The organism is Variovorax sp. KK3 (genome assembly GCF_001984055.1).
In the GTDB taxonomy this organism is placed as follows: domain Bacteria; phylum Pseudomonadota; class Gammaproteobacteria; order Burkholderiales; family Burkholderiaceae_C; genus Variovorax.
In genome coordinates this window covers 1-54,414 of record NZ_LYVO01000037.1, presented here as the reverse complement: position 1 = coordinate 54,414, position 54,414 = coordinate 1, and the positions used below count along the sequence as shown (strand labels likewise).

Below are 54,414 nucleotides of genomic sequence, written 5' to 3'. Positions count from 1 at the left end.
TGACCGAGTGGAACGGCCTGCTGTTCGAGCAGAACCCGGACAGCCGCCGCAACGTCGCGGCAGACCTGGGCCGGCTCGGCCCGCGCGCCGACCTCGACTTCGAAGGCTACGCGCTCGACCGCGTCGAGCTGCACGAGTGCAACTACAACTGGAAGACCTTCATCGAGGTCTACCTCGAGGACTACCACGTCGGCCCCTTCCACCCCGGCCTGGGCAGCTTCGTCACCTGCGACGACCTGCGCTGGGAGTTCGGCCACCATCATTCGGTGCAGACGGTCGGCGTGGCCAACCGGCTGGGCCGTGCCGGCAGCCCGGTCTACCAGAAATGGCAGGAAGCGTTGCTGAAGTACCGCGAGGGCAAGCCGCCGAAGTACGGCGCGATCTGGCTCACCTACTACCCGCACGTGATGATCGAGTGGTATCCGCACGTGCTTACCGTGTCGACACTGCATCCGATGGGCCCGCAGAAGACGCTCAACATGGTGGAGTTCTTCTACCCCGAAGAGATCGTCGCCTTCGAGCGCGAGTTCATCGAAGCACAGCAGGCTGCCTACATGGAAACCTGCGTCGAAGACGACGAGATCGCCGAGCGCATGGACGCCGGCCGCCGCGCGCTGATGCTGCGCGGCGACGACGAGAGCGGCCCCTACCAGAGCCCGATGGAAGACGGCATGCAGCAGTTCCACGAGTGGTACCGCCGCGAGATGAGCTTCTAGGATCGACCCCGGAGGATGCAAGCTCTTTGGATGGTCCTGGCGGCGCTGATCTTCGCCACCATGGGTGTGTGCGTGAAGATCGCGTCGGACTGGTTCACGAGCGCCGAGCTGGTCTTCTACCGCGGCGTGATCGGCATGCTCTTCATGTGGGCGTTCGCGCGCCAGCGCGGCGTGTCGCTCGCCACTGCTTACCCCGGCATGCACGCGTGGCGCAGCCTGATCGGCGTGTTCTCGATGGGCGCCTGGTTCTATGCCATCGCCCACCTGCCACTCGCGACCGCGATGACGCTCAACTACATGAGCAGCGTGTGGATCGCCGCCTTCCTGGTCGGCGGCGCGTTGCTCGCCTGGGTGCCGGTGCCGGGCCGCGACGGCCGCGTGGACCGGCCGCCGCTGCAGGGCCCGCTGGTGCTCACCGTACTGGCCGGTTTCGGCGGCGTGGTGCTGATGCTCAGGCCCTCGGTCGACGGCAGCCAGGCCTTCGCCGGCCTGGTCGGGCTGCTCTCGGGCCTGACGGCCGCCTTCGCCTACATGCAGGTGGTCGCGCTCTCGCGCGTGGGCGAGCCCGAGGCGCGCACGGTGTTCTATTTCGCGGTGGGCTCGGCCGTGGCGGGCGGCGCGGTCATGCTCTTCGGCCAGGCCACGCCCTGGGCCGAATGGACCTGGCAACATGCCATGTGGCTGCTGCCGGTGGGCGTGCTGGCCGCGCTCGGACAGCTTTGCATGACACGCGCCTACGCCACCGCCAAGTCGCAGGCCGGCACGCTGGTGGTGGCCAACCTGCAGTACTCGGGCATCGTCTTCGCGGCGGTCTACAGTGTGGTGCTGTTCGGTGACCGCATCGACGCCGCCGGCTGGGGCGGCATGGTGCTGATCGTCGGCAGCGGCATCGCCGCCACGGTGCTGCGCCAGCGTTCGCTGCCCAAGGCACCCGCGGAAGAGCATTGAAGGAGAGCCTCGCCATGTACACGACCCTGATCACCGTCGAAGAACTGACCGCCTTGCAGGCGGGCGGTACGCCGCACATGGTCTTCGACTGCAGCTTCGAGTTGATGAAGCCCGAGGCGGGCGTGCAACACTACCGCACGGCCCACATCCCGGGCGCGCTCTACGTCAACCTCGACACCGACCTGAGCGCCAAGCACGGCGTGCCCAACGCGCGGGGCGAGGTGGTGGTGACGGAAGCGGACGAGGGCCCGCCGGCCTCGGGTGGCCGGCATCCCCTGCCGAGCCGCGAGCGCTTCGCCGCCTGGCTGTCGAGCGTGGGCTTCTCGAACGAGATGCAGGCCGTGGTCTACGACCGCAACGGCGCCAATTACTGCGGTCGCCTGTGGTGGATGCTCAAGTGGATGGGCCATGACGCCGTGGCCGTGCTCGACGGCGGCCTGCAGGCCTGGCAAGCGGCGGGCGGTGCCGTGACCGACCGCGAGGAACCCGCGCATTTTCAGTCGAACTTCGTCGCCGGCCGGCCGCTCGCGAAGCTGGCCGACACGCAGACCGTCGCCGCGCATCTGGAGCAAGCTGACCAGACGCTGATCGATGCGCGCGCCGCGGCCCGATATCGCGGCGAGGTGGAACCTCTGGACCCGATCGCCGGTCACATCCCCGGGGCCCTGAACCGGCCCTTCACCGAGAACCTCGGCCCCGACGGAAAGTTCAAGCCGGCCGCGCAGTTGCGCGCCGAATTCGAATCGCTGCTGGGCGGCCGAGACCCCGCCACGGTCGTGCACCACTGCGGCAGCGGCGTCAGTGCCGTGCCGAACGTGCTCGCGATGCAGATCGCCGGGCTCGGGCCGACCGCGCTCTATGCCGGCAGCTGGAGCGAATGGAGCAACACGCCGGGACTGCCGACCCGGCAAGGTGCTGACGCATGACATTTCTTTCGCACGCCCTGGGCGCGCTCGCATTCACGGGGCTGGCGGCGACGATGCCGCTCGCCGCCTCGGCACAGGCGCGTGCGCACGTGCACGGACAGATCAAACTGGACATCGCGATCGAAGGACCGACGGTCGTGATCGAGATGGAATCGCCGCTCGACAACTTCGTCGGCTTCGAGCACGCGCCGAAGACCGATGCCGAGAAGAAGGCCGCGGCCGATGCCGTCGCGCAACTGCGCGCGGCCGACCAGCTCTTCAAGATCGACCCGGCCGCCAACTGCAAGCTGGGCCCGGTCACCCTGCGCTCCGCGGCGCTGGGCCTGGGCAAGGCCGAAGCGGGGGCGGAAGGTCATGCCGACCTGGACGGCAGCTTCGCCTTCAACTGCACCAAGGCGACCGACGCCAAGTTCATCGAGCTGGGCCTGTTCAACGCCTTCAAGGGGCTGCGGCAGGTCGATGCGCAGATCGTCACGCCCGACGGCCAGTCCAAGCGCAGCCTCAAGCGGCCGAACGCGCGGCTGAGCTGGGGCGGCGGCAAGTGACGACATCGACGTGACAGCCGTCCTGCGCGCCGAAGGCCTGCGCTTCGCCTGGCCCGGCGCCACGGCGCCCTGCATCGACATCGAATCGCTCGAGGTCGAGGCCGGCGAAGCCGTGTTCCTGCACGGACCGAGCGGCTGCGGCAAGAGCACGCTGCTGTCCTTGCTGGCCGGCGTGCTGGTGGCCGATGCGGGCCGCGTCACGCTGCTGGGCGAGGACTGGTCCACGCTCTCGGGCGCGGCGCGCGACCGGCGGCGCGTGGCGCACGTCGGCTACATCTTCCAGCAGTTCAACCTGCTGCCGTACCTGAGCGTCATCGACAACGTGCTGCTGCCCTGCCGCTTTTCCGCACGGCGGCTCGCACAGGCGCAACGCGACGGCACGAGCGCGCGCGACCAAGCCCAGGCGCTGCTCGATCGCATGGGCCTGCCTGCTTCGCTGTGGAAGCGGCAGGCCCTGCAGCTGTCGGTGGGCCAGCAGCAGCGCGTGGCAGCGGCACGCGCGCTGATCAGGCATCCCGAGGTGGTGATCGCCGACGAGCCGACCTCGGCGCTCGACGAAGACCGGCGCGAGGCCTTCCTCGACGTGCTGGTCGAGGCCTGCGACACGAATCGCAGCGCCCTGGTGTTCGTGAGCCACGACCAGCGCATCGCCGCGCGCTTCGGGCGCCACGTGCTGCTGCCCGAGATCAACCGCGCCGCGGCGTCGGAGCCCGCATGAAGGCGCTGTTCGCCATCGCCTGGAAGAGCGCTTGGAACCGGCGCTTCACGCTCGCGCTCACGGTGCTGTCGATCGCGCTGTCGACCTTTCTGCTGCTCGGCGTGGAGCGCATCCGCACCGAGCTGCGCGACAACTTCTCGTCTTCGGTCTCGGGCACCGACCTGATCGTCGGTGCGCGCACCGGCTCGTCGCAGCTGCTGCTGTACTCGGTGTTCCGCATCGGCGCCGCCACCAACAACATGCAGTGGCAAAGCGTGCAGGCGCTGTCGCAGCATCCCGGCGTGGACTGGGTGGTGCCGTTGTCGCTGGGCGATTCGCACCGCGGCTTCTCGGTGCTCGCGACCACGCCGGAGTACTTTCAGCGCTTCCGCTACGGCAACAAGCAGCTTCTTCAACTGCGAGAAGGCAAGCCCTTCGCAGAACTCTTCGACGCAGTGGTAGGTGCCGAGGTCGCGGACCGCCTCGGCTACCGCGTCGGCCAGAAGATCACGCTGGCCCACGGCAGCGGCGAACTCAACGTGGCCGAGCATGCCGACAAGCCCTTCACCGTAGTGGGCGTCCTCGCACGCACCGGCACGCCGGTCGATCGCACGGTGCACATCGGCCTGCAGGCCATGGAGGCCATTCACCTCGAATGGCGCGGCGGTGCGCCGCTGCCGGGCGTGAAGATTCCGGCCGAGCAGGTGCGCAAGTTCGACCTGACGCCCAAGACCGTGACCGCGACGCTGGTGGGCCTGAAGAACCGGGCCGCGGTGTTCGCCGTGCAGCGCTGGGTGTCGACCTACCAGCCCGAGGCGCTGGTGGCCATCCTGCCCGGCGTGGCGCTGGACGAACTGTGGAGCGTCATCGGCGTCGGCGAAAGCGCGCTGCTGCTGATGTCGGCGCTGGTCGCACTGGTCAGCCTGGCCGGCCTGGTGTCGGTGGTGATGGCCGGCCTCAACGAACGCCGCCGCGAACTCGCCGTGCTGCGCGCGGTGGGCGCGAGCCTGCGCCACGTGCTCGCCCTGCTGGCGCTCGAAGGCGCCATGGTCACGCTGCTGGGCGTCGCGCTGGGCCTGGTGGCCGCGGCGCTCGGCATCGCCCTGCTCTCGCCATGGCTGCAGGCCCAGTTCGGGCTCGCCCTGGCGTTGACCGAACCTACACTCGCCGAATGGACTCTGCTGGCCGGCCTGCTGGTGGCCGGCTGGCTCGCGAGCCTGCTGCCGGGCGTGCGGGCCTACAGGCTCTCGCTCGCGGACGGCCTCTCACCAAGGATCTGAAGATGAAGAACATGTTGCGCCCCCTGGTCCTCGCGTTGTGCGCCGCGGCGTTGACGGCCCATGCCGCCGATCCCGCACCGCAGGACACCACGGCCACCAACCCGCTGGGCGGCAAGGCCCCGGCAGCCAAGCCTGCGCCCGGCCAGCCCCGCCTGATCTCGTGGGAAGAACTGGTGCCCAAGGACTGGGACCCGATGAAGGAATTCAAGGGCATGGACCTGAGCAAGCTCGAAGACGGCGACCCGCGCGCCAACGACCTGCTGCTGAAGATGCAGGAGGTCGCGAACAACGCGCCCACCAACACGGCCATGAACGGCGTCGACGTCAAGCTGCCCGGCTTCATCGTGCCGCTCGAAGAGAACAAGGGCGAGGTCACCGAATTCCTGCTGGTGCCCTACTTCGGCGCCTGCATCCACACGCCGCCGCCGCCGGCCAACCAGATCGTGCATGTGCGCCCCCGCCAGGGCGCGAAGTTCCGCGCCATGGACACGGTGTGGATCACCGGCAAGCTGCAGACGCTGCGCAACGATTCGATGATGGGCGTGAGCGGCTACCACATCACGGCCGACAGCGTCACCAAGTACAGCGGCGGCGCGAAGTAGCGTACTCGCCGCAGCGCGCGCCGCGCGCGGCGCATCCAGGCCTATGATGGCCGCCCCGGCTTTCGCCGCGGCAACGATCCTGTTTCCATCGCAAGGAGCGCCTCATGTCCAACCACGTCTACAAGCACATCGAACTCACCGGCTCGTCGCCCACGAGCAGCGACGACGCCGTGCAGCGCGCGATCGCCAAGGCCAGCGAGTCGGTGCGCAACATCCAGTGGTTCGAGGTCACCGAAACCCGCGGCCATGTGAAGGACGGCAAGATCGCGCACTGGCAGGTGACCTTGAAGGTAGGCTTCACGCTCGAAGGCTGAGCGCGTGTGAGCAGCGCCGCGCCTCGTCGCGCGGCATGGCGATTCAATCCGGCGCCTGCATCACGCGGTCGAACTCCTCGTCGGCCGGCACGTTGTCGGCATCGAGTTCGCTGGCATCCGTCAAGTCGACGCCGATGTCGGACAGTTCGTCGTCGGCCATGGCGGACTCTTCCTCGTCCACGGCTTCATCTTCCGTGAGCTCGTTGTCGAGTTCCTCGTCCGACGGGCCTTTGACCAGGTCGACGGAACGCAGCTGTGGATCGGGGCGGGTCATGATCGGCTCCTAGACTGTTGGCTCGCGTTGCGCGACCCCAAGTGTGAGCCCGCGCGCCCGACTTGGGTAGCCAAAGTTTGCAACTGTCCGCAGGGGCCGCTTGTCGGAGAGCGCCCCGTCCTGCCGCTTCAGTGCCTGTGGCCGTGTTCTTCGTGCGCCGCCCCGCCGTGCTCGTGGTCATGGCCGTGGTCGCCATGCGCGAGACGGCTCATGCCCATGACCAGCAGGATGCCCAGTGCCAGCCAACCGACCTGCCAGGCCGTCTGGCGCGCGCTCAGGCGCTTCTGCAACTGTGGAATCAGGTCGGCCAGCGCGACGTAGACGAAGCTGCTGGACGCAAGCACCAGGAAGTAAGGCAGCCAGCCGTGCAACTGGTCGACCAGCCACCAGCCTGCCACGCCGCCGAGTGCAGTCATGGTGCCGGCCAGCGAGACCTTGACCAGCGCCGCGCGCGCATCGGGTGAGCTCTGCCGCAGCACCACCAGGTCGCCGATATGGTGCGGCACTTCATGGGCCAGCACGGCGAGCGCGGCCACCAGGCCCAGGTGAAGGTCGGCGATGAAGGCGGAGGCGATCAGGATGCCGTCGCCGAAGCAATGCACGCTGTCGCCGGTGAGCACAGCCCAGCCACCGCCCTTGCGCGTGTGTGCATGCGCATGCGCATGCGAATGGCCATGGTCGTGGGCGTGGTCGTGCGCATGTCCATGCCCGTGCTCGTGCTCGTGGTCGGCGCCCGCCTCGGTCTTGACCCCGTGATGATGCTCGTGCCCGTGGTGCCACAGCTCCGCCTTGTCGAGCAGGAAGAAGACCACCAGCCCGAACAGCAGCACGCCGAACAGGAGCGCCGGTTCGATGCGGCTTTCGAAGGCCTCTGGCAGCAGGTGCATGAAGGCCGTGGCGAGCAGCGCACCGGCCGCGAGGCTCAGCAGATGCTGCGGGTTGATGCCGCCGCCGTTGCGCACGCCCACCTTCAGCAACAAGGCGGCGATCCACACACTTCCGATGCCGGCGACCAGGGTCGCGGCGACGATGACGAACAGGTTCATGGCAGCTTCATGACGAAAAAACAAAAGCCGCCCAACGGACGGCTTTCGCTGGAAAGCAGGCTCTGTGCAGGTTCGCTCGACCTGTGCAAAAGCGGCCTGCGATCTTATCGGATGCCGCCGGCCTCCGGCCTCGCATCGGGCCGCACGGGAAACAACGCGATGAGCGCGTCCAGGTCGACCGGCTTGACGAGGTGGTGATCGAAGCCGGCTTCGCTGGTGCGCGCACGGTCCTGCGCCTGGCCCCAGCCCGTCTGCGCAATGATGCGCACGCCGGCGCCCCAGTCGGTCTGTCGAATCTGCCGGCATACCTCGATGCCGCTGAGCTTCGGCATGCCAAGGTCCAGCACCGCGACCTCGGGCCGCATGGCGATCGCCATGGCCACGGCCTCGGCCCCGTCGTAGGCGACGTGAACGGTGTGGCCGCGCGCCTCCAGCGCCTGCGCCAGCGTGTCGGCGGAATCCCTGCGATCGTCGGCGACGAGGACGCGATAGCTGCGTGCAGCGAGTGCCCGCGCGGGCGGCGGATCGACCGCCACGCCGTCCTCCTCGGCCAGTGCAAGCGGCAGGCGCACCGTGAACCGGCTTCCCTTGCCCAGCCCCTCGCTGGCGGCGTCGATCGTGCCGCCGTGCAGTTCGACCAGGCCCTTGGCGAGCGCGAGGCCGATGCCCTGGCCACCTTGCGCGTGGCCGGCGGATGTCTCGACCTGGCCGAACATCTCGAAGATCTCTTCGACGTGCCGGGCTTCGATGCCGATCCCGGTGTCCGTCACGCTCACGAGCGCGTGATGGCCGTCGCGGACAGTGGCGAGCGTGATCGATCCGTTCGCGGGCGTGTATTTCGCGGCGTTGATGAGCAGGTTCGAAAACACCTGGGCCAGCCGCATCAGGTCGCCGGACAGCGGCAGCGCATGCTCCGTCGACACGACATCGAGTCGATGCCCTCCGGTCTCGATGAACGGGTGCGCGATTTCGAGTGCCTGCTCGATGGCCGCGCGCAGGTCCAGGCGCTGCAGTCGCAGCCGCAGCTGTCCGCGGCTGAGGCGCGATGCATCGAGCAGGTCGTCCAGCAACCGGCCCATCTGCGACACCTGCCGGTCGATGACGTCGTGGCACCAGGCGGCCTTCTCCGGGGTGGAGCGCGGATGGCGCAGCAGCGCGACGGCATTGCGGATCGGCGCCAGCGGATTGCGCAGTTCGTGCGCGAGCGTCGCGATGAAGCGGTCTTTCTTGCGATCGGCGTCCCAGAGCAGCTCGTCGGCGCGCTTGCGGTCGGTGATGTCCATGGTGATGCCGAAGCTGCGCACGGCCTTGCCCTGCATGTCGTGTTCGGCCTGGCCGCGATGGGCCAACCACGCTTGCTCTCCATCCGGGCGCACGATGCGGAACTCGTGGCGAAAGGGCTGGCGCAGCGCGATGGACTCGGCCCGCAGGCGCGCGAAGGCCTCGCGGTCGTCCGGATGGAACAACGCCAGGACGTTGTCGGGCGTCGGCACGAAGCTGTCCTGCTGCACGCCGAAGAGTTCGTAGGTCTGCGCGGACCACCACAGCCGGCCCGTCACGAGGTCCATGTCGTAGGCGCCCATGCGGCCCGCGCTGAGCGCAGCCTCGAGCCGCTCGTGCTCGAGCCGCAGGCGCTCCTCGGCCACCTTGCGCTCGGTCGCGTCGGCCATGATGCTGACCAGTCGCAGCGCACGCCCGTCGGCAGCCCGCTTCACGACGAGGCCGCGGCCCGACAGCCAGAGCAGCGTGCCGTCCGGCCGCACGATGCGGTAGTCGGCCGGAAACGAGTCCTGGGCATCGGCCAGCGCATGGAAGTGCCGCGCCAGGTGCCGATCGTCCGGATGCAGTGCGTTCGCGTACTCGTCGTCCGGGCCGCCCACCTGGCCTCGCCCTTGTGGCAGCTCGATCCCGAACAACGCCATGCCCTCGACGCTCCACTGACGTGTCATCGCCTGGTAGTCGGTCTCCCACGATCCCATGCGGCCCGCACGGAGGGCGGAGTGAAAGCGTGCGTCGCTCTCCCGCAGCGCCTGGATCGCCGCCGCGAGCGTCCATGCGTCGGTGCCCTGCCCGCCTGGGGACGGATCGGGTGCCTCTTCAGCGATCACGGTGGTCATGCGACAGGTGTTGCCTTCGGGCGACTGCGCCCCCGCGCGACTCTAGCAGCGCACGGCCCGCACCGGCCTGACGCGACCCCCGATGCCCGACCCGAAGCGACGGTCGAGGATTTCATGCAAATTCGTCACAGCATTACGCCATCTTCACATCGGGCAGGCACGATGGAGATTCTGAACACAACGCCTCGAAAGGGTCCCATGAAGAAGATGTTTGTCGGGTTCGGCGCCGCTGCCGCCGTTTGTCTGGCGGTCTTGAGCGCACCGGCGCAGGCGCAACCGCACCACGGTCACCCCGGCTACCGGCCGCATGTGGTCGTCGTTCCGCCGCCTCCGCCGCGCCATGCGGTACGACCCGGCTATCACCCCCGCCATGGGTATCACCCCCGTCACGGTTATCACCCGCCGCATCGCAGCGCACGCCGCGACAGCGACCGCGACGGCGTGCCCGATCGCTACGACCGCCGCCCCAACAACCCCTACCGGCGCTGAGCGGCAGCCGACGCGGCAGCTTCTCGAAAAGATCAGGTCGCCGGCTTGTCGCTGGGCGACTTGATGTTGTCGCGCAGCTGCTCGCTCATCGGCAGGTTCAGCGGCGCGTTCTTCGGCGGAATCGGCTGCATGAACCACTTGGTGTAGAGCTTCTCGAACTCGCCGCTCTTCATCAGCCCGATGAAGGTGTCGTCGACCAGCTTCTTGAAGTTCGCGTCGTCCTTGGGCAGCATGCAGGCGTAGGGCTCGACCTGCAGCGCATCGCCCACCACCTCGAACTCGGCCGGATTCTTGGCGTTCGCCATCAGGCCGAACAGCAGGATGTCGTCCATCGCGAAGGCCACGGCGCGGCCGCTGTCGACCAGCAGGAAGGCATCCGCATGGTCCTTGGCGAGCACGATGTCCATGTCGAGGTTCTTGTCGACGTTGTACTTGCGCATGACCAGCGCATTGGTGGTGCCGGTGGTGCTGGCGACGGTCTTCTTGGCGACGTCGGAATAGTTCTTGATGTTCGACGACTTCTTCGCGAGCAGGCGGGTGCCGGTGTAGAAGTGGTTGATCGCGAAGCTGACGTCCTTGCCGCGCGCCGTGTTGTTGGTCGTGGAGCCGCACTCCAGGTCGATGGTGCCGTTCTGCAGCAGCGGGATGCGGTTCTGCGACGTGACGGGCAGCCAGGCGACCTGCAGGTTGGGCTTGTTGAGCTTCTTCTTGACCGCCTCGGCCACCGCGTTCGACAGCTCGACCGAGAAGCCGATCGGCTTGCCGGGGCCTTCGAGGTAGCTGAAGGGCACCGAGGACTCGCGGTAGGCGAACGTGATCTTTCCGGAGTCGGCGACCTTGGCGAGGGTGTCGGCAGCCTGTGCACCGGTTACGGCGGCACACAGGCCCATGGCGGCGATCAATGCAGCAGTCTTCATGCGAGCTCTTTCGGTGGATGAAACAAGTTGTGCAGTGTAGGAACGAACAGGCTGGCAGTCACCATGCCGTTTGCACGCACAGCCATGATGGAAAGTTATGCACGCCCGGCGACCGCCTGGGCGCTCGCCGGGCGCCCCCTCGCGGCGCATGAGCTTTGGCTATGGCGCGTCCTCCTTTCGGCATGACACGGGCACGCCGTCCCCGACTAGAGTCGACGCTTCCATCGGACAAGCAAGGAAGCGAAACGTCATGCATGTGGCTGTGCTGGGTGCCGGCATCGTGGGCCTGGCCACGGCCTGGCAATTGCGTCGCCGGGGCTTCGACGTCACGGTGATCGATCGTGCCGCGCCCGGTGCCGGTGCCAGCGGCGGCAACGGGTCACAGCTGAGCTACTCGTACGTCCAGCCGCTCGCCGATCCATCGATCTGGAAGCAGTTGCCCAAGCTGTTGTTGTCGCCCTCCTCTCCCTTGAAGCTGCGCCCGCAGCTCGATCCGCTGCAGTGGCGATGGGGCCTCGCGTTTCTCGCGGCCTGCAATGCTCGAACCTCGCGCGAGACCACCGCCCGGCTGCTGGCGCTGGCGGCCGAGAGCCGCACTGCGTTCGACACGATGCGCGGCGAGCTCGAACCCGACTGCGACTTCAGCGCGACCGGCAAGCTGGTGCTTCACGCCAGCACCACGTCGCTGGACGGCGCCCGGCGCCAGCTCGAGCTGCAGCAGCAGATGGGCAGCGTGCAGCGCCTGGTCACGCCCGACGAGTGCATCGCGATCGAGCCCGCACTCGCCGGCTACCGATCGCAGATGGCGGGCGCGATCTACACCCCGAGCGAATGCGCGGCGGACTGCCTCAAGCTGTGCGTCGCGCTCGAAGCCGCGCTTCGCACGCGCGGCGTGCGCTTCGTGCTGGACTGCGAGGTGCACGGCTTCGAGCGGGCCGGCAACCGGGTCACCGCGGTGCGCACAGCCGACGGCGACCTGGAGGCCCACGCCTTCGTCATGGCGCTGGGCACGGCCTCGCATCGACTGGGCCGCGAGTTGGGTGCCTATCTGCCGGTCTATCCGCTCAAGGGCTACAGCATCACCGTCGACGTGGAACCGGACCCGGCGGCGGCGCCGCGCGTGAGCGTGACCGACAGCGCGCGCAAGGTGGTGTTCGCACGCATCGGCTCGCGACTTCGCGTCGCCGGCATGGCCGAACTCGTGGGCCACGACGCGTCCATCCCGGCGACCCGCATCCAGACACTGGCCGCGGCGACGCGCGCGGTCTTTCCGCAGACCGGGCCGGCCACGGACCTGCATGCCTGGACCGGCATGCGCCCGGCCACGCCGACGGGCGTGCCCATCGTCGGCAGGCTGAAGCAGGCGCCGGCGAACGTGCTCTTCAACACAGGGCATGGTGCGCTGGGATTCACGCTGGCATTCGGGTCGGCAGAGCGCCTGGCGCAGGCACTGGCAGAGACTGGCCAATGAAGGCGCCCGAATCCCGCGCGTTCGTGATCAGGGCTTCGTTCGACAACGGCGCCACCGCCATTGCGTTTCTCGAGCACGGCTACATTCCCGGCCTCGAAGCGCAGGCGGCGGCGTTCGTCGCGAAGCACGGCAAAGCGCCTCGTGACCAGGACTTCCCAGAAGAAGTGATCCGCCTGCGGCCGGCCCGCCCGACCCGGCCGCCTTTGCTGATCATCGGCGGCATGGGTCCCCTGGCCGGCGCACGGGCCATGATCGAAGCCATCGGCACATTCGACGACACGCGGGAGATCGTGCTCCTGCAGCTGTGCAAGACGCCGGATCGCAGCGAGGCGCTGGAGGCCGACGGGAAGAACGCGGCAAGGTCCGAACGGCACGAACGGATCGTGCAGCACATCGCCTCTGCGCTCGTGGAAGCGGAAGGTCTGCTCGAAACCACGCCACCTGGTCGCTTCGCGCATCTCGTGGTCGCTTGCAATACGGCGCACCACTTCGTGCCAGACGCATTCCAAAGGTACGCCGACCTGCGCGCCGACGGTGCGCTGCTGCAACTCGCTTCGTTGGTCGATTGCACCACCAGGGCGCTGAGCCGGCTTCGAAGCGCTTCACAGGTGGTCGTGCTGGGAACGACCGGTACGCTGAGCACGCGCTTGTACCTCGGGCCACTGGAGGCAGCGGGTGTCGGATGCGTCGTCCCCGGAACGCACGCGCATCCGTCATCCGAGGACAGCGACGAAGCGCCGAGCGCCCAGCAGGCGCTGACGAACGCGATCTACCGCGGCGTCAAGGCCTTCGACGACAAGGCCTCGGTGCGCCATGGCGAAGCCGTCTTCCGGAAGATGGTGGAAGCTGGACAGATCGAGTCAGGCGTTCCGTTCGTCGTGCTGGCCGCTTGCACCGAAGTGCGTGACATCATCGACAAGCTCCTGACACAGGGGTCGCCCGAGGTCCGGCTGCTGCTGGCCCATGCCCGCATCGTCGAGCCGATATCGGTCACCTTCGAGCATGTGAAGCGCGCCGACGCTGCCGACACCGTCGACACTGCGAAGCCTTCGAGCAAGACCGCTACAACGCCATCTCTTCGACCGCTTCACGCATGCAGCGCGTGATGGCGCGCACCGCCACCGAGTCGGGCCGATCGGCAAAACGAAGCGCGCGTATCGGCACGGGAATGCACGGCTCCAGCGCCAGCACGTCGACCTTGGCGCGATCGGCCGAACCTGCCGTGCAGGCGTCGACCAACGCGATGCCCAGTCCATGGTGCGCCATGGCCAAGGCCGCGTGGTAGGTCTGCACCGTGACCACCGCCTGCTGAAATCCAACGCCAGCCTGCCGGCAAGCCTGGCTCAGGCTGGTGCCCACCGGGTCGCGGCTGTCCAGCCCCACCACCGGCAGCTTCACCAGGTCGTGCAGCGCGGCCGAGCCGTTGCGCACCAGCGCGCGCGGCAGCATGCCCTTGGGAGCGATGCAGACCATGCGGCTGTCGGCCAGCGTCTCTTGCGTGAGCGACGGATGCACCGCCGGGCTGAAGGCGAAGCCGACGTCGGCCTCCTGCCGCAGCAGGGCCGACATGATCTGCGGCGAGTGCAGCGATTCGACCGTGACCGCGGTGCCCGGATGCTTCTGGCGAAAGGCCTTGAGCGCGCGCGGCAGCACCTCGTAGCTCAACGCGAGCACCGTCAGGATGCGCAACTCGCCCGCGTCGGCGCCGGTGCGCAGGTTGGCCGCGAGCCGCTGCACCTCGTCGAGCTGGGCGAACAGGCGCTCGATGTGCGGATAGAGCTGCTGCGCCTCGGTGGTGGGCGTGAGGCGGCCCTTGGCGCGCTGGAACAGCGGAAAGCCCAGCTGGATTTCCGCATGCTGCAGCGTGCGGCTGACCGCCGGCTGGGTGATGTTGATGAGCCGCGCCGCCGCGCTCACGCTGCCGGTGAGCATGATGGCGTTGAAGACCTCGATGTGCCGCAGCCGCATCGCGAAGCGCGGAGCCGGTGCGGGACTAGAAGCCGGCCTTGCCGCGCGAGATGTCCATCACCATGCGCGCGGCCAGGTAGAGCCGGGGCTCGATCGAGTCGACCAGCACGTATTCGGCGTCGGCCGAATGGGCGCCGAAGCCCTGCAAGCCGAAGCGCTCCACCACGGGCGCCTTGGTCTTGAGCCCCGCGAAGGCCGCATCGGTGCCGCCGCCGGCCACCTTGTCGTCGGCGCCCAACTCGCGCCCCAGTTCCTTGTACACGCCCTGCGCATGCGCGGCCATGGCCTTCGCCGCGTCGTTCGCTTCGAGCGGCGGACGGCGGCGCTCGAACGTCATCTCGACCTTGGCCTCGGGAATCAGCTGCTTCTTCACGCGCTCCTGCACCTGCTTCTCGATGCGGTCGTAGTCGGCGACCTTCAGCACGCGCACGTCGGCCTGCGCGCTCGCCTGCGCCGGGATCACGTTGCGGTTGCTGCCGGACTTGGACACGGTCCAGTTCATCTTGAGCCCGGTGGCCGGGTCGGACAGGTCGCGCATCTGCAGGATCTGGTGCGACAGCTCGTAGAGCGCATTGACGCCCAGCTCGGGCGCCGAGCCGGCATGCGAGGCCTTGCCGGTCACGTTGAGCGACACCGAGGCGATGCCGGCAGTGGCCAGCGAGAGCTTGTCTTCGCGGACCGATGCGCCCTCGAAGGACATCACCGCATCGTGCTCGCCGCCAAGGCGCGTGATGAGGTTGCGCGAGCCGGGCGAGCTGATTTCCTCGTCGCCGTTGATCAGCACCGTGAGCGTGCCGTAGTCCTTGAAATCGAGCGCCTTGAGCAGGGCCACGGCGTGCAGGATCACGGCCACGCCCTGCTTGTCGTCGGCGATGCCCAGGCCGTAGGCCTTGTCGCCGTCGATGCGGAACTGCTGCTTGTTGAGCATGCCGATCTGGTAGACCGTGTCCATGTGCGCGATCAGCATGATCTTCTTGGTGCCCGTGCCCTTGAAGGTGGCACGCACGGCCTTGCCGATCTTCTCGGGCGTGTCTTCCATCCGATAGGCGTCAGCATTGGTGTCGACCAGCTCGACCTGCCCGCCCATGGCCTTGAGCCGGTCGGCGATCAGGTTGGCGATCTTGTCCAGGCCTTCGAGGTCGCGGCTGCCCGATTCGATGGAGACGAGCTGCTTGAGCGTTTCGAGCAGCGCGGGCTTTTCCTTGGCGGCGAGCGAGGCGATTCGCTCGTCGGGCGCGGCGGCGGCCATGCCCAGCCATGCGGCGCAGACGGCGCCGAGTACGAAGGAGCGGAGGGGTCGGGAGAAATTCATTCCTGGGTTTCCTTGGGGTTCAACGTCGTCTCTGTCTTCTGTCTTCTGTCTCTTGTCTTCGGCTCAATGCGCCTTGTCCCAGTTGGGCCCGATGCCGATCTCGGCCAGCAGCGGCACCTTGAGGTCCGCCACGCCGGCCATCAGGCGCGGGATCTCGGCGCGCACCCACTCGACCTCGTCTTCGGGCACTTCGAACACCAGTTCGTCGTGCACCTGCATGATCATCTTCGTGCGTCGCTTCTCGGCGTCCAGCACGTCCTGCACCTTCACCATGCTGAGCTTGATCAGGTCGGCGGCCGTGCCCTGCATCGGCGCGTTGATCGCCGCCCGCTCCGCCGCGCCGCGCCGCGGTCCGTTGGGCGACCGGATTTCGGGCAGGTACAGGCGGCGGCCGAACACGGTTTCGACGTAGCCCGTTTCCTTGGCCGAGGCTCGGGTCTCGTCCATGTAGTGCTTCACGCCCGGATAACGGGCGAAGTAGCGGTCGATATAGGAAGCCGCGGCCTTGGTCTCGATGCCGAGGTTGCGCGCCAGGCCGAAGCTGCTCATGCCGTAGATCAGCCCGAAGTTGATGACCTTGGCATAGCGGCGCTGCTCGCTCGACACCTGGTCGACCGCCACGCCGAAGACCTCGGCCGCGGTCGCCCGGTGCACGTCGATGTTCTCGGTGAAGGCATGCAGCAGCGACGCGTCGCCGCTGATGTGGGCCATGATGCGCAGCTCGATCTGCGAGTAGTCGGAGCTGGCGATCACGCTGCCCGTCGGCGCCACGAAGGCCTCGCGCACGCGCCGGCCCTCAGGCGTGCGGATCGGGATGTTCTGCAGGTTGGGGTCGTTGCTCGACAGCCGCCCGGTGACGGCCACCGCCTGTGCGTAATGCGTGTGCACGCGGCCCGAGCGCGGGTTGACCTGCTGCCCCAGCTTGTCGGTGTAGGTGCCCTTGAGCTTGGACAGGCTGCGGTGCTCGAGGATCTTGGCCGGCAGCGGGAAGTCTTCGGCCAGCTTTTCGAGCACCTCTTCGTCGGTGCTGGGTGCACCGCTCGGTGTCTTCTTGACCACCGGCAGGCCCAGCTTGGTGAAGAAGACTTCGCCGATCTGCTTGGGCGAGCCCAGGTTGAAGGGCTGGCCGGCGAGTTCGTAGGCTTCCTGCTCCAGCGCGAGGATGCGCTTCCCCAGCTCGTTGCTCTGCGCAGCCAGCGTGGGCGCGTCGATCAGCACGCCGTTGCGCTCGATGCGGTAGAGCGTCTCGCTCGATGCCATCTCGAGTTCGTAGACGAAGCGCAGCCTGTCGTCGGCCTGCAGCTGCGGCCACAGCGCCAGGTGCACGTCGAGGGTCTGGTCGGAGTCTTCGCAGCTGTATTCGGCCGCCTTGTCGATCGCGACCTGGCTGAACGAGATCTGGTGCGCGCCCTTGCCGCACAGGTCTTCGTAGTCGATGCCGGTGCGGCCCAGGTGGCGCTCGGCCAGGCTGGCCAGGCCATGCGGCTTGTGGACCTCCAGCACGTAGCTTTCGAGCATCGTGTCGTGCGCATAGCCCTGCACCTCGATGCCGTGGTTGGCGAACACATGGCGGTCGTACTTGACGTGCTGGCCCAGCTTCTTCTTCGCACCGTTCTCCAGCCAGGGCTTGAGCTTCGCGAGCACCTCGTCGCGCGGCAGCTGTGCAGGCGCATCGGGGTAGTTGTGGGCCAGCGGGATGTAGGCCGCTTCACCCGGCTTCACGCTGAAGCTGATGCCGACGATCTCGGCCAGGATCTCGTCGAGCGAGGTGGTTTCCGTGTCGAGGGCGACCAGGTCGGCGGCCTCGACCTTGGCGAGCCAGGCGTCGAACATCTCCCAGCCCAGGATGGTGTCGTAGACCAGGTTGCTGGCCTTGGCGGCCTCGCCGGCGGCGGGCTCTTCGAGCAGGCCGGTGCCGCCCTCGGGGCCGTGCTTCTTCAGGTTTTCCTCGATCAGCTCCGGCTGCACTTCGTGCGCCTCCAGTGCCTTCGCCAGCGATTTGAAGCCGTAGCGCTCGTAGAAGACCTTCAAGGGCTCGACCTGCTGCGCGCCGATGGCGATGCCGTCCAGCGCGGGCAGGCCCGTGACGTGACCGTCGAGGTCGCAGTCGGTGCGGATGGTGACCAGGCGACGGCCCTGCGGCAGCCAGTCGAGCGCCTTGCGCAGGTTCTCGCCGGCCTGGCCCTTGACCTCGCCGGCGTGCGCGATCAAGCCGTCGAGCGAGCCGTATTGCAGCAGCCACTTGGCCGCCGTCTTGGGGCCGACCTTGTCGACGCCGGGCACGTTGTCGACGCTGTCGCCAACGAGGGTCTGGTAGTCGACCATGAGCCGCGGCGGCACGCCGAATTCGGCCTCGACGCCGGCGACGTCGCGCTTCTTGCCGTTCATGGTGTCGATGATGGTGATGTGCTCGTCGACCAGCTGGCTCAGATCCTTGTCGCCGCTGGAGACGATCACCTCGACGCCCTGGTTGCCCGCCGCGCGCGCCAGCGTGCCGATGACGTCGTCGGCTTCGATGTCGGGCACGCACAGCACGGGCCAGCCGAGCAGCTTCACCACTTCGTGGATCGGCGCGACCTGGGCGCGCAGGTCTTCGGGCATGGGCGAGCGATTGGCCTTGTACTCGGGATACCAGTCGTCGCGAAAGGTCTTTCCGGGCGCGTCGAAGATGCAGGCGGCGTAGTCGGCGCGGACCTCGCGGCGCAGCAGCTGAAGCATGTTGATCATGCCCCGGATGGCCCCGGTGGGCGGGCTGCTCGGGTCGCCCGGCACCGCGCGCAGGTCGGGCATGGCATGGAAGGCGCGGTACAGGTAGCTCGACCCGTCGACGAGCAGCAGCGTTTTCTTGTCGGTCATCCGGCGCATTTTGCCGTGCCGCGCTCGGGCGACTGGACGATGGCGCCCGTCGCTGCCCGCTGACAGCGGCGCGCGAGGCCGCCGCCTACAATCCCGACACTATGTCCACCCCCACCTCTTTGCTCGTTCGCGGCCTCCTCTGCGCCGCGCTGGTCGCACCGCTGGCTGCCGTCCACGCGCAGAGCGCGCCGCCCCCGGCCGATGCGGCCCAGGCCGCGCCCGAGTCGCCGACACGCAACCAGAAGATCGAGCACATCCGCGTGGAAGATGCCGGCGCCCGCGTCGACGAACTGCGCTACGGCGGGCAGACCCAGAGCATCACGGTGCAGCCCAAGGCCGGCGTGCCTTCGTACGAAGTGCTGCCCAACAACACCGGACGCGACCGTCAGGGCCAGACCGACGGCGGCGGCAACGGCAACGGCGCACGCGTCTGGAACGTGCTCAAGTTCTGATTCCTGCGACGTGGCGGTCTTTACCGAAGTCGGGTTCGACGAAGCCGATGCGCTGGTGCAGCGCCTCGGCCTCGGCCCGCTGAGTGCGCTTCGCGGCATCGAAGGCGGCATCGAAAACACCAACTACTTCGCCAGCACGGAATCGGGCGAGTTCGTGCTGACGCTGTTCGAGCGGCTCGGGCCCGAACAGCTGCCCTATTACCTGTGCCTGATGAAGCACCTCGCGGCCCGCGGGCTGCCGGTGCCAGAGCCGGTCGCCGACCCGGCCATCGAGCCACCGAGCGGCCACGCGCTGTCGATTCCGGCCGATGCGCCGTGCGAGCTTCTGCACCGCGTGGCGGGCAAGCCGGCCGCGGTGGTGCAGCGCCTGTCGGGCAAGAGCGCCCTGGCGCCCACCGACAGCCATTGCGCCGAGCTCGGCCGCCTGCTCGCACACATGCACCAAGAGGCACGCGACTTTCCCCGCCTGCAGCCCAACCTGCGCGGGCTGGCGTGGTGGAACGACACGGCGCCGGTGGTGCTTCCGCATCTCGACGCGCCGCAGGCCGCACTGCTGCGCAGCGAGCTGGCCTACCAGAACCACGTCGCCGCTTCGTCGGCCTATGCGGCGCTGCCGCGCGGCCCGGTGCACGCCGACCTGTTTCGCGACAACGCGATGTTCTCCACGGAAGGCGACGTGCCCCGGCTGACCGGCGTGTTCGACTTCTATTTCGCCGGCACGGACACCTGGTTGTTCGACCTGGCCGTCTGCCTCAACGACTGGGCGATCGACCTGCCCACCGGTCGGCACGACGGGCCGCGCGCCGATGCGCTGCTGGCGGCCTACGCCACCGTTCGGCCGCTGACTGCTGCCGAACGTGCCCTGCTTCCCGCCATGCTGCGTGCGGCCGCGCTGCGCTTCTGGATATCGCGGCTCTGGGACTTCCACCTGCCGCGCGAGGCCAGCATGCTCAAGGCGCACGACCCCACCCATTTCGAGCGCGTGCTCCGTGAGCGCGCGCACCCGTCCGCCCAGCCCTTTTCTTCGTCCGCCGCCTCCGGCCAATTGCAGGCCGCCTGAGCCGGGGCCTGTTCATCCATGAAACTCAACCTCGTGCCGGCACGCACCGGCGCCGAATGGGTCCGCACCGGGCTCAAGACCTTCTGGCGTCAGCCGCTGGCCTTCATCTCGCTGTTCTTCCTGTTCATGGCATCGATCTCGATCGCCTCGCAGCTTCCGCTGGTCGGCAGCGTGCTGGCGCCGATCCTGCTGCCCTTCATGACGCTGGGGCTGATGGTGGCGACCTCGGTCGCCTATGCCAACGACCAGCAGAAGCCGGCTGCGCCCGCGATGTTCATCGCCGCCGCGGAGGCGGTGAAGACCCGCTGGCGGCCGATGATCGTGCTTGGCCTGATCTCGGCCGCGTACTTCGTGATCGCGGTCGGCTTGTCGGCGCTGCTGGACGACGGCTACCTGGCCCGCGCGTACCTGCTCGACGCGACCCTGTCGGACGACGTGGTGAAGAGCAGCGACTTCCAAATGGCGCGCATCTTCGTCATGACGCTCAACCTGCCGCTGTCGCTGGCCATGTGGCACGCGCCGGCGCTGGTGCACTGGCACCAGGTCGATCCGGTCAAGGCCCTGTTCTTCAGCCTGGTGGCGCTGTTCCGCAACTTCGGCGCTTACGCCATGTTCTGCCTGTCCTGGTTCGGCGTGTTCCTCGCGGCCGGCATCGCCATCGGCCTGCTGGCCACCGTGCTGGTCGGGGTCGGCGCCATGGGGATGGGCGGCGGCGCTTCGGTCATCGGCGGCGCGCTCATGCTCGGCACCGCGCTCGTGCTGGCGGCGATGTCGCTGAGCTCGACCTGGTTCACCTTCAGGGACAGCTTTCGGGCGGACTGACCGAGTCAGGCCCGCGCGCCGTCAAGGCGTGGCTTGCTGTCGCGCCGAGAGCAGCAGGCCTACCGGCCTTTCAGCAGCCCCGGGGCCGCCCTGGGCGCTACACCGGCGTGAGCTTGGCCACCGACAGCGCCAGCCATTTGACGCCGTGCCGTGGAAAGTTGATCTGCGCGCGCGCATCGTCGCCGCTGCCTTCGAGCGCCAGCACCGTGCCTTCGCCGAACTTGTTGTGGAAGACCTGCATGCCCGAGCGCAGGCCATGCGAGGGCGCGGCCTTCTGCTGCGGCACCGGCGGGTTGGCGAAGACATCCTTGTTGCCATAAGCGCCGCGCGTGCTCGCATAGCCGCCGCCATAGCCGAAGGCCGAGGGCGTGAAACCCTGGTTCTTGGGGGTGAGCCACTTCAGGGCTCCTTCGGGCAACTCTTCGAAGAAGCGGCTCTTGACGTTGTAGCGAGTCTGCCCGTGCAGCATGCGAGTCTGCGAATGGCTCAGGTACAGCCGCTGCCGCGCGCGGGTGATCGCCACGTACATCAACCGACGTTCTTCTTCGAGGCTCTCGTAGTCCGACATGGAGTTCTCGTGAGGGAACAGCCCCTCCTCCATGCCGGTGATGAAGACGCAGTCGAACTCGAGGCCCTTGGCCGCATGCACGGTCATGAGCTGCACGGCATCCTGGCCGGCCTGCGCCTGGTTGTCGCCCGACTCCAGCGCGGCGTGGGTGAGGAAAGCGGCCAACGGGCTCATGGTCTCGCCGGTCTCGGCATCGGGCGCGAGCGGCTCGTCGACGAGCGGCAGGTTCGGATCGATGCCCTGGCTGGCGGGCGACTGCCGCAGCTCGTCGACCGGCATGGCCACCGCGTCGCGGCCGAAACCCTCTTGCGTGACGAAGCTTTCGGCGGCGTTGACCAGCTCTTCCAGGTTTTCGATGCGGTCGGCGCCCTCGCGCTCGCTGCGGTAATGCTCGATCAGGCCGCTGTGCTGAAGCACCAGCTCGATGATCTCCCGCAAGGACATGCCCTGCGTCTGCTCCCGCAGCACGTCGATCTTGGCGACGAAGGCCGACAGATTGGCGCCGGCCTTGCCACCGACGGCGTTGACTGCGTCATGCAGCGAACGGCCCGCCGCCCGGGCGGCATCCTGCAACTGCTCGATGCTGCGCGCGCCGATGCCGCGCGGCGGAAAGTTGACGACGCGCAGAAAGCTCGTGTCGTCGTCCTTGTTCTCCAGCAGGCGCAGGTAGGCCAGGGCGTGCTTGATTTCTGCGCGCTCGAAGAAGCGCAGGCCGCCATAGACACGGTAAGGCACGGAGGCGTTGAAAAGCGCCGTTTCGATGACCCGGCTCTGCGCGTTGCTGCGGTAGAGCACCGCCATTTCCTTGCGCTCGATGCCGTCGCGCGCAAGCTGGCGCATCTCCTCGACCATCCACTGCGCCTCGGCGAAGTCGCTGACCGACTCGTAGACCCTCACCGGCTCGCCGGGGCCCTGGTCGGTGCGCAGGTTCTTGCCCAGGCGCTTCTTGTTGTGGCTGATCAGCGTGTTGGCCGAGTCGAGGATGTTGCTGAAGCTGCGGTAGTTCTGCTCCAGCTTGATCTGGTGCGTGACATCGAATTCGCGCACGAAATCGGCCATGTTGCCCACCCGCGCGCCACGGAAGGCGTAGATGCTCTGGTCGTCGTCGCCCACGGCCAGCACGCTGTTGTCGCCGGGGACGAAGCGGCCGTCGACCGTTTCGCCGGACAGCATCTTGAGCCATGCGTACTGCAGCCGGTTGGTGTCCTGGAATTCGTCGATCAGGATGTGGCGGAAGCGGCGCTGATAGTGCTCGCGCACGGGGTCGTTGTCGCGGAGCAGCTCGTAGCTGCGCAGCATGAGTTCGCCGAAGTCGACCACGCCCTCGCGCTGGCACTGTTCTTCGTAGAGCTGGTAGAGCTCGACCTTCTTGCGGTCGTCCTCGCTGCGCACCTCGATGTCGCGCGGGCGCAGGCCGTCTTCCTTGGCGCCCGAAATGAACCATTGGGTCTGCTTGGCCGGAAAGCGCTCTTCGTCGACGTTGAACTGCTTCATCAGGCGCTTGATGGCCGAGAGCTGGTCTTGCGTGTCGAGGATCTGGAACGCGGACGGCAGCCCCGCCAGCTTCCAGTGCGCGCGCAGGAAGCGGTTGCAGAGCCCGTGGAAGGTGCCGATCCACATGCCGCGCACGTTGACGGGCAGCATCGCGCCCAGGCGCGCCATCATTTCCTTGGCCGCCTTGTTGGTGAAGGTCACGGCCAGCACGCCGCCCGGCGACATCTGGCCGGTCTGCAGCAGCCAGGCGATGCGTGTGGTCAGCACGCGCGTCTTGCCGGAACCGGCGCCGGCAAGGATGAGTGCGTTGCCCGCGGGAAGCGTGACGGCGGCGCGCTGCTCGGGGTTGAGGTTGTGGAGCAGCGGCGATTCGGCGGCGGCCGCGGGGGTGGTGAGCATCCGTCGATTGTAGAAAGCCCGGCGTATGCGGGTTATATGAATGGCCAACGTGGCGGGCGCGACTCGCACGCGTAAAATCAATCACCGGGCCCAAGATTCTTGTGCCCGGTTTTTTGTGCGCGCTTCTTTTGCGGAAGCGCTGCGAAAGCCGGCCAGACCAAGCGCTCATTCGTTTTTTCAACGATCTTTTCCGGAGCTTGGTTCATGCAGATATTCGACTACGACAACATCCTCCTGCTGCCGCGCAAATGCGTGGTGGAAAGCCGTTCCGAGTGCGACGCCAGCGTCACGCTCGGCGGCCGAAAATTCCGCATCCCGACGGTGCCGGCCAACATGAAGACGGTGGTCGACGAGACCATCTGCACCTGGCTGGCGAGAAACGGCTACTTCTACGTGATGCACCGCTTCGACCTGGACAACGTGAAACTCGTGCGGGACATGCACGCCCAGGGCGTGTTCGCCTCCATCTCGCTGGGCGTCAAGAAGGCCGATTACGACACGGTGGACCGACTGGTCGCCGAGGGCCTGTCGCCCGAGTACGTGACGATCGACATCGCGCACGGCCACGCCGACACGGTGAAGAACATGATCGCCTACCTCAAGAAGCACCTGCCCAAGGCCTTCGTGATCGCCGGCAACGTGGGCACGCCCGAGGCGGTGATCGACCTCGAGAACTGGGGCGCGGACGCGACCAAGGTCGGCATCGGCCCGGGCAAGGTCTGCATCACCAAGCTCAAGACCGGCTTCGGCACCGGCGGATGGCAGCTGTCGGCGCTCAAGTGGTGCGCGCGGGTGGCGACCAAGCCGATCATTGCCGACGGCGGCATCCGCGACCATGGCGACATCGCCAAGAGCATCCGATTCGGCGCGTCGATGGTGATGATCGGCTCGCTGTTCGCCGGCCACGAAGAGTCGCCGGGCAAGACGGTCGAGGTCGACGGCGCGCTCTTCAAGGAATACTACGGCTCGGCCAGCGACTTCAACAAGGGCGAATACAAGCACGTCGAAGGCAAGCGCATCCTCGAGCCGATCAAGGGCAAGCTGGCCGACACGCTGGTCGAAATGGAGCAGGACATCCAGAGCTCGATCAGCTACTCGGGCGGGCGCAAGCTGATGGACATCCGCAAGGTCAACTACGTGACCTTGGGCGGAGACAACGCCGGCGAGCACCTGCTGATGTAGCGTTTCGATCGTGCCGAACGCACTCCAAACTGGTTAGAATTCGCCTGCGTTGGGGGGGTAGCTCAGCTGGGAGAGCGCCGCGTTCGCAATGCGGAGGTCGTGAGTTCGATCCTCATCCTCTCCACCAACCTGTTCTCGAAGGCCTCGGCATCCGCCGGGGCCTTTTTGTTTTCAGGTGTCGAGCGTCAGGTGCTGCCCGTGCAGCGCCGCAGCGGCCGGCGAGGCCAGGAAGCCGATGGTCTGGGCGGCAACCGCGGTCGACACCCAGGTTTCCGGGTTCGCGTCGGGCATGGCCTGCCGATTGGCCGGTGTGTCCAGGATGCTGGGGGCGACGCTGTTGACGTTGATGCCGTGCGGCGCGAGTTCGGCTGCCGATGCCTCGACCAGCCTTTGCAGCGCGCTCTTGGAGGCAATGTAGGCCGCCATCTGGCCAGCCCCGCGCGCTGCGCTCTTGGCCGTGACCGCGATCACGCTCCCTGACTTGCGCTCAACCATCGATGGCACCAGCGCCTGCGACACGGCCACGAAGGACCAGGCATTCAGGTTCATCATGCGGTCCCACGCCTGACGGCTCAGTGCATGGACTTCCTCACCCATCTCGAAGCCGCCGGCGATGTGGACCACGGCGTCGACCTGTTTGAACGCCGCCAGGATGCGCCCGGCCGCGTCGTGCATCGCTTGCGTCGACGTCACGTCGACTTCGAGCAACAAGTGTTGCGAGTTGTCGAGGCCCGGAAAGCTGCCGACCAGATGCTCCATCCGGTGGTCGAGCAGCGCCACGCGGGCGCCTCCGTCCAGGAAATGCTGCACGACGGCGCGGCCCAGCGCGCCGGCGGCGCCGGTCACCACGACGTGGCGGGGGGTGGGGTTGTCCATCATTCGCAGCTCCTTGTTCGTGCGGGCATCCTAACGCCGGGGCCACGCAGGAAACGTGCATGATCGGCCTTCCCTTGCATCGGAGAAACGTCATGAAAGAAGTGGTTGTTGTCAGCGGCGTGCGCACCGCTATCGGTACCTTCGGCGGAGCCCTCAAGGACGTGCCGCCCACGCGGCTCGCGGCCTTGGTCACGCAAGAAGCCCTGGCCCGCGCCAAGGTCGACGGGAAGGATGTCGGTCACGTGGTCTTCGGCCACGTGGTCAACACCGAGCCGCGGGACATGTACATGGCCCGCGTGGCCGCCATCGAAGGCGGCTGCGCGCAGGAAACGCCTGCGCTCACCGTCAACCGCCTGTGCGGCTCGGGCCTGCAGGCCATCGTGAGCGCGGCGCAGAGCATCCAACTCGGCGACGCCAAGGTGGCGGTGGGCGGCGGCGCCGAGAACATGAGCCGCGCCCCGCTGTCGTCGCTCACCGCTCGCTGGGGTGTGCGCATGGGCGACACCAAGCTGGTGGACATGATGATCGGCGCGCTGCACGACCCGTTCGAGAACATTCACATGGGCGTTACCGCGGAGAACATCGCCAAGAAGTGGAACATCAGCCGCGAGACGCAGGACCAGACGGCGCTGACCAGCCACCAGCGGGCGCAGAAAGCGATCGAGGGCGGCCTGTTCAAGAGCCAGATCGTCCCGGTGCCGCTGCAGAGCCGCAAAGGGGCCACGCAGTTCGACACCGACGAGCACGTGCGCATCGACGCCAAGCTGGAGGACATGGCCAAGCTCAAGCCTGCCTTCCTGAAAGAGAACGGCACGGTGACGGCAGGCAACGCCTCCGGCATCAACGACGCAGCCGCAGCCGTGGTGCTGATGGAAAAAGAAGAGGCCGCACGCCGCGGTCTCAAGCCGATGGCGCGCATCGTCGCCTATGCCTTCGCCGGCGTCGACCCGAACTACATGGGCATCGGCCCGGTGCCGGCCTCGCGCAAGGCATTGGAAAAAGCGGGCCTCAAGGCGTCGGACATGGATGTGGTCGAGGCGAACGAAGCGTTCGCGGCCCAGGCATGCGCCGTGACGCAGGACCTCGGCCTCGACCCGGCCAAGGTCAACCCGAACGGCTCCGGCATCTCGCTCGGTCACCCGATCGGCGCCACCGGCGCGCTCATCACCGTGAAAGCGCTGTACGAACTCGAGCGCATCCAGGGGCGCTATGCCTTGGTGACGATGTGCATCGGTGGCGGCCAAGGTATCGCCTGCATCTTCGAGCGAAGCTGAGCAGATTGCGCAATCTTTAAGGCTATAATCTTTGGATTGCCTGAAGACAGCAATGTTGATCAGGGGCTCTTAGCTCAGTTGGTAGAGCAGCGGACTCTTAATCCGTAGGTCGAGTGTTCGAGTCACTCAGGGCCCACCAACACATCAAGGACCTGACGAGAAATCGTCGGGTCCTTTTTCTTTGGCGCTTCAAGTGCGGACACCGCAGTTGCGGAGCTCATTGCCAAAAAAAACGCGGGCATGTGCCCGCGTTTTGCTTGGGTGAAGCTGGCTCAAGCCGCCATGATCGACACCGCCTTGGTGTTGAGGTAGTTCTCCATCGCCTCCGGCCCGCCTTCGGAGCCGTAGCCCGAATCCTTGATGCCGCCGAAGGGCATTTCCGGCGAAGGCGCAGCCGGCTGGTTGATCCACAGCATGCCGACTTCGACAGACTGCGACAGCAGGTGGGCGTTCTTGATCGAACGGGTGAAGGCATAGCCAGCCAGCCCGAACGGCAGGCGGTTGGCTTCGGCGATGGCGTCTTCGAGCGAGTCGAAGCCACGGATCGCGGCGATGGGACCGAAGGGCTCGTTGTTGAACACGTCGGCTTCGAGCGGCACGTCGGTCAGCACGGTGGGCGCGAAGAAGTTGCCCGACGAACCCACGCGCTCACCGCCGGTGGCGATGGTCGCGCCCTTGGTGCGCGCGTCGTCCAGCACCTGCGCCATGGCCGTGAGCCGGCGCGCGTTGGCCAACGGGCCGAGCGTCGTTCCTTCGGCCAGGCCATCGCCGACCTTGAGGTTCTCGGCGTTCTTGACCAGCGCTTGCGCGAACTCGGCCTTGATGCTGTTGTGCACGAGGAAGCGGGTGGGCGAGATGCACACCTGCCCGGCATTGCGCCACTTGGCGCCGCCGGCGGCCTTGACCGCCAGCGCGACGTCGGCGTCTTCGGCCACGATCACCGGGGCGTGGCCGCCCAGCTCCATGGTGGCGCGCTTCATGTGCTGACCCGCCAGGGCCGCGAGCTGCTTGCCGACCGGCGTGGAGCCGGTGAAGGTCACCTTGCGGATGATCGGATGGGCGATCAGGTAGCTCGAAATCTCGGCCGGGTTGCCGAACACCAGGCCGACCGTGCCGGGGGGCACGCCCGCATCGACGAAGGTCTGCAGCAGCGCGGCGGGCGAAGCCGGGGTCTCTTCCGGTGCCTTGACCAGGAACGAGCAGCCCGCGGCCAGGGCAGCGCCCAGCTTGCGCACGATCTGGTTGATGGGGAAGTTCCAGGGCGTAAAGGCGGCGACGGGGCCGACCGGCTCCTTGATCACCAGCTGCTGGGCGGCCAGGTTGCGCGAAGGCACGATGCGGCCGTAGACGCGGCGGCCTTCGTCGGCGAACCATTCGATGATGTCGGCGCCGGCCAGCACTTCCACGCGTGCCTCCGCGAAGGGCTTGCCTTGCTCCAGGGTCAGCAGGCGGGCGATTTCGGGGGCGCGTTCGCGCAGCAGGGATGCGGCCTTGCGCATGGTCGCGGCACGCTCGTTGGCGGGCACCTTGCGCCAGGCTTGAAAGCCGCGCTGGGCGGCGTCCAGCGCGCGATCGAGGTCGGCGATGCCGGCGTGCGCGACCTTGCCGATCGGCTTGCCGGTGGCGGGGTTGATCACGTCCAGGGTCTTGCCGCTGGCCGCGTCGCTCCATTCGCCGTTGATCAGCAGGCGGGTGTCCACGTAGCTCGTCGGTGTGCTCATGTCGGTCCTTGGGATTTTTCAGGGGGATTGGTCGATGCCGGATTCGGCGGGGCGGGCGCGAAGCCCAGGCGTGATTGTCACCCGAGCCGGCGCCTCGATACGAGCGCCGATGCAAAGCCCTTGGCGTGGCAATCCACATCGTGGAAATGACGTGCGCCGGACATGAAAAAAAGCCCGCCTCGTGCGAGGCGGGCTTCGGGCTTGCCGGTTCGATGAACGATCAGCGGCTCGGCTTGAACGCGCGCGGGGGGCGTGCTTCGCGCGGAGCGAAGGACTTTCCGCCTGCGTGCGCGCCGCCGGCCCCGTGGCCGTGGCCGCGGGCAGCGCCGCCGCCGCGCGGTGCGTTGTCGCCCCAACCGGGCTTGCGGCCGTAGCCGGCCTCGTCGCGGCCGCCGCCGAAGCCGCCGCGGCCCTGGCCCTGGCCACGGTCCTGGAAGCCCTGCGAAGCGCCGGCGCCCTGGTTGCCGCGCGAAGGTCCACGGTCGTTGAAGCCGCTGGCGCCTGCGTAGCCGCCACGCGGGCCGCCGAACTTGCGGTCGCGCGAATGGTTGTCGCGGTTCTCGCGACCGCGGCCGCCGAAGTCGCCCTGCGGACGGCTCTGCGGGAAGCGCTGTTGCGGCTCCAGGCCAGTGACCACTTCGGCCTTGAACGGCTGGCGGCTGTAGGCCTCGATGTCGAAGATCTTGCGGCGGTCGCGGAACTCGGCGAAGGTCACGGCCAAGCCGTCGCGGCCGGCGCGGCCGGTGCGGCCGATGCGGTGCGTATAGTCCTCCGCCTTCATCGGCAGGCCGAAGTTGAAGACGTGGGTGATGGTCGGCACGTCGATGCCGCGCGCGGCGACGTCGGTGGCCACCAGGATCTGCACTTGGCCCTGGCGCAGCGCCATCAGCCGGCGGTTGCGCAGGCCCTGGCTCAGCGCCCCGTGCAGCGCGACGGCGCTGAAGCCGTCCTGCTGCAGGTCGGCTGCGAGGCCGTCGCATTCGATCTGCGTGCTGGCGAAGACGATCGCCTGGTTGATGCTGGTGTCGCGCAGCCAGTGGTCGAGCAGCTTGCGCTTGTGCTGGGCGTTGTCGGCCCAGAACAGCACCTGCTTGATGTTGGCGTGCTTTTCCTGCGGGTTGTCGATGGTCACGCGCTGCGGCTCGCGCATCACGCGTTGCGCCAGCTGCTGGATGCGCGGCGCGAAGGTGGCGCTGAACATCATGGTCTGCTGGCGCTCGATGGTGAGCTGGTTGAGCTCGGCCAGGTCGTCGGAGAAGCCGAGGTCGAGCATGCGGTCGGCCTCGTCGACCACCAGGAACTTGACCTGGTCGAGCTTGATCTGCATCGAGCGCTGCAGGTCCAGCAGGCGGCCCGGCGTGGCGACGACGAGGTCGGCATTCTGCAGACGGGCGAGCTGCAATTGGTAGGGCATGCCGCCGACCACGTTGGCGATGCGCAGGCCGCGGCAATGGCGGACCAGTTCGATCGCGTCGTGCGCCACCTGCTGGGCCAGTTCGCGCGTGGGGCACAGCACCAGCGCGCCGGGGGCGGCGGGCTTGAAGTGGCGGGGATTGGTCGGGTCCTTGCGCTTGGCCTTCTTGGGCAGCGTCTCGCCGCGCGCGGCGGCTTCGGCGACCAGGCGCTGATGCTCCGCCTTGGCGGCGGCTTCGGCTTCGGCCTGGCGTTGCAGCAGGGTGTGCAGCACGGGCAGCAGGAACGCCGCCGTCTTGCCGCTGCCGGTCTGGCTCGACACCATCAGGTCGACGAAGCGGGCGGCCCCGTCGGCACCACCGGCGGCGCCCATGGCGCGCGGGATGGCCTGTGCCTGCACGGCGGTGGGCTGGGTGAAGCCGAGGTCCTTGACGGCGGCGATCAGTTCGTTGGCCAGGCCCAGTTGAACGAAGCCGTTCGGCTGCTCGGGCTCGGCCACCTCGACGGCGTCGAGTGCCTGGAAGTTCTGGTTGTCCTCGGTGGAGGAAATCGGCTCGCTCGAGATCGAGGAGTCAATGGATTGCACAGGCGCGAACTCGCCCTGCGCTTCGAAAGCGTCGGTCATTCAGAAATCTCATGCGCGGGTGCCGCCGTTGGCGGACCCCGTCGGGTGGTGAAAAACATCAACCATCCAACGACGTTCAGCAAGCGGCTTTCACCGATGCTGCGGCCCATTCAATCGGGCGCGATGTGCAAGATAGGGAGATGCAAGAAACGCTGCTGTGGGCTGGGCCCCGCAGCGAAGCCCGCGATTATGGCACGGGCCCGGGTTTTTACCTAATCCTGCAATCGCAGAAAGGTATCGCGGTAATGTGCCAATTCTTCGATCGACTCGTGCACGTCGGCCAGTGCCGTATGGGCCTGCTGCTTCTTGAAGCCGTTGTACGCAGCGGGCTTCCAGCGCTTGGCAAGCTCCTTGAGCGTGCTGACGTCCAGGTTGCGGTAATGGAAAAAAGCCTCGAGCTTGGGCATGTACTTGACCAGGAAGCGCCGGTCCTGGCCGATGGTGTTGCCGCACATGGGCGAGCCGTTCTTGGGCACGTAGCGCGCGATGAACTCCAGCACTTGCTGTTCGGCGGCCGCTTCGTCCACGGTGGATGCGCGGACCTTGTCGATTAGCCCGCTGCGGCCGTGGGTGCCCTTGTTCCAGGAGTCCATGCCGTCGAGCACCTCGTCGCTTTGATGGATCACCAGCACCGGGCCCTCGATGCGCGGCGTGAGGTCGGGCCCGGTCACCACCACTGCGATCTCGAGCAGTCGCTCTTTCTCGGGGTCCAGCCCGCTCATCTCGCAATCCAGCCAGACGAGGTTCTGGTCGTTCTTCTTGAGGGTGGTGGCGGTCGAGGCCGCGCTCGTGGCGATGGGTTCGGGCATCGGGCGATTGTCGTCGATGACCCTGCGGCCGAGCGGGCCCGGGGGCGGGCTAAACTCGCTGCGCCATGGCCGTACCCCAATCTGCGTCGCTCGTGTTCACACTCGCCTTTGCGCTCGCGCTGGTCGCCGGGCTGCTCGTGAAATTCTGGCTGGCGACCCGCCAGGTGCGCCACGTGGCGAATCACCGCGGCGTGGTCCCGCAGGCTTTTGCCGGCGCCATCTCGCTGTCTGCGCACCAGAAGGCAGCCGACTACACGGTGGCCAAGACGCGCTTCGGCTTGGTGGAGATGGTCTGGGGCGCGATGGTGCTGATGGGATGGACCCTGCTGGGCGGGCTCGACCTGCTCAACAAGGTGCTGCTCGACGCGCTGGGCGGCGGGATGTGGCAGCAGCTGGCGCTCCTGGGCGCCTTCGCATTGATCGGCGGGCTGCTCGAATTGCCCTTCACGCTGTGGCAGACCTTTCGCCTCGAAGAACGCTTCGGCTTCAACAAGATGACCTGGCGACTCTGGCTCGCCGACAGCGTCAAGGCGCTGTTGCTGGGGGGCGCCATCGGCCTGCCCATCGCCGCGCTGATTCTCTGGCTGATGGGCGCGGCCGGCAGCCTGTGGTGGCTATGGGCCTGGGGTGCGTGGGTGGGCTTCAACCTGCTGCTGATGCTGGTCTATCCCACCTTCATCGCGCCGATCTTCAACAAGTTCAAGCCACTGGACGACGACACGTTGAAAGCGCGCGTGAGCGCCCTCATGCAGCGCTGCGGCTTCGCGGCCAAGGGCCTGTTCGTGATGGACGGCAGCACGCGCAGCGCGCATGCCAACGCCTACTTCACGGGCTTCGGCGCGAGCAAGCGGGTGGTCTTCTACGACACGCTGCTGCGCCAACTCGATGCCGGTGAAGTCGAGGCGGTGCTGGCGCACGAACTGGGCCACTTCAAGCACCGGCACGTGCTCAAGCGCATGGCCGCGATGTTCGCGCTGAGCCTGGCCGGCTTCGCGCTGCTGGGGTGGCTGTCGGGCGACGCCTGGTTCTATACCGGGCTGGGCGTGCAGCCCAGCATGTCGGCGCCCAACGACGCCGTCGCGATTCTTCTGTTCATGCTCGTGGTGCCGGTGTTCAGCTTCTTCATCGCGCCGCTGCCCGTGCTCGTCTCGCGGCGCCACGAGTTCGAGGCGGACGCCTACGCCATTGCGCAAACCAGCGGCGCCGACCTGTCGCGCGCGCTGCTCAAGCTCTACCAGGACAACGCGTCGACGCTCACGCCCGACCCGGTGTTCGTCAAGTTCTACTACTCGCACCCGCCGGCGTCCGAGCGCCTTGCACGCATGGCTGCGGCGGCCTGACTCCCCGGAGAACGATCATGAGCAGCATGCTGAAGCCCATCGACTGGAAAACCCAAACGCGCCGCGCCCAGAGCGCCACCGAGATCGTGTCGCAGCTGGCCCGCCTCGACGGCTGGAAGCTCACCGGCGACGGTACCGATGTCGCCATCGAGAAGACCTACACCTTCGCGAACTACTTCGAGACCATCGCCTTCGTGAACGCCCTGGCGCTGATCGCGCATCGGCAAGACCACCATCCCGACCTGTCGGTGCACTACAACCGCTGCGTGGTCCGCTTCAACACGCACGACGTGGGCGGCATCTCGGTCACCGATTTCGACTGCGCGGCGCAGGCGGATGCCCTGCTCGCCGGCTGACACCATGGAACGCGCCCTTGGCTAGGCCCCGGCCGCAAGGCGCCGCCGCCGGCAACCCCGCTTGGCGCGACGGACTGGTGGTCGCCAGCCATGGCCGCCATTGCGTGGTCGAGACGCCCGAGGCCGAGCGCGTCATCTGCCACCCGCGCGGCAAGAAAAGCCAGGCCGTGGTGGGCGACCGGGTGCGTTGGCAGGCCAGCGAGGACGAAGGCACCATCGAGCAGGTGCTGCCGCGCAAGAGCCTGCTCTACCGTCAGGACGAAATCCGCACCAAGTCCTTTGCCGCCAACCTCAACCAGGTGCTGATCCTGATCGCGGCGGAGCCCGAGTTTTCCGAGGCGCAGCTCGCACGTTCATTGATCGCCGCCAACGCTGCGCGGATCACGACGCTGATCGCGCTCAACAAGAGCGACGTGGTGGAGCCGTTCGAGCGCGCCTGGGAGCGCCTGGCGCCCTACCGGCGCATGCACCACGGCGTGCTGCCGCTGTCGCTGAAGGCTTCGCCGGAGGTCGATCGCGCCACGCTCATGAAGCTGCTGGCCGGCAAGACCACGCTGGTGCTCGGCCCCTCCGGCGCGGGCAAGAGCACGCTGACCAACCTGCTGGTGCCGCACGCGCGCGCCTCGACCGCCGAGATTTCGCAGGCGCTCAACTCGGGCAAGCACACCACGACCAGCACCACCTGGTACTGGGTCGACGACGAGCGCACCACGGCGCTGATCGACTCCCCGGGCTTCCAGGAGTTCGGGCTGCACCACATCGAGCCGATGCAGCTCGCGCAGCTGATGCCCGACATCGCCGAACACGCGGGCGATTGCAAGTTCTACAACTGCACGCACCTGCACGAGCCGGGCTGCGGCGTCATCGCGCAGGTCACCTCGCCGCATCACCCAGGCGACATCAGCCCGTCGCGCTACCGCATCTACGGCGAGCTGTTCGCCGAGCTGAGCCAGCCCCGCCACAAATGAAAGTCCTGCTCTACTCCCACGTGTTCCATCCCTCGGTGGGCGGCGTCGAGACGGTGTCGCGCGCCCTGGTCGAAGGCTTCGTGGCGCAGGGCGTCGACTGCACGGTGGTGACGCAGACACCGGCCAAGGGCGGCGAGGAAGCGTCCTTCCCTTTCGAGGTGGTGCGCCAGCCGTCGAGCGCGCGCGTGCGCGAGCTGCTGCGCTGGGCCGACGTGGTGCTGTTCAATGGCGCCAGCCTGGCGCTGCAACCCTGGGTGCTGCTCTACCGCAAGCCCTTCGCCTGGGTGCACGTGGGCTACCAGGCGAGCTGCATCGACGGCGCAGGCTGGGTGGACGGCAAAGCGGCACCGCTGACGCCTGTCGCCTCTTTCCTCTTCCATGCGCGTCGCGGAGGCTGGGTACGCGCGATGAAGGACGGGACGAAGCTGTTGCTGCGCCGGAGCATCGCGAAGTTCGGTGTCACCCGCAACGTCGCCATCACCGAGTGGATGAACCAGGCCCTGCCGTTGCCGCGCCAAGTGCAGATCTACAACCCCTTTCCGATCGAGCGCTTTCGTGCGGCCGACCGCGAAGGCGCCGAGTACGAGTTCTTCTACATGGGCCGGCTGGTGCAAGAGAAGGGCGTGGACACGCTGATCCGCGCCTTCGCCAAGGTGCTGGCGCGCCAAGGCGGTCGACCGCGCCTGCTGCTGATCGGCGACGGCAGCGCTCGGCCGGCGCTCGAGCAGCTGGTCGGCGAGCTGGGAATCGCCTCGTCGGTCCACTTCGCAGGCGCGCAATCGGGCGAAGGCTTGGTCGATTGGGTCGGCAAGGGCCTGATCGGCGTGCTGCCGTCGGTGTGGTACGAGCCCATGGGCGGCGTCGCCATCGAACTGCTGGCTGCCGGCAAGAGCCTCATCGTGTCGGCCAAGGGCGGCCTGGCCGAATGCGTGGGCGACGCCGGCCTCACCTTTCCGAACGGTGACGACGAAGCCCTGGCCGCACAGATGGAACGCGTGCTGGAAGACCCTGCACTGCGCGCCGCCCAGTCGGCGAAGGCGCGCGAGCGGGCCGCGGGCTTCATGCCGGCACGCTTCGTCACGCAGTACATCGACATGCTCGGCGGCATCGCGCGCAAGGCCTGATCGGTCTGATCAAGCGCGCGGGCTTTCGGCGGCGCTAGCGATTTTCCAGCCGGTTGTAGTCGAGGATGCCGGCTTGCAGCGGCTGGTCTCGCGTGTAGCGTTCGTGCACCGCATCGCTCACCGCCCAGAACGCCGGATCGGCGCGACGCACGCCCCATCGCTCGACGAGTCGCGTGTAGTCCGCCTCGGAACCCAGGCTGCCGATGGCGCGGGTCAGCTCGGGCAACTCCCGCGCCGGCACGCGGAAGAATGCATTGGGATAGCTCCCGATCAGCCCGGGCACCACGGTCAGCGTGTCTTCTTCGGGGCGAAGCTCACGGCGTTCACCGAGAAGGTGCGAGACGCTGCCATGCGCGGTGTTGCGCAACAGGTTGAACGTGGCCGGTCGTTGGTCGTCCGTGCCGACGACCAGCACCACCGATTCGGGCAGCCATTGCAGTGCCGTGCCGCGCAACGAGGCCAGTCGCTGCAGGTCCGAGGCCCACCGTGCATCGCTGCGGTCCAGGTCGAAGCGCCGGTCCAGCACGGGCGACATGCGCTGGCCGATCTGCGCCATCAGTTCGTGCCGGACATCGGCGGTCCGGAAGCCGACACCGCTCTCGACCTGCAGCGTGGTTGCCGAACCACCATACACCTGCTCGCGCGTGGCGAGGCTGTCGCCGCGATACCAACGGTCGCGCACCTCGTTCCTGCGGCTCTGCGGCAGCAAGGAGATGAAGTTGAACTCGCCTTCCATGCGCAGGAAGTCCATGTACAGGCGCGAGTTCAATTGATGGCCGATGTTGCCGTAGACATCGAAGTTGGCCACCAGCAGGTAGTGAAGCCGCTCGAGCAGCGGATACCCGATCACCCACGCGGTCTCGGGCGGTGGGCCGCCGACGAAGCCTTTGACGACGCTCGCGCTGTCGTAATGGCGGAACACGGTGAGCGCTGCATTCGTGTTCTGTCCATCGCCATCCCAGATCAGGCGCAGGTCGAGGTTCGTGCTGTTGCCGAGCGCCTTGGCATAGAACGCGGTGCGCGCCTGCAGGTAGTCGTTCTCGAGGCGGGCGTAGTGCAGCCAGGGAATCAGAACTCCGGTGTCGCTGCTGCCGGTGGGCAGGCGCAAGAAGTTGGCATCCCGGGCCAGCAGGTCGGACAACGCCGCGTCGTACTCGGCCGAGGGCGCCAGGAAGCTCACCCAGAACCGGTCGCGGATGACATCGAGCGCCATCTGGCCGCGGCACACCGGGCCTTTGATGAAGCCCATGATGGTGTATTCCGCCTCGTCGAGCATGAAGCGATAGCGCGCACCCACCGGGATCGCGGCAAAGGTCGCGAACGGGTTGGCTGCGGTCGATTCGTCGTAGCCGGGCAGCCTGTCGACAGCATAGGGCGCCTCGAGGAACAGGGATCGCCATCGCGCCATTCGACTGGCGCCGAGCTCGTAGGGCATGTGCGTCTTTGCGACCACGGTCTCCTGCTCGGGAACCAGGCGGTAGTACACACGGGCGACACCGGGATCGTCGACCGGCCGGCGGCTGCGGATCGGGACGACGGCCTTGCCGGGCGGTGTGGCGGAACGCACCAGCTTGAAATACCGGCGGCTCTGGTCGTCGTCGAAGTAGAGATGGGCGAGAAAGAGGTGCTCGTAGGCGTATCGGCTGAACAGGCGCTCCTTGGCCGAGTCGCCGTTGAGAAAGGCCTCCCACTGAAGCACCCGTTGCGCCGTCACGGGCGGCAGGGGCTGTGCACGGCTGCCCGGCGCACCCGCCCCGATCCAGCGCGTCAGGGCGCCGTGCTCGTCGGGGCTCAAGCCCGGCAAACCGAAGGGCATGCCTGCCAGGGGCATGTCGCGCTCGTAGCGCCCGATCTCGCCATCTGCGGGACACGTGGCGGGACGCGCGATCGAGAAGTCCAACCCACCACCGACCACCTCGCGTGCCGGCAGCGGATGTGCGCGCTTGAGCATGAGGAGGCGGTGCATCAGGCCGGCGTCCTGGTTGGCCTCCAAGGTGGGCGCGCGCTCGTTGAGCACCGAAAAGAAGCCGCGGCCCCGCCAATCGGACGCGCTGTCCGCATCCACGCCCAAGCGGCTCGGCGCAGCCGGAACGAGGCGCGTCGCATCGTAGACCGGCATCTTGCTGGCGCCACGCGCGATGCCTTCCCAGCTGGTGGTTTTCAACTGGCAAGGCGCGTCGTTGCACGCATGGCACACCACGCAGCGGCGATTCAGGATGGGTTGGATGACGGCGTCGTAGGACGGTGCAGCGGCATCGAGCATGGGCCGGTCGAAGCGTGTCGGGTCCGCTGGACCGAAGCGAGCCTCGAAGCCCGCCCCCCCGATGACAGCCGCACAGGCCGCCAACAATAGAACGATGAACAGTACCGCCACTGCGCGCATACAGGCCCTTCGAAATAGCCGCCTGCAGCCGATGAGGACAGGCTCGCAGCGGAACCGCGAGGCTAACAGCTGAGTTGAAGCGCGCGATGTGTTCGGTTGTGCGGACACATCCTATGGCCGCGGACTGAGGACTTCCACAGGCGCCTCGACACGATGACCAGAGGCTCAGGGACGTTCTTTCATGAAGTTTTCTTGGTTCTCTTTTGTGGCGTTGATCCAATGTCGCAGCAGGGCGCGATCCTAAATCTTACGCGCGCCGTCGCCCTCGATACCGGCAAGCAAGGCGTTCGGATCAACGCTGTATGCCCGAGCTTCACGCTGACGCCGATGACCGACGAGATGCAGCAGGACGAGGAATTGATGGCCAAGTTCCGCGAACGCATTCCGCTGCGCCGCGGTGCTGATCCTTCCGGGATTGCTGCAGTGATCGCATTCCTGGCGAGCGAGGACGCAAGCTTCGTGTCCGGTGTCGCGCTGCCGGTCGATGGGGGTCTGACGGCATCGAATGGACAGCCGCCGATGTGAGCGCGGCAAGCAGCGGGCCCGCGAACCGCGCCCGTGGATCAGCCCAGGATCTGTGCCAAGGCATCGATCAGCGCGCTGCACTGGGCACGCGTGCCGATGCTGATGCGCAGATGCTGGTCGATGCGCGGCTGCCTGAAATGGCGCACCAGCACCGCACGCTCGCGCAGGGCAGCCACCAACGTCGACGCGTCGTGCGAAGGGTGGCGCACGAACAGGAAGTTCGCCTGCGAGGGCAGCACCTCGAATCCCATGTCCTCGAGCTGCAGCGTGAGGCCTTCGCGGATGTCGACGACATCGCGGCGCGTCTTGTCGAACCATTCCTGGTCCTCGATGGCGGCGATGGCCCCTGCACTCGCCAAACGGTCGATCGGATACGAGTTGAAGCTGTTCTTGACGCGCTGCAGCGCATCGACAAGCGATGCCTGGCCGCAGGCGAAACCGACTCGCAGCCCGGCGAGCGAGCGCGACTTCGACAGCGTGTGGACGACCAGCAGGTTGGGATGCCGATCGATCAGCGGCATCGCGCTTTCGCCGCCGAAGTCGACATAGGCCTCGTCCACCAGCACCACGCGCTCAGGGCAGGCGGCCAGCAAACGCTCGATGTCGGCGAGCGGCAGGCCGATGCCGGTGGGCGCGTTCGGGTTCGCGATCACGATGCCGGCGCAACCGCGTCGGGCACGCTGCGACAGCGCTTCCGCGTCGATGCGCAGGCCGTCGTCCACCGGTTGCAACTCGCAGGCGATGCCATAGAGCTGCGCATAGACGCGGTAGAAGCTGTAGGTGGTGTCGGGAATCAGCAGCGGCTCGGCCTGCTGGAAGAAGGCGAAGAAGGCATGCGCCAGCACCTCGTCGGACCCATTGCCCGCGAACACCTGTTCGATGCGCAGCCCATGCCGGGCAGCGATCGCCGCGCGCAACGCGACCGACTCCGGGTCGGGGTAGCGCTCGAGCCCCTGCGATGCCGCGTGCGTGATGGCAGCGATGGCCTTCGGCGAAGGCGGAAACGGGTTCTCGTTGGTGTTCAGCTTGACCAGGTTCGCGATGCGCGGCTGTTCGCCCGGCACATACGGCTGCAGCCCCGCGATGCGAGGGCTCCAGAAGCTCGGTGTGGTGGCCAAGCGGCTAGCCCAGCAGGCGTGCCAGGGTCAGCAGCGCGAGCAGCACCATCCACATCACGACCGAACGCCACACGAGGCCCACCACGCTGCGCAGGTGCGCCGGTTCGGGTTCGCGCCCGGGCGTGCTGCCGCTGTCGGGCCCTCGCGCTGCGGTGAGCGGTTCGCCGGCCTGCGCGCGCGACAGCGGATCGGTCAGCGGCACCGGACTCAGCGTACCGCCACCCAGCCTCACGTTGACCGCTCCGGAGGTCGCGGCCAGGATCACGCCATCGTTCTCGTTCGGGAAGCGCCGGGCGTCGTTGCGCCAGCAATCGATCGCCTCTTCGAAGCTCCCGACCACCGCGAAGCCGATCGCCGTGATCCGGGCCGGCAGCCAGTCGATGAGCGCCCAGGCCTGGTCGGCCGCCTGCTGCACCCACACGCTGGAGGGCTGAACCGCGGCATTGTTCTTGTGCGCCCAGTAGCGCGAAACGAACTCGCTCATGCGATAGAACACCGCGCCGGCCGGCCCCAGTCCGAAGGCCGCGAGGACGGAGAACCAGGCCAGCACGCCGAATACGTGCCGGTGCGCGGCGATCACCGAGTGCTCGATGACATGGCGCACGATCTCGCTGCGAGGCAAGTCGGCCGCGTCCACGCGCTGCCAGTGAGCCAGCAGAGATCGCGCCAGTGCCTCGTCGCCGACGTCGAGGGCATCGCGGATGCCCGTGAAATGATGGCTGAACTGCCTGAATCCCAGCGTGACGTAGAGCACTGCCACGCTCCAGAGCACGGCGAAAGGCAGGCCGAGCGTGAGCACGAGCACCCAGTGCACGCCGAGCGCCAGCACGGTGGGCACCAGCACCGCCAGTGCCCATGCCACCCAGCCATGGTGCGGCTTGCCCGCGTCGAAGTTGCGGCTCGTCCAGCGCGTCCATGCCAGCACGCCGCCGTATACCGGGTTGTGATAAGCGAGCGGCCGCACCTGCTCGATCAGCAAGGCGCACAGGATCGCGAAAAAACTCATGCGTCGATGATAGCGAGTGGCATTTGCGTCGCTGCCACCTGCATCCTCCGCATCGCCAGCGCTGGGTTCAGGCCGCGAGAAAGCGGTACAGGTTGCGCAGCATTCCTGCCGTGGCACCCCACACAAAGCGTTCGTGCGGCCCGTCGTGGTACGGCATGGAGAACCACTCGCGCGACCCTCGCTGGTCGTCGAACATCGCATGCCGGCGGTGGTTGGCCGGGTCCATGAGAAAGGCAAGCGGCACTTCGAAGGCCTCGGCGACCTCGTACGGATTGATATTGAGCGCGAAGTCGGGATTCACGAGACCGACCACCGGCGTCACGATGAACGACGTGACGGTGGTGTAGGTCGGCAGGCTGCCGAGCACCTCGATGTATTCGGCCGACAGGCCAACCTCTTCCCAGGCCTCGCGCAGGGCAGCCGCTGAAATGTTCGCGTCTTCGGGGTCGACCCGACCGCCCGGAAAAGCCACCTGGCCCGAATGCGTCGACAGGTTGGCTGTGCGCTCGGTCAAGAGCACGGTCGGCACATCGCGCATCACGATCGGCACCAGCACCGCGGCCTGGGCCGGCGCCCGGTCGGTCAAACGCGGCTCGCGGCGCAGTTCGGGGGTCCACTCGGGCGGTTCGGCAAACCGCGCGCGGAGGGCCTGCGCGTCGAAATGGCCGACCGGAATCGCGGGCAATGCGCTGTCGACCCCGACCACCGGCACCTGGCGCGGGTCGAAGGACAACGGCACCGAGGGCATCACGGCGTTGACTGTCTCATCGACGGGGGCGGCGCTCATGGCAGTGGATGGAAGGGTCGTCAAAAAGGATCTACCGAGTAAAACGCAAAACGGCGTCGCGCAGGACAGGCAACGCCACAACAAAAATCACGGTCGCCCCAAGTTGCTGAAGGCATCAATGCAAAAAGCCGCCAGGAGTGGCGGCTTTTGCTTGCAAGGGCGGGAACGCGCTTACTTGGCGGCGGCTGCCGTCGGAGCCTTGCCGGGCAGCTTTTCCTTGATGCGTGCCGAACGGCCGCTGCGCTCGCGCAGGTAGTACAGCTTGGCACGGCGCACGTCGCCGCGGCGCTTGACCTCGATGCCGGCGATCAGCGGGCTGTAGGTCTGGAAGGTCCGTTCGACGCCTTCGCCGCTGGAGATCTTGCGCACCGTGAAGCCGCTGTTGAGGCCGCGGTTGCGCTTGGCGATCACCACGCCTTCGTAGGCTTGCACGCGCTTGCGGCTGCCTTCGACGACATTCACGCTGACGATGACCGTGTCACCGGGCATGAAATCGGGAATCTTCTTGCCGAGCCGGGCGATTTCTTCCTGCTCGAGGGTCTGGATGAGGTTCATGGCTTTCCTGGGTTCGATCGTGCACGCGCTACACAAGGGGCGTCTTGCAACCGTTGGTTGGCGCTGACGCGGCCGGCAGAGGATCGGGGAACCGCGGATTATAGCTTTTTCCGCAGCGCGTTCTCATCGGCCGGGGTGAGCCGACCCGATGCACGCGCTGCATCGACCAGTTCGGGCCGACTTTGCTGCGTGGCAAGAAGACGCTGCTCGCGGCGCCAGCGCTCGATCTGCGCATGGTGGCCCGACATCAGCACGTCCGGCACGCCCTGCCCACGCCACTGCTCGGGCCGGGTGTAGTGCGGGCAATCCAGCAGGCCGTCCAGCGCGGGGTTGAAACTGTCTTCGATGTGGCTGGCTTGGTCGCCGAGCACGCCAGGCTGCAGACGCGCCACGGCGTCGAGCAAAGCCATCGCGGGGATCTCGCCGCCCGAGAGCACGAAGTCGCCCAGGCTGATCTGATGCGTGACCCGCGTCTCGATGAAGCGCTGGTCGATGCCCTCGTAGCGGCCGCACACCAGCACCGCGCCCTCGCCTGCGGCCCAGCCTTCGACGGCCGCATGGCGCAAGGACTCGCCGGCCGGCGAGAACAGCACCACCGGCGCCGCGCCACCACGGGCGGCAAGCGCCGCATCCAGGCAGGCCGACAGCGGCTCGGCCATCATGACCATGCCGGGCCCGCCGCCGAAGGGCCGGTCATCCACGCGCCGGTAGTTGCCCTCGGCGAAGTCGCGTGGGTTCCACAGCACGACCTCGACCTGTCCCGTCTCGAATGCGCGGCGCGTCACGCCGCTTGCCAGAAACGGGGCGAAGAGTTCGGGGAACAGGGTAATGACGTCGAAGCGCATGGGCGCCGGGGCCGCAGCGGCTCAGTAGTCGGGCTGCCAGTCGACGGTGATCGCGCGGCCTGTCAGGTCCACGGCGTCGACGAAGGCCGAAACGAAAGGGATCATGCGCTCGACAGGCTTGCCGTTTTCCAGCGCATCCAGCACCAGCGTGGTCTGCGGACCGTTGGCCAGCAGTTCGCGCACCGTGCCGAGCACCACGCCCTCGCGGTTCGTCACCGCCAGGCCGATCAGGTCGACCCAGTAGTACTCGTCGTCGCCGGCCGTGGGAAAACTCGAGCGAGGCACGAACACGCGTGCGCCGCGAAGGGCTTCGGCCGCATTGCGGTCGGGCACATCTTCGGAAGACGCGACGATGCAGTCGGAATGTTCCTTGGCTTCGCGAATCGGAAGCCGGAACGCGCTTCGGGCCTGGGCGCCGGGCGCCTGCAGAAACCAGCGTTTGGAAGAAAAAAGCGCCTCGGGTTGGGCGCTATGGGGCAGGACCTTGAACCAGCCCTTGATGCCCCATGCATCGGCGATGCGCGCCACCTCGATGGCATCCGCCGGCAGTTCGGCGGCTTCGAGCGTGGGCAACATCGCCGGATGAAGGCGCAGACGGCAGCAGCTTAGGCGGCTGCCTTCGGTGCAGCGGCAGCGGCTTGCTTGATCAGGCGGGTCACCGTGGGAGAGGCCTGTGCGCCGACGCCCTTCCAGTAGGCCAGGCGATCCTGCGCGATGCGGATGCTTTCTTCGTTTTCTTTCGCGGTGGGGTTGTAGAAACCCAGGCGCTCGATGAAACGGCCATCGCGGCGAACGCGCTTGTCCGACACGACGATGTTGAAGAACGGACGACCTTTGGAGCCGCCGCGGGAGAGTCGAATGACGACCATGATTTATCCTTCGGGTGGTGACGAACGCATTGAAAAGTTCGCCCCGGAGTTTTTTCAGCGTCGAGACACGCGACATGGCCACCCGGCCAGCGCACGCTGAAAAGCCCGCGATTATAGCCCGAGCGACCTGCACCACACTCCCCGGCCTCTGCCGGGCCTTCCGATGACCGCCATCCGCCCCAGCCGCGACGAGGACGTCGCCGCCATCACGTCGATCTATGCGCACCACGTGCTGCACGGCACCGGCACCTTCGAAACCGAGCCTCCCACAGCATCAGACATGGCCGCGAGACGCGCGGACGTGCTTGCGAAGAAGCTGCCCTATCTCGTCGCCGAACGCGATGGCGAACTGCTCGGCTTCGCCTATTGCAACTGGTTCAAGCCACGCCCGGCCTACCGCTTCTCGGCCGAGGACTCGATCTACCTGGCCGAGGCCGCCCGAGGCCAAGGCGTCGGCGCCTTGCTGCTGGCGGCCTTGGCCGAAGCGGCCGAAGCCGCGGGCGTGCGCAAGCTGATCGCAGTGATCGGCGATTCGGCCAACGCAGGGTCGATCGGCGTGCACCGCGCCCAAGGCTTCGAGCACGTGGGCCTGCTCAAGAACTGCGGGTGGAAATTCGGGCAGTGGCGCGACGTGGTGCTGATGGACAAGGTGCTGGGCCCCGGCGGCACCACGAATCCCGAATGAAAAACAAGACCACCGCGGCTTGGCTCGCCTTTCTCGGCGGGCCGCTGGGCCTGCATTGCTTCTACTTGCGCGGCTTCGGCAGCATGCTGGGCTGGCTGCTTCCTATTCCGACGGCCCTGGGCCTCTACGGAATCGAGCGCGTGCGTGCCTACGGCGTGGACGATGCCTGGAGCTGGCTGCTTCTGCCGCTGCTCGGCTTCACCATCGCCGGCAGCGCCCTCACCGCGATCGTCTACGGCCTCATGACGCCGGAAAAATGGAACGCGCGCTACAACGCATCCGCCGCAGCCGACGCTCCTGCCGGGCGCAGCAACTGGCTCACCATCGGTGCGGTGGTGCTGTCCCTGTTCTTCGGCAGCACGATCCTGATGGCGAGCATCGCCTTCAGCTTCCAGCGCTTCTTCGAACATCAGATCGCCGAGGGCCGGAAGATCTCGCAGTAGGCGGGTCAGCGCGGGCCGGCCTCGCGACGATCAGACCGGCGCTATGGCCGGTGCCCATCGCCTTTCAACCCCAGCCGCCCGAGTTTCTTGATCAACCCGACGCGCGAAATGCCGAGTTGACGCGCGGCTTCGGACTGGTTGCCGCCGCTTGCCACGAGCGCTTCCGAGACCAGACGTATCTCCAGTTCGGCAATGGCCGCATCGAGAAAGCCCAGCCCTTCGATGCCGGCCACCGGCTTGCCCTCGGCCTCGGCGAAGCCTTGCGGGTCGCCGCTCGCAAGGCGCAGCAGGTCGGCGCCCACCTGCGTGCTGCCAGGCAAGATGAGCGCGCCAGCCGCCTCGACGACCGCGCGCAGTTGCCGAACGTTGCCGGGCCAGGCTTGCGTGCGCAGCCAGGCGAGCGCATCGGGGCCGAGCGCCGCCTTGGGCGCCACGCGCTGCAGGAAGCGGGTGGCGAGCAGCGGCACATCGCCGGGGCGCTCGCCGAGCGCAGGCGTGCGCAGCACCACGCCCTTGAGGCGGTAGTACAGGTCTTCGCGGAAGCTGCCCTCACGCACCATCTGCTCGAGGTCGCGGTGCGTGGCCGCCACCACGCGCACGTCTGCATGCTTCTGCGTGCGGCCACCCACCGGGATGAAGCTGCCCTCCTGCAGAAAGCGCAGCAGCTTCACCTGCATCGGCGCGGGCATCTCGCCCACTTCGTCGAGGAAGAGGGTGCCGCCGTGTGCCGTCTCGACCAAGCCGGGCTGGTCGCGGTACGCACCCGTGAAGCTGCCCTTCAGATGGCCGAAGAGTTCGCTCTCGAGTAGTTCGGTCGACAGGGCGCCGCAGTTGATGGTCGCAAAGGGGCCATCGGCACGCGTGCTGCACTGGTGGAGCGCGCGAGCGGCCAGCTCCTTGCCGGTGCCGGTCGGGCCCAGCACGATCACGCTCACGTGCGTGGGCCCCACGCGGCGGATCATGGCGCGCAGGTTCTGCATCGCCGGCGCCTGCCCGAACAGGCCCAGGTCCTGGTCGACATCGCGCGCACGCAGCGACTTGAGCTCGGCATCGAGTCGCGCCTTGTGCAACGCGCGCGCAACCACGAAGCCGAGCATGTCGGGGTCGATGGGTTTGGTGAGGAAATCCCAGGCACCGAGTTCGACCGCCTTGAGGTTGAGCTCGCGGTCGCCATGGCCGGACAGCACGACGACCACCGAAGGCGCGAGCCGGGGGATCAGCGCCAGGCCCGCCTGCGGGTCCATGCTGGGCGGCATCGCCAAATCGAGCAGCACGACGTGCGGGCGGTCGGCGTCGAAGGCGGCGAGCGCCTCGTCGGCGTCGCCGGCCACGCTGACGCGATGGCCGAGGTTCACCAGGAACGAACTGCCCAGCCGTTGATAGGCCGGTTCGTCGTCCACCAGGAGCACGTGTCCGCGGGCCGAAGAAAGTGTCATGGAGTCGCCGCCGGAAAGCTGAGGGTGAAGCATGTGTTCCACGGCGGCCTTTCGTTGAGCCGCACCGAGCCGCCATGCGCGGCCATGATGCGCGCCACGATGGCCAGGCCCAGGCCGGTGCCGGCCGGGCTGCGGGACGCGAAGGGTTCGAAGAGCCGCTCGCGCAGGTCGGCGGGCACGCCTGCGCCGTCGTCGCACACGTGCAGATGCACCTGCGCGCCGTCGCGCTCGGCGTCCACCAGCACGCGGCGCACGCCGGGCGCAGCACGCGCGTTGGAGAGCAGATTGCCGATGGCTTGGGCGAAACGCAGCGGGTCGGCCTGCAATGGCAACGCATGCGCGAGCCCGCTGCCGATCTCGACCTCGGGCGCGCGACGGGCCGCCTCGCGGACCTGCAGCGCTGCATCCACCGTCACCGGCCGCACTTGCCAGGGCTTGGCGTAGTCGAGCAGATCCTCGGCCAGGTGCGAGATGCGCCCGACCTGGTCGCCGACCTCGCGCCGCACGTCGGGCGGCGTGGTGGCCACGGCCATCGCGATGATGTTGAGCGGATTACGCAGATCGTGCGCCACGCTCGCGGCCAGCGCCCCGAGTTCGGCCAGCCGCGCCTGCAGTTGCCGCTCGCGCTCGCGCTGCTCGGCCAGCGCCGCCTGCTGAAGGCGCCCCGCGGTCTCGGTAAGCACCTCTGCAAAGAGTTCTGCGAGACGGCGCGATCCGGGCGGTGCCGAGTCCCAGCCGCGCAATTCGGTCGCCCATCCCGATGACGATTCGCGGCAGACCAGCATCGGCATGGCAGACACCGGATCGCCATCGGTAGCCACTCGCACGTCGATGCGCAGCCCGACGCGCTTCGACAGCAATTCGGCGGCTTCCGCCTCGAGCGCGCTCCACGTCACGGTCTTCGCCAGCGCGTCACGCCAGCCCTGAAGATCCGCCGCGCTCGCGGTGCCGCCCGGATAGACGATGCGCTCCGCGAAGCGCCGCACCGGCCCGTTGAGGGCCAGGCACACCACCGCCACGGCGGTGCCGCTCAACCAGCGCGAATCGAGCGGCAACAACAAGGTCAGCGGCACGCTCAACAGGCCCAGCCCGACGAGCAGCGTCCAGGCCAGCGCGCGCCGCGCCCAGGCATTGGCGACGAAGACCTGGTAGCGCAGGATGCCGTAGACCAGGATGACCGGGTAGGCCGGCATCGCCAGCACCTGCCACGGATACCAGGGAATGCCCAGCGCGGCGAAGCCGTAGCCGGAGGCGCAGACCAGGCCCCAGCCGCAGGACACCGCGACCGCGGCGAGCTGCCGGCGCTCTCGCGCGTCGTCGGTGCGCCAGAGGCGATGAAGCAGGATGGCCACGCCGGCCGCGGCCAGCAGCGCCCAGACCATCGATGCCGTCCAGCCGGCCCAGTTCGGCACCACCACCCATTCGACGCCGGTGAAGGGCGGGAAATGGATGAACTCGCCCGGCAGCACGATCCAGGTCAGCAGCATCACCGCGATCGCCGCGCCGTAGGCCAACTGCACCGCGCGCCCCACGCGTGGTTCGAGGCCGCAGAAGCGCACGCAGAAATGGAGGAAGGCCGCCGACGTCAGCGGAATGGTGGCACCCAGGCGCAGGGCGCAGGGAATGGCGGTCGGGCCCAGCCAGTTCGGCAACTCGTTGCTCACGATCCATGCGGCCACGCCGAGCAGGAACACGGTCAGCAGCCGTGCTCCCGGCACGGCCTTGGCCCAATGCAGCAGCACGCCGGCCAGGACCAGCGTCTCCACGAGTGACAGGGCGAGAACGATGTGCAGCGCCATTGCTGGGGACGGACTGTAAACGAGGTTGACAGAGCACCCTCGCGACCTGTCAACCGTGGCAACAAGCCCGAAGAAAAGTCGTTCTGAATCAAGCACTTGGCGCGTGGCACGCAGGCTGCGAAAGGATAGGCATGAAGCTCCTTTCCCACCCCCTCGTCTCCGACACCGCGCCCGACTCGCTGCCCGGCCTGGACCTGCCGGCGATGGTCGGCGCAGCAGGATGGCGCCGCCTGCCGGCCGCCGTGCAACGCCGCTTTTCGCATGCGCAGCACGATGCCGTTTACGCCGGTGACCTGACGTTGTACTGCTCGCCGATCGGCCGCGTCTTCGCGTGGGCCAGTGCGCTGCTCGGCGGCCCGCTCACCGCCGCGCGCGGGAACACGCCGGCACGGGTCCGCGTGCACGGCGACGGCCGCGGCGGCGTGGTCTGGGAGCGACATCTCGCGCTCGCCGGCCACGACAAGGTCGTGCGCTCGACCAAGCTGGCCGACGCGCGCGGCCGCCTGGTGGAGCGCACCGACGGCGGCCTCTCGATGGCACTCGATGTCTTCGAGCACGACGGCGCGCTGGTCTTCGAGAGCCGCAGCTACTTCCTCGCGCTGGCCGGTCGCCGCCTGCCGATCCCGCGTGTACTCACGCCCGGCACCTGCCGCGTCGAGCACCACGACCTGGGCGCCGGCCGCTTCCGCTTCGTCCTGTCCATGGTTCATCCGTGGTGGGGCACCACTTTCCGCCAATCCGGCGTGTTTCATGACCCCGAGGAGATCCGCTGATGAACACCGTCTTTTCCGTTCTGCTGGTGCAGGCGCTGCTGGGGGCCTTCGACAACCTCTGGCACCACGAAATGGGCGCGCGCCTGCCGCAGCGTGCGTCCGCACGCATCGAACTCGCGCTGCATGCGGCCCGGGAAGCGATCTACGGGCTGCTCTTCATCGGCCTGGCCTGGCTCGAATGGCGAGGGCTGTGGGTGCTGCTGCCCGTGGGGCTGCTCGTGACGGACGTGGTCATCACCTGCGCCGACTTCCTCGAGGAAGACCGCACGCGAACGTTGCCGCCCTTGGAGCGTGTGCTCCACACGGTGCTCGCCGTCGGCTTCGGCGCCCTGCTCGGACTGCTCGCGCCGGTGTTCCTGCAATGGCTGCGCAGCCCGAGTGCGCTGGTCGTCGTGTACCAGGGAGCGTGGAGCTGGTGCTTCAGCTTCGGCAGCGTGGTGCTGATGCTCTGGAGCCTGCGCAACCTGCGGGCCGCGATGCAATGGCGTGCGGCACCGACCGACGAAGGCGCGGCCTTGCGTGCTTCGCGCACACCGGCCGGCACCCGTGCGCCCACGGTGCTCGTCACCGGCGGCACGGGCTTTCTCGGTGCCGCACTCGTGCGAAACCTGCTCGGAGACGCCCAGCGCGTCATCGTGCTGACCCGTGACGTGCGCCAGGCACGCCGCCAGTTCGGCGACCGCGTGTGGGCCATCGACCGGCTCGACGACATCCCGCCCGAAACACGCATCCAATCGGTCGTTCACCTCGCGGGCGCGCCCGTTCTGGGCATGCCTTGGACGGCGGCGCGCCGTAGAGTGCTCATCGACAGCCGGACGCAGACCATGGAACAGCTGCTTCGGCTCATGCGCCGCCTCGACGAAGCGCCGCGCGTGCTGGTCAGCGCATCGGCGGTGGGCTACTACGGGCTGCCCGGTGCGCAGCTCCACCTGAACGAAGCGGCACCACCGCAGCCGGACCGCTTTCAGTCGGCGCTGTGCGTGGCTGCCGAGCACGAAGCCCAGCGCGCCGAAGCTCTTGGGGTGCGCGTGGTCCGCGTGCGCCTGGGCATCGTGCTGGGCCATGGCGGCGGCGCCTTTCCAGGGCTCGATCTGGCCGCGCGTCTGGGCCTGGGCGCGCGCATCGGCGACGGTCGACAGCCGGCGCCGTGGGTGCATGTGGACGATGCCATCGCGTTCATGCGCTTCGCAATGGCGCACGAAGGCCTGCATGGGCCGGTGAACTGCGTCGCACCCGAGGTCGTGGCACAGGCGAAGTTCGCGGGAGAAATGGCCGCGATTCATGGGCACGAAGCCAGACTGCGCATGCCTGCCTGGATCCTGGAGCGGCTGCTCGGCGAGATGGCGGAGCTGCTCACGCAAGGCCAGCGCGTGGCACCGATCATGGCGCTGCGAGCCGGCTTTCGATTTGCGCATCCTTCGCTCCAGGGCGCGCTGAAACAACTCGCGCGTGCTTCGCAGCCGAAGGCCGCGCAGCGCGCCGCGCATCAGAACACCTGAAGCCCGACCCAATACGCGATGGCCGCGACGAACGCCGATGCCGGGATGGTGAAGATCCAGGCCCACACGATATTGCCCGCGACGCCCCAGCGAACCGCGCTGGCGCGCTGTGCCGAGCCCACGCCGACGATCGCGCCGGTGATCGTATGCGTCGTCGACACCGGGATGCCCAGCGCCGTCGCGAGGAACAGCGTCAGCGCCCCACCCGTCTCGGCGCAGAAGCCGCCCACCGGCTTGAGCTTGGTGATCTTCTGGCCCATGGTCTTGACGATGCGCCAGCCGCCGAACATCGTGCCCAGCGCGATGGCCGCATAGCAGCTCACGATGGTCCACGTGGGCGGCGAGTCGGCGTTGGCGGCCCAATGGCCGGTGGCGATCAGCAGCATCCAGATGATGCCGATGGTCTTCTGCGCGTCGTTGCCGCCATGGCCCAGGCTATAGGCGCCGGCCGAAACGAGTTGCAACGACCGGAACCAGCGATCCACCCGCGACGGCGTCGAGCGCCGGAAGATCCAGGCCACCAGCACCATCATGGTCGAGCCGAGCAAAAAGCCCAGCAGCGGCGACACGAAGATGAAGGCCACCGTCTTCCAGATGCCGGCCGCGACCAGCGAGCTCACGCCGGCCTTGGCGATCACCGCGCCCACGATGCCGCCGATGAGTGCATGCGACGAGCTGCTGGGAATGCCGTAGTACCAGGTGACGAGGTTCCAGCTGATGGCCCCCACCAGCGCCCCGAAGACCACGTGCACGTCGACCACGCCGGGCTGCACGATGCCCTTGCCCACCGTCGTGGCCACGCTCAGGTGGAACACGAAGATCGCGATCAGGTTGAAGAAGGCAGCGAACACCACTGCCTGGCCCGGCCGCAGCACGCCGGTGGACACGACCGTGGCGATCGAGTTCGCCGCGTCGTGAAAGCCGTTCATGAAATCGAAGGCGATGGCCAGCGCGACCAGCAGCACCACCACCCACAGGGCGACCTGTACCGTTTCCATGCAAATCCAGGCTCAGGAATTCTCGAGGACGATGCCCTCGATCACGTTGGCCACGTCCTCGCACTTGTCGGTGATGGTCTCGAGCAGCTCGTAGATGGCCTTGAGCTTGATCACCTCGCGCACATCGGGCTCCTCGCGGAACAGCTTGCTCATGGCGCTGCGCATCACGCGGTCGGCATCGGATTCGATGCGGTCGATTTCCTCGCAGGTCTTGAGCGTGGCCTCTGCGACGGCGGGATCGGTGATCTTTCCGAGGAACTTCACCGCGTCCTTCACGCGTTCGCAGCACTTCACGCTCAAGGCGGTGAGGCGCGTGATCTCGTCCGTCATGTGGCGCACGTCGTAGAGCGCCATGGTTTCCGCCGAGTCCTGGATCAGGTCGGCCACGTCGTCCATCGTGTTGATGAGCTTGTGGATCTGCTCGCGGTCGATGGGCGTGATGAAGGTCTTGTGGATCAGGCGATTGACGTCGTGCGTCACGCGGTCGGCCGCACGCTCGGCGTTGTCGACGTCGCGGTTGTACTGCTCGCGCAGGTGCAGGTCGTTGTAGTTGGCCACCAGCTGTTCGAAAGCACGGGCGGCTTCGACGATGCGGTCGGCATGCTGATTGAACATCTCGAAAAAATTGCCCTCGCGGGGCAACAGCTTGCCGAACATGGCGCTCTCCTGGGGTCTGCGGCGATCTGCGGCTATCACCTTCTCGTGACGCCATCATGAAAAACCCGGCAAGTGTAATGGGCAAGGCCCGACCATCCCGCCGCGCCGCGATATCGCCGCGAGATCGCCCCGCCAACGCCGGCTCAGAGTCTTTCGATCGGCTGGCCGGCCACCTGCGCCAATTGCGCGGCCGTAACCCGCGCAGGCGCGATCTCGGCCAGCGGCAGCAGCACGAAGGCGCGCTCGTGCATGCGCGGGTGCGGCAGGGTCAGCGTGGGCCGTTGAAGGACGGCGTCGCCGTGCAGCAGCAGATCGAGGTCGAGGGTGCGCGGTGCGTTGCGGTAGGGCCTCTCGCGGCCCGCCGAGTTTTCGAGCCGCTGCAGCTCGGCCAGCAGTTGCAACGGATCGAGCGCCGTGTGCAGTTCGACCACCGCATTGATGAAGTCGGGGCCCTGGGCCTCCAAGGGCGCGCTGCGGTACAGCGAGGAGCGGCCCACGAGCCGGCTGTGCGGCAAGGCCGCCAGATCGTCGATCGCCCGCGTCACCGTCGCCTGCGCGTCGCCGAGGTTGGCGCCGATCGCGACGTAGGCCGGCGTCGCAGTCGTCATTCGGGGCTGATGCTGCTGCCGGCCTCGCCACCGCTGCGCGGCTTGCGTCGACGCCGCCGCTTGCGCGGTGCAGCGACGGCAAACTCGCCATCGGGCGGCAGCGCCTGTTCTTCGTCGCGCTCGGCCGGGACGGCCGCAGGTGCCGGCGCCTGCGCCCGCGCGGGGACACGCTGGCGCGTCTTCTTGTGCTGCTCGTCGCGCACCTGCTCCAGCAAGTCCTGCCGGCGCAGGTCGTCGGAGGTGCTGAACTCCTGCCACCATTCGGCAATGGCCTCGTTCACTTCGCCGATGTCGGCGCGCAGGCGCATGAAGTCGAAGCCGGCCCGGAAGCGTGCCTGTTCGACCAGGCTGTGAGGCGTGGCGCCGCTGCGCTTCTCGAAGCGCGGCTGCATCATCCAGATCTCGCGCATGTCGGCGGCCAGCTTGCCGCGGCCGGACACGTCGCCGATTCGCGCATTGAACACGTCGTCGATCGCGTCCTGCAGCGCCGGGAACGAAGCCTGCGGACGCTGGCCGTGGCGCCCCTCGATGCGCTGCGACCATCCATCGCGCACATCGGCCCACAGCACGCAAGCCAGCAGGAAGCTGGGCGCGACGGGCTTGCCTTCGCCGACGCGGCGGTCGGTGTCCTGAAGGGCCGCCGTCACGAAGGCCTGGTCGGCACGCTCGACCACCACGTCGAGCAGCGGATAGATGCCGGTGGCCAGGCCGAGCTTGCGCAGCTGCGCCACGGTGGCCAGCGAATGGCCGGTCTGCAGCAGCTTGAGCATTTCGTCGAACAACCGGCTCTGCGGCACGTCGGCCAGCAGCTTGCTGCATTCGATCAGCGGCGCCGCCGTCTTCGACTCGAGCGAGAAGCCCAGCGCCGCCAGCTTGGCCGAGAAGCGGATGGCGCGGATGATGCGCACCGGATCTTCGCGGTAGCGCGTGACCGGGTCGCCGATCATGCGAAGCGTGAGCTTCTTCGCGTCCTTGATGCCGTTGTGGTAGTCGACCACCGTCTGGCTCGCCGGGTCGTAGTACATGGCGTTGACGGTGAAGTCGCGCCGCGCCGCGTCTTCTTCCTGCGGCCCCCAGACGTTGTCGCGCAGTACGCGGCCGCTGGCATCTACCGCGTGCTTCATGCCGGCCAGCTCGCCCTTGCTCGTGCGCTCGTTGCCGGCCACCTGCTCGGCGCCGGTGCTTTCCATGTAGGCGCGGAAGGTCGAGACCTCGATCACCTCGTGCTCGCGTCCGCGCCCGTACACCACATGCACGATGCGAAAGCGCCTGCCGATGATGAACGCGCGCCGGAACAAGCTCTTGACCTGCTCGGGCGTGGCGTTGGTGGCGACGTCGAAGTCCTTGGGCCGCAGCCCCAGCAGCAGGTCGCGTACCGCGCCGCCGACCACGTAGGCCTCGTAGCCGGCCTGCTGGAGGGTGGTGACCACGTTCCTGGCACGTTCGTCCACCAGGGCCGGGTCGATGCCGTGCACCGAGGCCGGCACCTCCTGACGCTTGCCGAAGCGGGACTTGCCGCCAGCGCCGCCGCCGGATATGCCCAGGAGTTTGTCGATGAATTTCTTGATCATTGGAAAGGCTTCGGCGCTCGGGGCGCCCTCATTCATTTTCGAGCATCGACCGGATCAGCGGGATCGTGATCGCGCGCTGGGTCTGCAAGGCATAGCCGTCGAGCTGGACCAGCAGCTCCATGAGGCTGCCCAGGTCGCGGCTGAAGCGATGCAGCACGTAGTCGAGCACATCGTCCGTCAGCATGACGCCGCGGCCGTCGGCGGCCTGCCGCAGCACCGCCCGCCGCTCCGACTCGCCCAGCAGCTGCAAGTGGAACACATGGCCCCAGCCGAGCCGGGTGCGCAGGTCCTCGCGCAGCGGCAAGTCGGCCGGCGGCAGCGCACCGGCGGCTACCACGCCGCGCTGCAGGCTCTGCGCGTTGACGAACCAGTTGAAGGCGGCATGCTGCTGGACCGCCGTGTACTGGTCCACATCGTCGAGCAGCACCGCGCCCCAACGCTCGTCGAAATCGGGCGGGTCGGCCAGGCCCGGATGCAGCCAGCCCACGCTCGCCCCTTGGTCGCGCAGGGCCGAGCGCACCGCTTCGAGCAGGTGCGTCTTGCCGCTGCCGCTTTCGCCCCACAGGTAGGTCGGCACCGGCGAATGCACCGTGTTGCTTCCGCGCCCCTCGCCCACCCACAGCCGCAGGTGCCGCAGCGCCGGCTCGTTGGGCCCGGCGAAGAAGCCGGCGAGCGTCGGCCCGGAGGCCAGGCCGATGTCGAGCGCGAGTTGCTTCATGCCAGTGCCGCGGCGAGCGGCCGGGGCGGCGCGAATGACGCGGAAGAAGGATTCATGGAATGGATGGAAGGGCCGCATGGCGAACCGGCGGCAGGGGAACTGTGGCCCTTAAAATCGTGAGGAATTCTATCGGCCTGCCCGCTTCGGTTGCCGGCGTCATTGTCCTCCTCCCTTCGAC

52 protein-coding genes, 2 tRNA genes and 1 pseudogene (1 of these 55 only partly in view) are annotated in these 54,414 nt (G+C 67.6%); 27 read left to right on the top strand and 28 right to left on the bottom strand.

Going from position 1 to position 54,414, the window contains the following annotated elements:
• From B0W80_RS18590 to B0W80_RS18555, 8 genes are all read left to right on the top strand, one after another.
• Nucleotides 1-716, top strand: the 3' portion of a protein-coding gene (locus B0W80_RS18590; RefSeq protein WP_077000639.1) for an aromatic ring-hydroxylating dioxygenase subunit alpha. It extends 418 nt beyond the left edge of the window; only the last 716 of its 1,134 coding nucleotides appear in the window; the start codon falls outside the window, past its left edge; it ends in the stop codon at nt 714-716.
• A 15-nt stretch (nt 717-731) separates the two neighbouring features.
• A complete protein-coding gene (locus tag B0W80_RS18585) occupies nt 732-1,664 on the top strand; it encodes a DMT family transporter (RefSeq protein WP_077000638.1) in 933 nt (310 codons plus the stop codon).
• Nucleotides 1,665-1,678: 14 nt separating this feature from the next.
• Nucleotides 1,679-2,590, top strand: a complete 912-nt coding sequence (locus B0W80_RS18580; protein ID WP_077000637.1) for a sulfurtransferase — start codon at nt 1,679-1,681, stop codon at nt 2,588-2,590.
• Entirely contained in the window at nt 2,587-3,135 is a 549-nt protein-coding gene (locus B0W80_RS18575; RefSeq protein WP_083745482.1) for a DUF2796 domain-containing protein, read from the top strand. Before B0W80_RS18580 ends, B0W80_RS18575 begins: the two co-directional genes overlap by 4 nt.
• 10 nt (nt 3,136-3,145) lie before the next feature.
• Nucleotides 3,146-3,853: an ABC transporter ATP-binding protein gene (locus tag B0W80_RS18570; protein WP_143684687.1), complete on the top strand. Its 708-nt coding sequence runs from the start codon at nt 3,146-3,148 to the stop codon at nt 3,851-3,853.
• Entirely contained in the window at nt 3,850-5,112 is a 1,263-nt protein-coding gene (locus tag B0W80_RS18565) for an FtsX-like permease family protein (RefSeq protein ID WP_077000635.1), read from the top strand. The genes B0W80_RS18570 and B0W80_RS18565 overlap by 4 nt, the downstream gene beginning before the upstream one ends.
• 11 nt (nt 5,113-5,123) lie before the next feature.
• Nucleotides 5,124-5,714: a DUF3299 domain-containing protein gene (locus B0W80_RS18560; protein WP_077000647.1), complete on the top strand. Its 591-nt coding sequence runs from the start codon at nt 5,124-5,126 to the stop codon at nt 5,712-5,714.
• 104 nt (nt 5,715-5,818) lie between these two features.
• A complete protein-coding gene (locus B0W80_RS18555) occupies nt 5,819-6,028 on the top strand; it encodes a dodecin (RefSeq protein WP_077000634.1) in 210 nt (69 codons plus the stop codon).
• A gap of 43 nt (nt 6,029-6,071) precedes the next feature.
• Here B0W80_RS18555 and B0W80_RS18550 read toward each other — a convergent pair whose 3' ends face one another.
• The 3 genes from B0W80_RS18550 to B0W80_RS18540 form a co-directional block, all read right to left on the bottom strand.
• Nucleotides 6,072-6,302, bottom strand: coding sequence for a hypothetical protein (locus B0W80_RS18550; RefSeq protein WP_077000633.1), 231 nt, complete (start codon nt 6,300-6,302; stop codon nt 6,072-6,074).
• A gap of 128 nt (nt 6,303-6,430) precedes the next feature.
• A complete protein-coding gene (locus B0W80_RS18545; RefSeq protein ID WP_077000632.1) occupies nt 6,431-7,348 on the bottom strand; it encodes a ZIP family metal transporter in 918 nt (305 codons plus the stop codon).
• Nucleotides 7,349-7,452: 104 nt separating this feature from the next.
• Nucleotides 7,453-9,465, bottom strand: a complete 2,013-nt coding sequence (locus B0W80_RS18540) for a PAS domain-containing protein (RefSeq protein WP_077000631.1) — start codon at nt 9,463-9,465, stop codon at nt 7,453-7,455.
• Nucleotides 9,466-9,663: 198 nt separating this feature from the next.
• Between B0W80_RS18540 and B0W80_RS18535 the strand changes: the two genes are divergently transcribed.
• Nucleotides 9,664-9,954: a hypothetical protein gene (locus tag B0W80_RS18535; protein WP_077000630.1), complete on the top strand. Its 291-nt coding sequence runs from the start codon at nt 9,664-9,666 to the stop codon at nt 9,952-9,954.
• 32 nt (nt 9,955-9,986) lie between these two features.
• Here B0W80_RS18535 and B0W80_RS18530 read toward each other — a convergent pair whose 3' ends face one another.
• On the bottom strand, nt 9,987-10,871 hold the full coding sequence (locus B0W80_RS18530; RefSeq protein WP_077000629.1) for a transporter substrate-binding domain-containing protein: 885 nt from the start codon (nt 10,869-10,871) through the stop codon (nt 9,987-9,989).
• Between the two features lie 250 nt (nt 10,872-11,121).
• Here B0W80_RS18530 and B0W80_RS18525 point away from each other — a divergent pair, with 250 nt between their 5' ends.
• Nucleotides 11,122-12,342, top strand: coding sequence for a D-amino acid dehydrogenase (locus B0W80_RS18525; protein ID WP_077000628.1), 1,221 nt, complete (start codon nt 11,122-11,124; stop codon nt 12,340-12,342).
• Nucleotides 12,339-13,448: an aspartate/glutamate racemase family protein gene (locus B0W80_RS18520; protein WP_077000627.1), complete on the top strand. Its 1,110-nt coding sequence runs from the start codon at nt 12,339-12,341 to the stop codon at nt 13,446-13,448. The genes B0W80_RS18525 and B0W80_RS18520 overlap by 4 nt, the downstream gene beginning before the upstream one ends.
• Here B0W80_RS18520 and B0W80_RS18515 read toward each other — a convergent pair.
• The 3 genes from B0W80_RS18515 to polA all read right to left on the bottom strand — a co-directional run bounded on the left by B0W80_RS18515 (nt 13,405) and on the right by polA (nt 18,478).
• The gene (locus tag B0W80_RS18515) at nt 13,405-14,310 is read right to left on the bottom strand and encodes a LysR family transcriptional regulator (protein WP_077000626.1); all 906 of its coding nucleotides are present in this window, start codon (nt 14,308-14,310) and stop codon (nt 13,405-13,407) included. The two genes, B0W80_RS18520 and B0W80_RS18515, sit on opposite strands and share 44 nt — an antisense overlap.
• A 25-nt stretch (nt 14,311-14,335) precedes the next feature.
• Nucleotides 14,336-15,622, bottom strand: a complete 1,287-nt coding sequence (locus B0W80_RS18510) for a M20/M25/M40 family metallo-hydrolase (RefSeq protein ID WP_077000625.1) — start codon at nt 15,620-15,622, stop codon at nt 14,336-14,338.
• Between the two features lie 63 nt (nt 15,623-15,685).
• Nucleotides 15,686-18,478: a DNA polymerase I gene (gene polA / locus B0W80_RS18505; RefSeq protein WP_077000624.1), complete on the bottom strand. Its 2,793-nt coding sequence runs from the start codon at nt 18,476-18,478 to the stop codon at nt 15,686-15,688.
• 101 nt (nt 18,479-18,579) lie between these two features.
• Between polA and B0W80_RS18500 the strand changes: the two genes are divergently transcribed.
• Genes B0W80_RS18500 through B0W80_RS18490 form a run of 3 tightly spaced genes read left to right on the top strand, consistent with a single transcriptional unit; the run spans nt 18,580 to nt 20,812 of the window.
• Nucleotides 18,580-18,930, top strand: a complete 351-nt coding sequence (locus B0W80_RS18500; RefSeq protein ID WP_077000623.1) for a hypothetical protein — start codon at nt 18,580-18,582, stop codon at nt 18,928-18,930.
• A 10-nt stretch (nt 18,931-18,940) separates the two neighbouring features.
• The gene (locus B0W80_RS18495; protein ID WP_077000622.1) at nt 18,941-19,990 is read left to right on the top strand and encodes a homoserine kinase; all 1,050 of its coding nucleotides are present in this window, start codon (nt 18,941-18,943) and stop codon (nt 19,988-19,990) included.
• An 18-nt stretch (nt 19,991-20,008) separates the two neighbouring features.
• On the top strand, nt 20,009-20,812 hold the full coding sequence (locus B0W80_RS18490) for a BPSS1780 family membrane protein (protein ID WP_077000621.1): 804 nt from the start codon (nt 20,009-20,011) through the stop codon (nt 20,810-20,812).
• Nucleotides 20,813-20,909: 97 nt separating this feature from the next.
• Here B0W80_RS18490 and B0W80_RS18485 read toward each other — a convergent pair whose 3' ends face one another.
• Both B0W80_RS18485 and B0W80_RS36230 read right to left on the bottom strand, forming a co-directional pair.
• Complete coding sequence (locus B0W80_RS18485; RefSeq protein ID WP_077000620.1) at nt 20,910-23,273, bottom strand: UvrD-helicase domain-containing protein; 2,364 nt, start codon at nt 23,271-23,273, stop codon at nt 20,910-20,912.
• A 77-nt stretch (nt 23,274-23,350) separates the two neighbouring features.
• Nucleotides 23,351-23,479, bottom strand: a complete 129-nt coding sequence (locus tag B0W80_RS36230) for a hypothetical protein (protein ID WP_256856621.1) — start codon at nt 23,477-23,479, stop codon at nt 23,351-23,353.
• On the opposite strand from B0W80_RS36230, the gene B0W80_RS18480 reads away from it, so the two are divergent.
• On the top strand, nt 23,478-24,455 hold the full coding sequence (locus B0W80_RS18480) for a GMP reductase (RefSeq protein ID WP_077000619.1): 978 nt from the start codon (nt 23,478-23,480) through the stop codon (nt 24,453-24,455). The genes B0W80_RS36230 and B0W80_RS18480 overlap by 2 nt on opposite strands.
• A gap of 51 nt (nt 24,456-24,506) precedes the next feature.
• A tRNA-Ala gene (locus B0W80_RS18475) sits at nt 24,507-24,582 on the top strand.
• 44 nt (nt 24,583-24,626) lie between these two features.
• On the opposite strand, the gene B0W80_RS18470 is transcribed toward B0W80_RS18475, so the two are convergent.
• Nucleotides 24,627-25,334 carry an SDR family NAD(P)-dependent oxidoreductase gene (locus tag B0W80_RS18470; protein WP_077000618.1) on the bottom strand — a complete coding sequence of 236 codons (708 nt, stop codon included), beginning with the start codon at nt 25,332-25,334 and terminating at the stop codon, nt 24,627-24,629.
• Nucleotides 25,335-25,423: 89 nt separating this feature from the next.
• Between B0W80_RS18470 and bktB the strand changes: the two genes are divergently transcribed.
• Both bktB and B0W80_RS18460 read left to right on the top strand, forming a co-directional pair.
• The gene (bktB, locus tag B0W80_RS18465) at nt 25,424-26,605 is read left to right on the top strand and encodes a beta-ketothiolase BktB (RefSeq protein ID WP_256856620.1); all 1,182 of its coding nucleotides are present in this window, start codon (nt 25,424-25,426) and stop codon (nt 26,603-26,605) included.
• Between the two features lie 63 nt (nt 26,606-26,668).
• Nucleotides 26,669-26,744: transfer RNA gene (locus B0W80_RS18460), tRNA-Lys, on the top strand.
• A 133-nt stretch (nt 26,745-26,877) separates the two neighbouring features.
• On the opposite strand, the gene B0W80_RS18455 is transcribed toward B0W80_RS18460, so the two are convergent.
• The 3 genes from B0W80_RS18455 to orn all read right to left on the bottom strand — a co-directional run bounded on the left by B0W80_RS18455 (nt 26,878) and on the right by orn (nt 31,173).
• Complete coding sequence (locus tag B0W80_RS18455) at nt 26,878-28,326, bottom strand: NAD-dependent succinate-semialdehyde dehydrogenase (RefSeq protein WP_077000616.1); 1,449 nt, start codon at nt 28,324-28,326, stop codon at nt 26,878-26,880.
• 220 nt (nt 28,327-28,546) lie between these two features.
• Entirely contained in the window at nt 28,547-30,364 is a 1,818-nt protein-coding gene (locus tag B0W80_RS18450) for a DEAD/DEAH box helicase (RefSeq protein WP_077000615.1), read from the bottom strand.
• A gap of 212 nt (nt 30,365-30,576) precedes the next feature.
• Nucleotides 30,577-31,173 (bottom strand): oligoribonuclease, encoded by a 597-nt coding sequence (gene orn, locus B0W80_RS18445; protein WP_077000614.1) that lies wholly within the window; start codon nt 31,171-31,173, stop codon nt 30,577-30,579.
• A 65-nt stretch (nt 31,174-31,238) separates the two neighbouring features.
• Between orn and B0W80_RS18440 the strand changes: the two genes are divergently transcribed.
• Genes B0W80_RS18440 through B0W80_RS18425 form a run of 4 tightly spaced genes read left to right on the top strand, consistent with a single transcriptional unit; the run spans nt 31,239 to nt 34,961 of the window.
• Nucleotides 31,239-32,513: a M48 family metallopeptidase gene (locus tag B0W80_RS18440; RefSeq protein ID WP_077000613.1), complete on the top strand. Its 1,275-nt coding sequence runs from the start codon at nt 31,239-31,241 to the stop codon at nt 32,511-32,513.
• Nucleotides 32,514-32,530: 17 nt separating this feature from the next.
• Complete coding sequence (locus tag B0W80_RS18435) at nt 32,531-32,869, top strand: 4a-hydroxytetrahydrobiopterin dehydratase (protein ID WP_077000612.1); 339 nt, start codon at nt 32,531-32,533, stop codon at nt 32,867-32,869.
• Nucleotides 32,870-32,886: 17 nt separating this feature from the next.
• Nucleotides 32,887-33,837, top strand: coding sequence for a ribosome small subunit-dependent GTPase A (gene rsgA / locus B0W80_RS18430; protein ID WP_077000611.1), 951 nt, complete (start codon nt 32,887-32,889; stop codon nt 33,835-33,837).
• Nucleotides 33,834-34,961, top strand: coding sequence for a glycosyltransferase family 4 protein (locus B0W80_RS18425; RefSeq protein WP_077000610.1), 1,128 nt, complete (start codon nt 33,834-33,836; stop codon nt 34,959-34,961). The genes rsgA and B0W80_RS18425 overlap by 4 nt, the downstream gene beginning before the upstream one ends.
• A 34-nt stretch (nt 34,962-34,995) precedes the next feature.
• On the opposite strand, the gene B0W80_RS18420 is transcribed toward B0W80_RS18425, so the two are convergent.
• Nucleotides 34,996-37,224, bottom strand: a complete 2,229-nt coding sequence (locus B0W80_RS18420; RefSeq protein WP_256856619.1) for a fatty acid cis/trans isomerase — start codon at nt 37,222-37,224, stop codon at nt 34,996-34,998.
• Nucleotides 37,225-37,575: 351 nt separating this feature from the next.
• On the opposite strand from B0W80_RS18420, the pseudogene B0W80_RS18415 reads away from it, so the two are divergent.
• Nucleotides 37,576-37,869: pseudogene (locus tag B0W80_RS18415) on the top strand (SDR family NAD(P)-dependent oxidoreductase); the annotation flags it as partial.
• A 38-nt stretch (nt 37,870-37,907) separates the two neighbouring features.
• Here B0W80_RS18415 and hisC read toward each other — a convergent pair.
• The 7 genes from hisC to rpsP form a co-directional block, all read right to left on the bottom strand.
• Nucleotides 37,908-38,987, bottom strand: a complete 1,080-nt coding sequence (hisC, locus tag B0W80_RS18410) for a histidinol-phosphate transaminase (RefSeq protein ID WP_077000608.1) — start codon at nt 38,985-38,987, stop codon at nt 37,908-37,910.
• Nucleotides 38,988-38,991: 4 nt separating this feature from the next.
• Nucleotides 38,992-39,993, bottom strand: a complete 1,002-nt coding sequence (locus tag B0W80_RS18405; protein ID WP_077000607.1) for a CobD/CbiB family protein — start codon at nt 39,991-39,993, stop codon at nt 38,992-38,994.
• A gap of 67 nt (nt 39,994-40,060) precedes the next feature.
• The gene (locus tag B0W80_RS18400) at nt 40,061-40,780 is read right to left on the bottom strand and encodes a CoA pyrophosphatase (RefSeq protein WP_077000606.1); all 720 of its coding nucleotides are present in this window, start codon (nt 40,778-40,780) and stop codon (nt 40,061-40,063) included.
• A 171-nt stretch (nt 40,781-40,951) separates the two neighbouring features.
• On the bottom strand, nt 40,952-41,335 hold the full coding sequence (gene rplS, locus B0W80_RS18395; protein WP_077000605.1) for a 50S ribosomal protein L19: 384 nt from the start codon (nt 41,333-41,335) through the stop codon (nt 40,952-40,954).
• A 98-nt stretch (nt 41,336-41,433) separates the two neighbouring features.
• Nucleotides 41,434-42,180 (bottom strand): tRNA (guanosine(37)-N1)-methyltransferase TrmD, encoded by a 747-nt coding sequence (trmD, locus tag B0W80_RS18390; protein WP_077000604.1) that lies wholly within the window; start codon nt 42,178-42,180, stop codon nt 41,434-41,436.
• A 21-nt stretch (nt 42,181-42,201) separates the two neighbouring features.
• The gene (gene rimM / locus B0W80_RS18385; protein ID WP_077000603.1) at nt 42,202-42,756 is read right to left on the bottom strand and encodes a ribosome maturation factor RimM; all 555 of its coding nucleotides are present in this window, start codon (nt 42,754-42,756) and stop codon (nt 42,202-42,204) included.
• Between the two features lie 29 nt (nt 42,757-42,785).
• Nucleotides 42,786-43,049, bottom strand: coding sequence for a 30S ribosomal protein S16 (rpsP, locus tag B0W80_RS18380; RefSeq protein WP_077000602.1), 264 nt, complete (start codon nt 43,047-43,049; stop codon nt 42,786-42,788).
• Between the two features lie 163 nt (nt 43,050-43,212).
• On the opposite strand from rpsP, the gene B0W80_RS18375 reads away from it, so the two are divergent.
• Entirely contained in the window at nt 43,213-43,734 is a 522-nt protein-coding gene (locus B0W80_RS18375) for a GNAT family N-acetyltransferase (protein WP_077000601.1), read from the top strand.
• Nucleotides 43,731-44,177 (top strand): hypothetical protein, encoded by a 447-nt coding sequence (locus tag B0W80_RS18370; protein WP_077000600.1) that lies wholly within the window; start codon nt 43,731-43,733, stop codon nt 44,175-44,177. The genes B0W80_RS18375 and B0W80_RS18370 overlap by 4 nt, the downstream gene beginning before the upstream one ends.
• Nucleotides 44,178-44,218: 41 nt before the next feature.
• Here B0W80_RS18370 and B0W80_RS18365 read toward each other — a convergent pair whose 3' ends face one another.
• Nucleotides 44,219-45,613, bottom strand: a complete 1,395-nt coding sequence (locus B0W80_RS18365; RefSeq protein ID WP_077000599.1) for a sigma-54 dependent transcriptional regulator — start codon at nt 45,611-45,613, stop codon at nt 44,219-44,221.
• The gene (locus B0W80_RS18360; protein ID WP_077000598.1) at nt 45,610-47,412 is read right to left on the bottom strand and encodes a sensor histidine kinase; all 1,803 of its coding nucleotides are present in this window, start codon (nt 47,410-47,412) and stop codon (nt 45,610-45,612) included. The genes B0W80_RS18365 and B0W80_RS18360 overlap by 4 nt, the downstream gene beginning before the upstream one ends.
• 131 nt (nt 47,413-47,543) lie before the next feature.
• Here B0W80_RS18360 and B0W80_RS18355 point away from each other — a divergent pair, with 131 nt between their 5' ends.
• Nucleotides 47,544-48,185 (top strand): DUF4166 domain-containing protein, encoded by a 642-nt coding sequence (locus B0W80_RS18355; RefSeq protein WP_077000597.1) that lies wholly within the window; start codon nt 47,544-47,546, stop codon nt 48,183-48,185.
• Nucleotides 48,185-49,684 (top strand): TIGR01777 family oxidoreductase, encoded by a 1,500-nt coding sequence (locus B0W80_RS18350; RefSeq protein ID WP_077000596.1) that lies wholly within the window; start codon nt 48,185-48,187, stop codon nt 49,682-49,684. The genes B0W80_RS18355 and B0W80_RS18350 overlap by 1 nt, the downstream gene beginning before the upstream one ends.
• Here B0W80_RS18350 and B0W80_RS18345 read toward each other — a convergent pair.
• The 5 genes from B0W80_RS18345 to hda form a co-directional block, all read right to left on the bottom strand.
• A complete protein-coding gene (locus tag B0W80_RS18345) occupies nt 49,672-50,682 on the bottom strand; it encodes an inorganic phosphate transporter (protein WP_077000595.1) in 1,011 nt (336 codons plus the stop codon). The two genes, B0W80_RS18350 and B0W80_RS18345, sit on opposite strands and share 13 nt — an antisense overlap.
• A gap of 12 nt (nt 50,683-50,694) precedes the next feature.
• Nucleotides 50,695-51,339 carry a DUF47 domain-containing protein gene (locus tag B0W80_RS18340; RefSeq protein WP_077000594.1) on the bottom strand — a complete coding sequence of 215 codons (645 nt, stop codon included), beginning with the start codon at nt 51,337-51,339 and terminating at the stop codon, nt 50,695-50,697.
• A 143-nt stretch (nt 51,340-51,482) separates the two neighbouring features.
• Nucleotides 51,483-51,947, bottom strand: a complete 465-nt coding sequence (gene folK / locus B0W80_RS18335; protein WP_077000593.1) for a 2-amino-4-hydroxy-6-hydroxymethyldihydropteridine diphosphokinase — start codon at nt 51,945-51,947, stop codon at nt 51,483-51,485.
• Nucleotides 51,944-53,518 (bottom strand): polynucleotide adenylyltransferase PcnB, encoded by a 1,575-nt coding sequence (pcnB, locus tag B0W80_RS18330; RefSeq protein ID WP_077000592.1) that lies wholly within the window; start codon nt 53,516-53,518, stop codon nt 51,944-51,946. The genes folK and pcnB overlap by 4 nt, the downstream gene beginning before the upstream one ends.
• A gap of 28 nt (nt 53,519-53,546) precedes the next feature.
• Nucleotides 53,547-54,236 (bottom strand): DnaA regulatory inactivator Hda, encoded by a 690-nt coding sequence (gene hda, locus B0W80_RS18325; RefSeq protein ID WP_077000646.1) that lies wholly within the window; start codon nt 54,234-54,236, stop codon nt 53,547-53,549.
• Between the last annotated feature and the right edge of the window lie 178 nt (nt 54,237-54,414).

What these genes read in the sequence shown, in the direction of transcription:
- B0W80_RS18585 (WP_077000638.1), top strand. Translation starts at nt 732, where the DNA reads ATGCAAGCTCTTTGGATGGTCCTGGCGGCGCTGATCTTCGCCACCATG.
- B0W80_RS18580 (WP_077000637.1), top strand. Translation starts at nt 1,679, where the DNA reads ATGTACACGACCCTGATCACCGTCGAAGAACTGACCGCCTTGCAGGCG.
- B0W80_RS18575 (WP_083745482.1), top strand. Translation starts at nt 2,587, where the DNA reads ATGACATTTCTTTCGCACGCCCTGGGCGCGCTCGCATTCACGGGGCTG.
- B0W80_RS18565 (WP_077000635.1), top strand. Translation starts at nt 3,850, where the DNA reads ATGAAGGCGCTGTTCGCCATCGCCTGGAAGAGCGCTTGGAACCGGCGC.
- B0W80_RS18560 (WP_077000647.1), top strand. Translation starts at nt 5,124, where the DNA reads ATGTTGCGCCCCCTGGTCCTCGCGTTGTGCGCCGCGGCGTTGACGGCC.
- B0W80_RS18555 (WP_077000634.1), top strand. Translation starts at nt 5,819, where the DNA reads ATGTCCAACCACGTCTACAAGCACATCGAACTCACCGGCTCGTCGCCC.
- B0W80_RS18550 (WP_077000633.1), bottom strand. Translation starts at nt 6,302, where the DNA reads ATGACCCGCCCCGATCCACAGCTGCGTTCCGTCGACCTGGTCAAAGGC.
- B0W80_RS18545 (WP_077000632.1), bottom strand. Translation starts at nt 7,348, where the DNA reads ATGAACCTGTTCGTCATCGTCGCCGCGACCCTGGTCGCCGGCATCGGA.
- B0W80_RS18540 (WP_077000631.1), bottom strand. Translation starts at nt 9,465, where the DNA reads ATGACCACCGTGATCGCTGAAGAGGCACCCGATCCGTCCCCAGGCGGG.
- B0W80_RS18535 (WP_077000630.1), top strand. Translation starts at nt 9,664, where the DNA reads ATGAAGAAGATGTTTGTCGGGTTCGGCGCCGCTGCCGCCGTTTGTCTG.
- B0W80_RS18530 (WP_077000629.1), bottom strand. Translation starts at nt 10,871, where the DNA reads ATGAAGACTGCTGCATTGATCGCCGCCATGGGCCTGTGTGCCGCCGTA.
- B0W80_RS18525 (WP_077000628.1), top strand. Translation starts at nt 11,122, where the DNA reads ATGCATGTGGCTGTGCTGGGTGCCGGCATCGTGGGCCTGGCCACGGCC.
- B0W80_RS18520 (WP_077000627.1), top strand. Translation starts at nt 12,339, where the DNA reads ATGAAGGCGCCCGAATCCCGCGCGTTCGTGATCAGGGCTTCGTTCGAC.
- B0W80_RS18515 (WP_077000626.1), bottom strand. Translation starts at nt 14,310, where the DNA reads ATGCGGCTGCGGCACATCGAGGTCTTCAACGCCATCATGCTCACCGGC.
- B0W80_RS18510 (WP_077000625.1), bottom strand. Translation starts at nt 15,622, where the DNA reads ATGAATTTCTCCCGACCCCTCCGCTCCTTCGTACTCGGCGCCGTCTGC.
- polA (WP_077000624.1), bottom strand. Translation starts at nt 18,478, where the DNA reads ATGACCGACAAGAAAACGCTGCTGCTCGTCGACGGGTCGAGCTACCTG.
- B0W80_RS18500 (WP_077000623.1), top strand. Translation starts at nt 18,580, where the DNA reads ATGTCCACCCCCACCTCTTTGCTCGTTCGCGGCCTCCTCTGCGCCGCG.
- B0W80_RS18490 (WP_077000621.1), top strand. Translation starts at nt 20,009, where the DNA reads ATGAAACTCAACCTCGTGCCGGCACGCACCGGCGCCGAATGGGTCCGC.
- B0W80_RS18485 (WP_077000620.1), bottom strand. Translation starts at nt 23,273, where the DNA reads ATGCTCACCACCCCCGCGGCCGCCGCCGAATCGCCGCTGCTCCACAAC.
- B0W80_RS18480 (WP_077000619.1), top strand. Translation starts at nt 23,478, where the DNA reads ATGCAGATATTCGACTACGACAACATCCTCCTGCTGCCGCGCAAATGC.
- B0W80_RS36230 (WP_256856621.1), bottom strand. Translation starts at nt 23,479, where the DNA reads ATGAACCAAGCTCCGGAAAAGATCGTTGAAAAAACGAATGAGCGCTTG.
- B0W80_RS18470 (WP_077000618.1), bottom strand. Translation starts at nt 25,334, where the DNA reads ATGATGGACAACCCCACCCCCCGCCACGTCGTGGTGACCGGCGCCGCC.
- bktB (WP_256856620.1), top strand. Translation starts at nt 25,424, where the DNA reads ATGAAAGAAGTGGTTGTTGTCAGCGGCGTGCGCACCGCTATCGGTACC.
- B0W80_RS18455 (WP_077000616.1), bottom strand. Translation starts at nt 28,326, where the DNA reads ATGAGCACACCGACGAGCTACGTGGACACCCGCCTGCTGATCAACGGC.
- B0W80_RS18450 (WP_077000615.1), bottom strand. Translation starts at nt 30,364, where the DNA reads ATGACCGACGCTTTCGAAGCGCAGGGCGAGTTCGCGCCTGTGCAATCC.
- orn (WP_077000614.1), bottom strand. Translation starts at nt 31,173, where the DNA reads ATGCCCGAACCCATCGCCACGAGCGCGGCCTCGACCGCCACCACCCTC.
- B0W80_RS18440 (WP_077000613.1), top strand. Translation starts at nt 31,239, where the DNA reads ATGGCCGTACCCCAATCTGCGTCGCTCGTGTTCACACTCGCCTTTGCG.
- B0W80_RS18435 (WP_077000612.1), top strand. Translation starts at nt 32,531, where the DNA reads ATGAGCAGCATGCTGAAGCCCATCGACTGGAAAACCCAAACGCGCCGC.
- B0W80_RS18425 (WP_077000610.1), top strand. Translation starts at nt 33,834, where the DNA reads ATGAAAGTCCTGCTCTACTCCCACGTGTTCCATCCCTCGGTGGGCGGC.
- B0W80_RS18420 (WP_256856619.1), bottom strand. Translation starts at nt 37,224, where the DNA reads ATGCTCGATGCCGCTGCACCGTCCTACGACGCCGTCATCCAACCCATC.
- B0W80_RS18405 (WP_077000607.1), bottom strand. Translation starts at nt 39,993, where the DNA reads ATGAGTTTTTTCGCGATCCTGTGCGCCTTGCTGATCGAGCAGGTGCGG.
- B0W80_RS18400 (WP_077000606.1), bottom strand. Translation starts at nt 40,780, where the DNA reads ATGAGCGCCGCCCCCGTCGATGAGACAGTCAACGCCGTGATGCCCTCG.
- rplS (WP_077000605.1), bottom strand. Translation starts at nt 41,335, where the DNA reads ATGAACCTCATCCAGACCCTCGAGCAGGAAGAAATCGCCCGGCTCGGC.
- trmD (WP_077000604.1), bottom strand. Translation starts at nt 42,180, where the DNA reads ATGCGCTTCGACGTCATTACCCTGTTCCCCGAACTCTTCGCCCCGTTT.
- rimM (WP_077000603.1), bottom strand. Translation starts at nt 42,756, where the DNA reads ATGTTGCCCACGCTCGAAGCCGCCGAACTGCCGGCGGATGCCATCGAG.
- rpsP (WP_077000602.1), bottom strand. Translation starts at nt 43,049, where the DNA reads ATGGTCGTCATTCGACTCTCCCGCGGCGGCTCCAAAGGTCGTCCGTTC.
- B0W80_RS18375 (WP_077000601.1), top strand. Translation starts at nt 43,213, where the DNA reads ATGACCGCCATCCGCCCCAGCCGCGACGAGGACGTCGCCGCCATCACG.
- B0W80_RS18370 (WP_077000600.1), top strand. Translation starts at nt 43,731, where the DNA reads ATGAAAAACAAGACCACCGCGGCTTGGCTCGCCTTTCTCGGCGGGCCG.
- B0W80_RS18365 (WP_077000599.1), bottom strand. Translation starts at nt 45,613, where the DNA reads ATGACACTTTCTTCGGCCCGCGGACACGTGCTCCTGGTGGACGACGAA.
- B0W80_RS18360 (WP_077000598.1), bottom strand. Translation starts at nt 47,412, where the DNA reads ATGGCGCTGCACATCGTTCTCGCCCTGTCACTCGTGGAGACGCTGGTC.
- B0W80_RS18355 (WP_077000597.1), top strand. Translation starts at nt 47,544, where the DNA reads ATGAAGCTCCTTTCCCACCCCCTCGTCTCCGACACCGCGCCCGACTCG.
- B0W80_RS18350 (WP_077000596.1), top strand. Translation starts at nt 48,185, where the DNA reads ATGAACACCGTCTTTTCCGTTCTGCTGGTGCAGGCGCTGCTGGGGGCC.
- B0W80_RS18345 (WP_077000595.1), bottom strand. Translation starts at nt 50,682, where the DNA reads ATGGAAACGGTACAGGTCGCCCTGTGGGTGGTGGTGCTGCTGGTCGCG.
- B0W80_RS18340 (WP_077000594.1), bottom strand. Translation starts at nt 51,339, where the DNA reads ATGTTCGGCAAGCTGTTGCCCCGCGAGGGCAATTTTTTCGAGATGTTC.
- folK (WP_077000593.1), bottom strand. Translation starts at nt 51,947, where the DNA reads ATGACGACTGCGACGCCGGCCTACGTCGCGATCGGCGCCAACCTCGGC.
- pcnB (WP_077000592.1), bottom strand. Translation starts at nt 53,518, where the DNA reads ATGATCAAGAAATTCATCGACAAACTCCTGGGCATATCCGGCGGCGGC.
- hda (WP_077000646.1), bottom strand. Translation starts at nt 54,236, where the DNA reads ATGAAGCAACTCGCGCTCGACATCGGCCTGGCCTCCGGGCCGACGCTC.